Annotated in this window: 51 protein-coding genes, 1 tRNA gene and 1 pseudogene (1 of these 53 only partly in view); 25 read left to right on the top strand and 28 right to left on the bottom strand. The window is 67.7% G+C overall.

The features are described from left to right. Positions 1 to 1,111 carry the 3' portion of a SulP family inorganic anion transporter gene (locus E3O32_RS11650; protein WP_134509677.1) on the top strand. The gene continues 614 nt to the left of window position 1, outside the view, so 1,111 of the gene's 1,725 nt are visible here — the last part of the coding sequence; the start codon falls outside the window, past its left edge; the stop codon is at positions 1,109 to 1,111. Between the two features lie 4 nt (positions 1,112 to 1,115). Here E3O32_RS11650 and E3O32_RS11645 read toward each other — a convergent pair whose 3' ends face one another. The 4 genes from E3O32_RS11645 to E3O32_RS11630 form a co-directional block, all read right to left on the bottom strand. Beyond that, positions 1,116 to 2,294, bottom strand: coding sequence for a globin domain-containing protein (locus E3O32_RS11645; RefSeq protein WP_134509675.1), 1,179 nt, complete (start codon positions 2,292 to 2,294; stop codon positions 1,116 to 1,118). An 85-nt stretch (positions 2,295 to 2,379) separates the two neighbouring features. Further along, positions 2,380 to 2,850 (bottom strand): RrF2 family transcriptional regulator, encoded by a 471-nt coding sequence (locus E3O32_RS11640; protein ID WP_134509673.1) that lies wholly within the window; start codon positions 2,848 to 2,850, stop codon positions 2,380 to 2,382. Between the two features lie 37 nt (positions 2,851 to 2,887). After that, complete coding sequence (locus tag E3O32_RS11635; protein ID WP_134509671.1) at positions 2,888 to 3,385, bottom strand: septum formation family protein; 498 nt, start codon at positions 3,383 to 3,385, stop codon at positions 2,888 to 2,890. Further along, complete coding sequence (locus E3O32_RS11630; RefSeq protein WP_134509669.1) at positions 3,385 to 4,215, bottom strand: inositol monophosphatase family protein; 831 nt, start codon at positions 4,213 to 4,215, stop codon at positions 3,385 to 3,387. The genes E3O32_RS11635 and E3O32_RS11630 overlap by 1 nt, the downstream gene beginning before the upstream one ends. A gap of 116 nt (positions 4,216 to 4,331) precedes the next feature. On the opposite strand from E3O32_RS11630, the gene E3O32_RS11625 reads away from it, so the two are divergent. Both E3O32_RS11625 and E3O32_RS11620 read left to right on the top strand, forming a co-directional pair. Continuing rightward, positions 4,332 to 4,407 (top strand) — tRNA-Lys (locus E3O32_RS11625). A 272-nt stretch (positions 4,408 to 4,679) separates the two neighbouring features. Next, positions 4,680 to 5,072: pseudogene (locus tag E3O32_RS11620) on the top strand (recombinase family protein); the annotation flags it as partial. A 173-nt stretch (positions 5,073 to 5,245) separates the two neighbouring features. Here E3O32_RS11620 and E3O32_RS11615 read toward each other — a convergent pair. The 9 genes from E3O32_RS11615 to E3O32_RS11575 all read right to left on the bottom strand — a co-directional run bounded on the left by E3O32_RS11615 (position 5,246) and on the right by E3O32_RS11575 (position 12,498). Beyond that, on the bottom strand, positions 5,246 to 5,671 hold the full coding sequence (locus E3O32_RS11615; RefSeq protein WP_134509665.1) for a hypothetical protein: 426 nt from the start codon (positions 5,669 to 5,671) through the stop codon (positions 5,246 to 5,248). Positions 5,672 to 6,450: 779 nt separating this feature from the next. Continuing rightward, positions 6,451 to 6,729, bottom strand: coding sequence for an HPr family phosphocarrier protein (locus E3O32_RS11610; protein WP_134509663.1), 279 nt, complete (start codon positions 6,727 to 6,729; stop codon positions 6,451 to 6,453). Between the two features lie 94 nt (positions 6,730 to 6,823). Next, entirely contained in the window at positions 6,824 to 7,087 is a 264-nt protein-coding gene (locus E3O32_RS11605) for an HPr family phosphocarrier protein (protein WP_134509661.1), read from the bottom strand. After that, complete coding sequence (locus tag E3O32_RS11600; protein WP_134509659.1) at positions 7,084 to 7,449, bottom strand: PTS glucitol/sorbitol transporter subunit IIA; 366 nt, start codon at positions 7,447 to 7,449, stop codon at positions 7,084 to 7,086. The genes E3O32_RS11605 and E3O32_RS11600 overlap by 4 nt, the downstream gene beginning before the upstream one ends. An 83-nt stretch (positions 7,450 to 7,532) precedes the next feature. Next, the gene (gene srlE / locus E3O32_RS11595) at positions 7,533 to 8,576 is read right to left on the bottom strand and encodes a PTS glucitol/sorbitol transporter subunit IIB (RefSeq protein ID WP_134509657.1); all 1,044 of its coding nucleotides are present in this window, start codon (positions 8,574 to 8,576) and stop codon (positions 7,533 to 7,535) included. 11 nt (positions 8,577 to 8,587) lie between these two features. After that, positions 8,588 to 9,169: a PTS glucitol/sorbitol transporter subunit IIC gene (gene srlA / locus E3O32_RS11590; protein WP_134509655.1), complete on the bottom strand. Its 582-nt coding sequence runs from the start codon at positions 9,167 to 9,169 to the stop codon at positions 8,588 to 8,590. A gap of 3 nt (positions 9,170 to 9,172) precedes the next feature. Further along, positions 9,173 to 9,625: a transcriptional regulator GutM gene (locus E3O32_RS11585; protein WP_134509653.1), complete on the bottom strand. Its 453-nt coding sequence runs from the start codon at positions 9,623 to 9,625 to the stop codon at positions 9,173 to 9,175. Next, positions 9,622 to 11,559: a BglG family transcription antiterminator gene (locus E3O32_RS11580; protein WP_134509651.1), complete on the bottom strand. Its 1,938-nt coding sequence runs from the start codon at positions 11,557 to 11,559 to the stop codon at positions 9,622 to 9,624. Before E3O32_RS11580 ends, E3O32_RS11585 begins: the two co-directional genes overlap by 4 nt. A gap of 21 nt (positions 11,560 to 11,580) precedes the next feature. Then, entirely contained in the window at positions 11,581 to 12,498 is a 918-nt protein-coding gene (locus tag E3O32_RS11575; protein WP_198417561.1) for a sorbitol-6-phosphate dehydrogenase subunit, read from the bottom strand. 151 nt (positions 12,499 to 12,649) lie between these two features. On the opposite strand from E3O32_RS11575, the gene pgi reads away from it, so the two are divergent. Continuing rightward, positions 12,650 to 14,359 (top strand): glucose-6-phosphate isomerase, encoded by a 1,710-nt coding sequence (gene pgi, locus E3O32_RS11570; protein WP_134509649.1) that lies wholly within the window; start codon positions 12,650 to 12,652, stop codon positions 14,357 to 14,359. A 216-nt stretch (positions 14,360 to 14,575) separates the two neighbouring features. On the opposite strand, the gene E3O32_RS11565 is transcribed toward pgi, so the two are convergent. Together E3O32_RS11565 and E3O32_RS11560 are read right to left on the bottom strand one after the other, a co-directional pair. Further along, positions 14,576 to 15,385 (bottom strand): hypothetical protein, encoded by an 810-nt coding sequence (locus E3O32_RS11565; RefSeq protein ID WP_134509647.1) that lies wholly within the window; start codon positions 15,383 to 15,385, stop codon positions 14,576 to 14,578. Continuing rightward, on the bottom strand, positions 15,385 to 15,726 hold the full coding sequence (locus tag E3O32_RS11560; protein ID WP_134509645.1) for an S-adenosylmethionine decarboxylase: 342 nt from the start codon (positions 15,724 to 15,726) through the stop codon (positions 15,385 to 15,387). The genes E3O32_RS11565 and E3O32_RS11560 overlap by 1 nt, the downstream gene beginning before the upstream one ends. Before the next feature lie 152 nt (positions 15,727 to 15,878). Between E3O32_RS11560 and E3O32_RS11555 the strand changes: the two genes are divergently transcribed. After that, positions 15,879 to 16,391: a mycothiol transferase gene (locus tag E3O32_RS11555; RefSeq protein ID WP_134509643.1), complete on the top strand. Its 513-nt coding sequence runs from the start codon at positions 15,879 to 15,881 to the stop codon at positions 16,389 to 16,391. Positions 16,392 to 16,432: 41 nt separating this feature from the next. Here E3O32_RS11555 and E3O32_RS11550 read toward each other — a convergent pair whose 3' ends face one another. Next, a complete protein-coding gene (locus E3O32_RS11550) occupies positions 16,433 to 17,134 on the bottom strand; it encodes a response regulator (RefSeq protein ID WP_134509641.1) in 702 nt (233 codons plus the stop codon). Then, positions 17,127 to 18,800 (bottom strand): sensor histidine kinase, encoded by a 1,674-nt coding sequence (locus E3O32_RS11545; protein ID WP_134509639.1) that lies wholly within the window; start codon positions 18,798 to 18,800, stop codon positions 17,127 to 17,129. The genes E3O32_RS11550 and E3O32_RS11545 overlap by 8 nt, the downstream gene beginning before the upstream one ends. 148 nt (positions 18,801 to 18,948) lie before the next feature. Here E3O32_RS11545 and E3O32_RS11540 point away from each other — a divergent pair, with 148 nt between their 5' ends. The 5 genes from E3O32_RS11540 to mgtA all read left to right on the top strand — a co-directional run bounded on the left by E3O32_RS11540 (position 18,949) and on the right by mgtA (position 26,661). Then, a complete protein-coding gene (locus E3O32_RS11540) occupies positions 18,949 to 20,340 on the top strand; it encodes a cation:dicarboxylate symporter family transporter (RefSeq protein WP_134509637.1) in 1,392 nt (463 codons plus the stop codon). A gap of 279 nt (positions 20,341 to 20,619) precedes the next feature. Further along, complete coding sequence (locus tag E3O32_RS11535) at positions 20,620 to 21,906, top strand: quaternary amine ABC transporter ATP-binding protein (RefSeq protein WP_241974845.1); 1,287 nt, start codon at positions 20,620 to 20,622, stop codon at positions 21,904 to 21,906. Next, entirely contained in the window at positions 21,903 to 22,832 is a 930-nt protein-coding gene (locus E3O32_RS11530) for an ABC transporter permease (RefSeq protein WP_134509635.1), read from the top strand. Before E3O32_RS11535 ends, E3O32_RS11530 begins: the two co-directional genes overlap by 4 nt. A 103-nt stretch (positions 22,833 to 22,935) precedes the next feature. Then, positions 22,936 to 23,829 (top strand): glycine betaine ABC transporter substrate-binding protein, encoded by an 894-nt coding sequence (locus tag E3O32_RS11525; RefSeq protein WP_134509633.1) that lies wholly within the window; start codon positions 22,936 to 22,938, stop codon positions 23,827 to 23,829. 183 nt (positions 23,830 to 24,012) lie between these two features. Beyond that, entirely contained in the window at positions 24,013 to 26,661 is a 2,649-nt protein-coding gene (mgtA, locus tag E3O32_RS11520) for a magnesium-translocating P-type ATPase (protein ID WP_241974844.1), read from the top strand. Between the two features lie 42 nt (positions 26,662 to 26,703). Here the strand turns inward: mgtA and E3O32_RS11515 are convergent, their stop codons facing one another. After that, positions 26,704 to 27,147 carry a flavodoxin family protein gene (locus tag E3O32_RS11515; protein WP_134509629.1) on the bottom strand — a complete coding sequence of 148 codons (444 nt, stop codon included), beginning with the start codon at positions 27,145 to 27,147 and terminating at the stop codon, positions 26,704 to 26,706. 204 nt (positions 27,148 to 27,351) lie between these two features. On the opposite strand from E3O32_RS11515, the gene E3O32_RS11510 reads away from it, so the two are divergent. Further along, complete coding sequence (locus tag E3O32_RS11510; RefSeq protein ID WP_134509627.1) at positions 27,352 to 28,659, top strand: HNH endonuclease signature motif containing protein; 1,308 nt, start codon at positions 27,352 to 27,354, stop codon at positions 28,657 to 28,659. A gap of 50 nt (positions 28,660 to 28,709) precedes the next feature. Here the strand turns inward: E3O32_RS11510 and E3O32_RS11505 are convergent, their stop codons facing one another. From E3O32_RS11505 to E3O32_RS11480, 6 genes are read right to left on the bottom strand one after another with little or no spacing between them, the layout of a single operon-like run. Next, a complete protein-coding gene (locus E3O32_RS11505; protein WP_134509625.1) occupies positions 28,710 to 29,066 on the bottom strand; it encodes a DUF1801 domain-containing protein in 357 nt (118 codons plus the stop codon). 20 nt (positions 29,067 to 29,086) lie between these two features. Next, positions 29,087 to 29,866 carry an alpha/beta hydrolase gene (locus tag E3O32_RS11500; protein ID WP_134509623.1) on the bottom strand — a complete coding sequence of 260 codons (780 nt, stop codon included), beginning with the start codon at positions 29,864 to 29,866 and terminating at the stop codon, positions 29,087 to 29,089. Positions 29,867 to 29,924: 58 nt separating this feature from the next. Continuing rightward, positions 29,925 to 30,533 carry an energy-coupling factor transporter transmembrane component T family protein gene (locus tag E3O32_RS11495; RefSeq protein ID WP_206750996.1) on the bottom strand — a complete coding sequence of 203 codons (609 nt, stop codon included), beginning with the start codon at positions 30,531 to 30,533 and terminating at the stop codon, positions 29,925 to 29,927. A 13-nt stretch (positions 30,534 to 30,546) separates the two neighbouring features. Further along, positions 30,547 to 31,227 carry an energy-coupling factor ABC transporter ATP-binding protein gene (locus E3O32_RS11490; protein ID WP_134509619.1) on the bottom strand — a complete coding sequence of 227 codons (681 nt, stop codon included), beginning with the start codon at positions 31,225 to 31,227 and terminating at the stop codon, positions 30,547 to 30,549. Continuing rightward, positions 31,224 to 31,832 carry a biotin transporter BioY gene (locus tag E3O32_RS11485; RefSeq protein ID WP_134509617.1) on the bottom strand — a complete coding sequence of 203 codons (609 nt, stop codon included), beginning with the start codon at positions 31,830 to 31,832 and terminating at the stop codon, positions 31,224 to 31,226. The genes E3O32_RS11490 and E3O32_RS11485 overlap by 4 nt, the downstream gene beginning before the upstream one ends. Positions 31,833 to 31,877: 45 nt before the next feature. Then, positions 31,878 to 33,686 carry a glycoside hydrolase family 15 protein gene (locus E3O32_RS11480; RefSeq protein WP_134509615.1) on the bottom strand — a complete coding sequence of 603 codons (1,809 nt, stop codon included), beginning with the start codon at positions 33,684 to 33,686 and terminating at the stop codon, positions 31,878 to 31,880. A 29-nt stretch (positions 33,687 to 33,715) separates the two neighbouring features. Here E3O32_RS11480 and E3O32_RS11475 point away from each other — a divergent pair, with 29 nt between their 5' ends. After that, positions 33,716 to 35,092: a glucose-6-phosphate dehydrogenase gene (locus E3O32_RS11475; protein WP_134509614.1), complete on the top strand. Its 1,377-nt coding sequence runs from the start codon at positions 33,716 to 33,718 to the stop codon at positions 35,090 to 35,092. A gap of 21 nt (positions 35,093 to 35,113) precedes the next feature. Here the strand turns inward: E3O32_RS11475 and E3O32_RS11470 are convergent, their stop codons facing one another. Together E3O32_RS11470 and E3O32_RS11465 are read right to left on the bottom strand one after the other, a co-directional pair. Beyond that, entirely contained in the window at positions 35,114 to 35,545 is a 432-nt protein-coding gene (locus E3O32_RS11470; RefSeq protein ID WP_134509612.1) for a hypothetical protein, read from the bottom strand. Between the two features lie 93 nt (positions 35,546 to 35,638). Next, positions 35,639 to 35,827 (bottom strand): hypothetical protein, encoded by a 189-nt coding sequence (locus E3O32_RS11465; protein ID WP_134509611.1) that lies wholly within the window; start codon positions 35,825 to 35,827, stop codon positions 35,639 to 35,641. Between the two features lie 128 nt (positions 35,828 to 35,955). Here E3O32_RS11465 and E3O32_RS11460 point away from each other — a divergent pair, with 128 nt between their 5' ends. Genes E3O32_RS11460 through E3O32_RS11450 form a run of 3 tightly spaced genes read left to right on the top strand, consistent with a single transcriptional unit; the run spans position 35,956 to position 41,436 of the window. Beyond that, a complete protein-coding gene (locus E3O32_RS11460) occupies positions 35,956 to 36,573 on the top strand; it encodes a TetR/AcrR family transcriptional regulator (protein ID WP_134509610.1) in 618 nt (205 codons plus the stop codon). Positions 36,574 to 36,577: 4 nt separating this feature from the next. After that, positions 36,578 to 39,520: an MMPL family transporter gene (locus E3O32_RS11455; protein ID WP_134509609.1), complete on the top strand. Its 2,943-nt coding sequence runs from the start codon at positions 36,578 to 36,580 to the stop codon at positions 39,518 to 39,520. After that, entirely contained in the window at positions 39,517 to 41,436 is a 1,920-nt protein-coding gene (locus E3O32_RS11450) for a YhgE/Pip family protein (protein ID WP_134509608.1), read from the top strand. The genes E3O32_RS11455 and E3O32_RS11450 overlap by 4 nt, the downstream gene beginning before the upstream one ends. Positions 41,437 to 41,478: 42 nt before the next feature. Here E3O32_RS11450 and E3O32_RS11445 read toward each other — a convergent pair whose 3' ends face one another. Further along, on the bottom strand, positions 41,479 to 42,336 hold the full coding sequence (locus E3O32_RS11445; protein ID WP_134509787.1) for a sugar phosphate isomerase/epimerase family protein: 858 nt from the start codon (positions 42,334 to 42,336) through the stop codon (positions 41,479 to 41,481). 197 nt (positions 42,337 to 42,533) lie between these two features. Here E3O32_RS11445 and E3O32_RS11440 point away from each other — a divergent pair, with 197 nt between their 5' ends. The 7 genes from E3O32_RS11440 to E3O32_RS11410 all read left to right on the top strand — a co-directional run bounded on the left by E3O32_RS11440 (position 42,534) and on the right by E3O32_RS11410 (position 53,146). Further along, entirely contained in the window at positions 42,534 to 44,723 is a 2,190-nt protein-coding gene (locus tag E3O32_RS11440; protein WP_420898110.1) for a bifunctional alpha,alpha-trehalose-phosphate synthase (UDP-forming)/trehalose-phosphatase, read from the top strand. A 45-nt stretch (positions 44,724 to 44,768) separates the two neighbouring features. Then, positions 44,769 to 46,463, top strand: a complete 1,695-nt coding sequence (gene ilvD, locus E3O32_RS11435; RefSeq protein WP_134509605.1) for a dihydroxy-acid dehydratase — start codon at positions 44,769 to 44,771, stop codon at positions 46,461 to 46,463. A 37-nt stretch (positions 46,464 to 46,500) separates the two neighbouring features. Beyond that, positions 46,501 to 48,321, top strand: a complete 1,821-nt coding sequence (locus tag E3O32_RS11430; RefSeq protein ID WP_134509604.1) for an acetolactate synthase large subunit — start codon at positions 46,501 to 46,503, stop codon at positions 48,319 to 48,321. 2 nt (positions 48,322 to 48,323) lie between these two features. Beyond that, positions 48,324 to 48,833 carry an acetolactate synthase small subunit gene (gene ilvN, locus E3O32_RS11425; RefSeq protein WP_174774800.1) on the top strand — a complete coding sequence of 170 codons (510 nt, stop codon included), beginning with the start codon at positions 48,324 to 48,326 and terminating at the stop codon, positions 48,831 to 48,833. Positions 48,834 to 48,900: 67 nt separating this feature from the next. Further along, positions 48,901 to 49,929, top strand: coding sequence for a ketol-acid reductoisomerase (gene ilvC / locus E3O32_RS11420; protein WP_134509603.1), 1,029 nt, complete (start codon positions 48,901 to 48,903; stop codon positions 49,927 to 49,929). Positions 49,930 to 50,195: 266 nt separating this feature from the next. Next, a complete protein-coding gene (locus E3O32_RS11415) occupies positions 50,196 to 51,836 on the top strand; it encodes an alkaline phosphatase D family protein (RefSeq protein WP_134509602.1) in 1,641 nt (546 codons plus the stop codon). Next, on the top strand, positions 51,833 to 53,146 hold the full coding sequence (locus E3O32_RS11410) for an alkaline phosphatase family protein (protein ID WP_134509601.1): 1,314 nt from the start codon (positions 51,833 to 51,835) through the stop codon (positions 53,144 to 53,146). The genes E3O32_RS11415 and E3O32_RS11410 overlap by 4 nt, the downstream gene beginning before the upstream one ends. Positions 53,147 to 53,285: 139 nt before the next feature. Here E3O32_RS11410 and E3O32_RS11405 read toward each other — a convergent pair whose 3' ends face one another. Further along, on the bottom strand, positions 53,286 to 54,215 hold the full coding sequence (locus E3O32_RS11405; RefSeq protein WP_134509599.1) for an alpha/beta fold hydrolase: 930 nt from the start codon (positions 54,213 to 54,215) through the stop codon (positions 53,286 to 53,288). Between the two features lie 102 nt (positions 54,216 to 54,317). Between E3O32_RS11405 and E3O32_RS11400 the strand changes: the two genes are divergently transcribed. The 3 genes from E3O32_RS11400 (at position 54,318) to E3O32_RS11390 (ending at position 56,405) form a co-directional block, all read left to right on the top strand. Continuing rightward, on the top strand, positions 54,318 to 55,385 hold the full coding sequence (locus E3O32_RS11400) for a zinc-dependent alcohol dehydrogenase family protein (protein WP_134509598.1): 1,068 nt from the start codon (positions 54,318 to 54,320) through the stop codon (positions 55,383 to 55,385). A 106-nt stretch (positions 55,386 to 55,491) separates the two neighbouring features. Then, positions 55,492 to 56,025, top strand: a complete 534-nt coding sequence (locus tag E3O32_RS11395) for a DNA polymerase III subunit gamma/tau (RefSeq protein ID WP_134509597.1) — start codon at positions 55,492 to 55,494, stop codon at positions 56,023 to 56,025. Continuing rightward, positions 56,022 to 56,405 (top strand): bacitracin resistance protein, encoded by a 384-nt coding sequence (locus E3O32_RS11390; protein ID WP_134509596.1) that lies wholly within the window; start codon positions 56,022 to 56,024, stop codon positions 56,403 to 56,405. Before E3O32_RS11395 ends, E3O32_RS11390 begins: the two co-directional genes overlap by 4 nt. Positions 56,406 to 57,231: the final 826 nt, after the last annotated feature.

Raw genomic sequence — 57,231 nt, 5'->3', positions numbered from 1 at the left:
GACCCGCATCCCCGGGGTGCTGGTCGCTGTGGTGCTCGCCACGGTCCTCACCGTTCTCTTCAGGTTCCAGGATGTCGTGCGCGTGGTCGGGGCGCTGCCGAAGGGACTCCCGGCGCCTGCGCTCGGCGGACTGGACTGGGCGGATGTCGCCGCGTTGATCGCCCCGGCCCTGGGGATCGCGCTCATCGCCTTCGCCGACACCGCTGTGCTGTCGCGCACGTTCGCGGCCCGCCGGGGGGAGAACGTCGACGGCAGTCAGGAGATGGCGGCGATCGGGGCGTCGAACATCGCCGCGGGGCTGCTCGGCGGCTTCCCCATTTCGGCGTCGTCGTCGCGCACGCCCGTGGCGGAGAAGGCAGGGTCACGCACCCAGTTGACCGGTGTGGTCGGGGCCGTGCTCATCCTGGCGTTCATGCTGCTCGCGCCCGGCCTGACCGGGTACCTCCCGGCGGCGACCATCGCCGCCGTGGTCATGGTCGCTGCAGCGGGGCTGATCGATGTCAGGGGTCTGGTCGCGCTCGTCCGGATGAACAAGGTCGATGCGGCGCTTTCGCTCGCCGCGTTCCTGGGCGTTCTGGTGGTCGGGGTGATCGAGGGCATCGCCGTGGCGATCGTGCTGTCGCTGGGCGCCTTCGTCAGCCATGCCTGGCGGCCATACCGGGCCGAACTCGGCCGCATCCGCGGTCTTCGCGGCTACCACGACCTGTCCAGGCACCCCGACGGTGAGCGGCTGCCCGGCATCGTGATCGTGCGCTTCGACGCGCCCCTCTTCTTCGCCAATGGAGGGATCTTCGACGACTACGTGCGGGCGACGGTGACCGCGGCCGGCAGCGGGGTGCGCACTGTCATCCTCGCGGCCGAGCCGATCACCGACATCGACACAACCGCCGTCGACGAGTTGCTCGAACTCGACGACTTCCTCGCCTCCCGCGGGATCACCCTCATCTTCGCCGAGATGAAGGGGCCGGTGAAGGACCACCTGCGCGACTACGGGCTGAACGGGAGGTTCCCGCCTGAGCGGTTCGCCGACACTGTCGGTGCGGCCGTCGACGAGGCCACCGGCACCCTGCGCGGCGACCTCGACGGCACTCAGTGGGAGGGCAAGGCCTGACGGGTCAGACGCTCGCGAGCCAGAGGTCGGGGCCGAAGATCTCGTAGTGGATGCGTTCGGCCGGAACGCCGGACTCCAGCGCCTGGGCCCGGAGACTGCGCATGAACGGCAGCGGGCCGCACAAGTAGACCGACGCGTTCTCGGGGATCGCCACATTCCTCAGGGACATGAAGCCGTCGTGGGTGCCGTCGTTCGGGGTGTCGAGGCTCGGGGTTTCCAGCCACAGTTCCAGCTCGGCCGTCTCGAGAAGGGCGACGTCCTCACGCATCTGGTCGCGCAGCGCCCAGCTCTCCAGGGAGCTCTCCGCGTGCAGGACCAGCACCTCGCGCTTGGATGCGCTGTCCACGAGCGACCGCAGAATGGAGGCGCTCGGGGTGCAGCCGATGCCGGCCGAGGCCAGGACGAGCGGGGTGTCGCCGTCGGCCAAAGTGATGTCGCCGCACGGGTTGGAGAGGATCAGGGTGTCGCCGACCTGCACGTCGCGGTGCAGCGCGGGGGAGACCTCGCCGTCGGCGTCCAGCTTGGTCGTGAAGACCCGAGTCGTCGCTGTCCCCGCGGAGAGGGAATACTGGCGCACCTGGCGGATGCCGTCGGGCATCCGCACGGTGACGCTGACGTACTGCCCGGGCAGGCTCGGCGTGACCGGGGTGTCGTCGGCGGGCTCGAGGGTGAACGTGATCGCATCGGTGCCGGCCGCCACCTTCCCGGTCACGACCCAGGGGGCGAGCGGCTTGTCGCTGGCCGCGCCGGCATAGAGCCCCTTCTCGAGTTTGATCAGGGCGTGCGCCATCAGCCAGTAGACCTCGGTCCAGGCAGCGGCGATCTCGGCGGTGATCACGTCGCTGAGCTCCTCGGCGATGGCCTCGAAGAGGTACCGGTAGACGAGGTCGTACTGCTCGGGGCGGATGTCGAGGGAGACGTGCTTGTGGGCGATCCGGGAGAGCATCGCCTCCGGGGTGGTGTCCGGGTTCGTGACCAGGTAGGTGGCGAAGACGGCGATGCTGCCCGCCAGGGCCTGCTGCTGGGTTCCGCTCTTCTGGTTGGAGCGGCTGAAGAGGCCGTCGAAGAGTTCGGGGTGGGCGGTGAGCATGCGGCCATAGAAGTTCTCGGCGATACCGGGCATGCGTTCACCGACGATCGGCAGCGTCGCGGTGATCAGGGGAAGGGACTGGGGTGACAGCATGCCGGCTCCTTGAGAGGGGTGAGGGGATGCCTCTCAAACTAGCATCTGAAATGCCAATTTGCGGCTTTCGGGTTCAAACGGATGCTCAACCCGCCCGGTCCTCCGGCGCGTTGCCGATCATTGTGCTCAAGGTCAGGGCGACGGGTCCTGACCCTCGACGAGGGACGAGGCTGGAGATCGTCGTGTCGTCCAGTTCGGAGTAGAAGGCCTCCCGCGCCCGCCGCAGGGCTGCGCGGAGGCCGCAGCCGCCGCTGAGCGGGCAGTCCCCGTGAGGGGTCTCGCAGTCTGCCACGTCGGCACGGGTGTCCAGTCGGCGCATGAGAGTGCCGACCGTGGTCTCTCGGCCCGTTGGGCTGATGCGCACCCCGCCGAACCGGCCCCGAACCACGTCGACGACCTGCAGCTCCCGCAGCCGGATGATCGCCTTGCTGACATGGTTGTACGGGGTATCGACGCCGTCGGCGATGACGCGTGAGGTGAGCAGCACGCCGTCCGGCGCTGCGGCCAGGAGCATGGCCACCCGCAGGCACACGTCAGTGAAGGCATTGATCCTCATGTTCCCAGAGTACGGTCCCCTCGGGAGTCCCGGTCACTCAGCGGGCGGCATCCGTCAGAGTGCCGGCCACCGCGCCGGCCGGGTCGTAGATCACGCAGGTCACGACGCGGTCGTCGGCCCAGGTCGCATCCGTCGGCGTGAGGTAAGCGAAGTCGAGAGTCGAACCGCGGTAGGCGATTCCCGCGAAGGCATCGAACCGAGTGGCGCAGCCCGACTCCGCCGCGGCCGTGACCGCGTCGTCACCGGGGTAGTCGTCACCCGGGACGGGAATGATCGCGTAGACCTCGTAGCCGTGCGGGGCGCCGCACGGGACGATCGGAAATCCGGCGGGGGAGGCGGCGTCGAGGTCGTCCAGGCAATCGGCGACCGCCAGGCGCGGTGCGATGCGCGTGACGGCCCGCTGGGTGGTGGTTGTCGCACTCGGGGGCGCCGCCGGCAACAGGTCCGCGACCGCGCTGCAGCCGGTGAGGGTGAGGGCGGCGCCGATCAGCGCTCCGATCCGGGCCGCCGCCGGGCGATGCCTGCCGGCCGGCACTATGGGATGAGGGTAGCGGGTTCGGCGAGACCGAGGGTGCTCAGCGTCGCTTCGTGCAGCAGACCGTTCGTGGCCAGGGCGCTGCCGTGCCAGGGGCCGTCCCTGCCGTCGACGGAGGTGAATCGGCCGCCGGCCTCCTGCACGATGGGGACGAGGGCCGCCATGTCGTACGGTTTGAGATCGAATTCGCCCGCGATGTCGAGGAGTCCCTCGGCCAGCAGCATGTAGGACCACATGTCGCCGTAGGCGCGCGTTCGCCAGACCTGCCGGGAGAGGCGGACGAGGGCGTCAAGCTGCCCGGCCTGGTCCCACTGCTGGATGCTGTTGTAGCTCAGCGAGGCGTGGTCCAGGGTCGTCACGCCGGAGACGTGCAGCCTGGTGGGGGCCGCGCCGGGCGTGCGTTCGTCGGTCATCCAGGCCCCGCCGCCCGTGCGCGCCCACCACCGCTTGCCGAGCGCCGGCGCGCTGACCATTCCGACGACGGGAACCCCGTCCACGGCCAGGGAAATGAGGGTGCCCCAGATCGGGATTCCGCGGAGGAAACCGGCGGTGCCGTCGATGGGGTCGATGATCCATTGCCGTTCGGTTGTGCCTTCGGCGCCGTATTCCTCGCCGAGAATACCGTCGGTCGGTCGGTGCTCGGCCAGTGCGGCACGGATGGCGCGTTCCACGGCCTGGTCGGCATCCGTCACGGGAGTGCGGTCCGGCTTCTCGGTGACGACCAGATCCAGGGCGGTGAACCGCTCCCGGGAGATGGCGTCGGCCACGTCGGCGAGGTGGGTCGCGAGGGCAAGGTCGTCGTCCAGGGAAGGCGTTCGGGGCTCGGTCACACGTCCAAGAATAGTAATTGCGGGAGCGGCTCGCGGGTTTGCGTCTCGATTCGCATCGGAGCCGTCCGGGATGTTAGTCTCTAGAGTCGGTTCGGGTCAGCCCGGGTCGGAAATACGCACCTCTAGCTCAATTGGCAGAGCAACTGACTCTTAATCAGTGGGTTCCCGGTTCAAGTCCGGGGGGGTGCACCAGTCACAGGGCCTGAGCCCCGTAGTTACCTGACAACTACGAGGCCCAGTGTTTCCCCTCATACTCACGGCGACACTCAAGTCGTCACAAACTCGTCATAAACCCCCGCAGGTTTGCCTTCGGCGCGGCTCGGTATCCGCTTGTCGTTGGTTCGATTCCAACCGGGGCACCACGAACGTGGTTTGATCAGGGTTTCTTGTCCTCACCGAATGGACAAGACTTGATGCACTAAACGTTCATTCAACGCATATTCCACGGTGCCCGCCCGTCGCGCGTGGTGGCCAAACTCGATCGTCTGGCCAGGTCGCTGCGGGATGCGAAAGACATCGTCGATGAGCTAACCACCAAGGGCGTGAAGCTCAGCATCGGCGGCTCCGTGCACGACCCGAATGACCCAGTCGGCCGGCTCCTCTTCAACGTCCTCGCCATGGTCGCGGAATTCGAGTCAGATCTCATCCGCGCTCGAACGAAAGAGGGCATGCAGGTGGCGAAAGCAAAGGGCCGATTGCGCGGCAAACCACCGAAGCTCTCCCCGGCGCAACAGAAGCATCTGATGGAGGTCTACAACGCTGGTACTCACACAACGGCCGAGCTTGCTGAGCTGTTCAATGTCGCCCGCTCCACTATCTATCGAACCATCCAGCGCCAACACCGAGGCAATGGCTAGCAGCCGAGATCGCGTTGCAGGACTGGCCGTCCTGCAACGCGAACGGTGTGCGGGCGGCTCTTGTCTTAGCGTTTCCTGCTTCGGTCCCGTGTGAAGTGGTAAAGACCGTGGTCTCGCCGAAAGCGGTGAACAGAAAAGCCTCATCGTGGAGGAACTGCCAGTCGTCGGCGCCGCTACGGTGTCCAGAAATTTTCCTTTGGCGGGTGCTCGATTGCCCAGAGAAGCAACAACGCCCCGTAGAACAGTTCCCAGATACCGACAGTCAGGACAAGTGCGCCCGGCCAGATCGATGGCTCGAGCACCATCGCAGCAACGGCCCAGCCGATGAGAAGGGGCGCGACGCAAAACCGGAGCACGGCCGATCGTCGCATTATCCGGCGTGCCTTCGCAGGATCCATCGGCCGGCTCGGGGGCCATGTCTTATCCGCCCAGGATTTCCTCAACATCCACGTGGCACCGATCGCGAAGAGGATCGAGGCGCCGACGATGAGGATAGCGCCTAGGATTCCTGCCCATCCGTACTGAAACAGAGTGCCGCCGAGGATCGCTATGGCGATACCGGCGACCATCGCGAGGATGCCTGTGACGCGGGGGCTCATGAGCTGGGGCCCACGACATTACAGAGGGGGCGCACCGCGGTGCCTCTCCATGAACCCGAAGATCACCTGCGTCACCCCGGCGAGCCCGAGGACGATAGCTGCCCCCATGGAGATCGGCGTACCTCGAAAGTGAGGACGACTGCGGCCGCGCTATGCATGCCGATTTTCTCCCTTCTAATCGGGACTTCCGTTGCATCAGACGAGCGTGTGCCCTGCCGTCATTCAACCTTCCATTTGGCATCGCTGTCAATGGAAGAGCGGGAGGATGATCTCCCGGCATCGTCGCGCGGGACTTGAACGCAATTGCTTGGTCTATGGCAGATGCGCAAATCGCGAAGCGTCCGTTAGCCGGACGTCAAACGCGACAGATCCGCGGTCACTTCGCCGGATGGCACCGAGTATTGATGCTGTGTCAAAAAGGAACCCTAGAGCCAAAGTTTGATTGGCTTCCATCGCGGTGCCTCGACAGGGTCAGGTACCGTTTTCGGCGGGAATCTTCCCAGTCGGATCGACGGCAGAAGAAACATGAACGCCGACGAACCATCGATTACTGCGCCCAGGGCGTAGCTAAACGTGAAGTTGCCAGACCCAGACACCGCGAAGAAGACATCGTTGACAAAACTGAGGACGAGTAGCGATCCGACGACGAAGCCGGCTCGCGGCCGAGATGTCATCCTCCACCAAGCACGCGGCGGCTTGACAGGTTCGCCGGGACCGCTGAAGGATCGCACACCGCCCAAGTAGAGCATCAGTTCGGCGAGCAACTTGAACAAAGGCTCCTAAACGGCGTCGAGGTCAGTTTCGAGGATTTTGGCGAGGGCCTCGAGGGCTTCGTCGGCGCCATCACCTTCAGCGCGGAGCACGACGGCGTCGCCGTTGGCGGCGCCGAGACTCATCAGGCCCAGGATGCTTGAGGCATCCATCGCGTCCTCGGCCGATTCGTTAGCGCGGCCGATCGTGACCTCCATCGGTAGCGCGCTGACGGCCGCGGCGAAAATCGAGGCGGGGCGGGCGTGCAGGCCAACGCTGCTCGCAATGGTGGCGGTGCGTTCGGACATGATTTCTCCTGATGAATGATCGACGAGGAAAGGCTCGGCGGGGTGACTATGGATGGGTCGAGGTTGCTGGCTGAAAACGGGTGCCCTCAGACGATCATGCGTGTGCCGTTTGTTCAAGGATCGCGACAGCTGCGGCCAGCGCGGCGGCCTCGTCCGTGCCGTCGGCGAGCACGTCGATCTCTGTCCCGTCCTCGACTCCGAGGGAGAGGACCGCGACGATGCTGCGCAGGCTCGCGGTTTCTTCGCCGTGCTGGATGAACACGCTGCTGCTGAAGCGGCCCGCTTCCTGATGCAGAAGATGGGCGATTTCGGCGTGGATGCCCTGCTTGATCCGCACGGTCACCCGTTCGGTGATCACGGGGTCTGAATCGTGATGACGCTGCCGACGCGCAGTTTCGGTGGGGTGCCGGCTTCGACGTAGACAGACCCGTGCATGTGCGCCTCAGTGGCCCCGTTGAAGACGACGGTGATGTGACCGAGGCCGTCAAGATTCTTTCGGGCGACGTCACCGACCGCCGTGATCGTGAACAGCTGCTCGTCGAGGTTCAGCTGCTGGCCCGGCTCGATCGCCGCCGTCGAGGCGTTGATGTCGACGATGTAGCAGTAGTCCTTGAGTGTGTCGGGGGCGCCTTGTCCGAAAAGGATGAACATGCCCTCATCGAGGAACGAATCGACCTGGTCGCCGATGTCGCCGACTTCAGTGCGGTAAATGACGGGCATGAGGTGCTTCTTTCAGTTGAGCGGGACGTGCCGAGGATGAGTGGTGAGGCCCGCGCATCCGATCGGGCCTCACCGGGGTGTTTCTAGACGTAGAGACCGATGCTCGCCAACCAGGCCAGCGCGACGCGCGGGGCACCGGTGATGAACCGGGAGTAGAGAACCGACGGAACGCCGACTTCCACCGTTTCGGGCTCGGCCTCGGCAAGGCCGAGGCCAACGGGGATGAAGTCGCAGGCGTTCTGAGTGTTGATGGCGAACAGTGCTGGCAAGGCGAGGCTCGGGGAGATGTTGCCCTTGCCGATCTCGACGCCGATGAGCGTGCCGATGACCTGTCCGATGACTCCACCCGGCCCGAGAAGGGGCGAGAGGAACGGGAGCGAGCAGATGAAGCCGAGGAGGATCAACCCGAGACCAGACCCTGCCAGTGGGGCGAGGAATCCGGAGAACCAGTTGCCGAATCCGGACCCCTGAATGATCCCAATCAGCATCGCGACGAACGCCATGAACGGAATGATCGTGTTGATCATCGTCTGCACGGCATCGCGGGCGGCCTGATAGAAGGTGTTGACGACCTTGCCGGCACCCAGCCCGATCTTCTGGACGAACGATTGGTTCGGCCGCTGCGCGAGCGTCTCGGAGATCTTCTTATCGGTCGAGTAGGTGAAACTGCGTTCCGAGGGTCCGTCGCTCGCCCCTGCCTCATCTGAACCGGATCCACCCGAACCGGATCCACCGGCACCGACGGTAACCGCGCTGAGGCTCGCCACCTGGGCGACGCCCACCGCGGAGACGTAGATGTCTTCCTTGATGTACTGCATGAGCGGTCCGGATCGGCCAGTGGGCATGATGTTGATCGTCGGGATGCGCTTCTTCGGGTAGATCCCGCAGCGCAGGGTTCCTCCGCAATCGATGATGACGGCGAAGGTCTCCTCGTCGGGCACAGAGGTCTTGAAGCCGTTGACCGCTTCGGCTCCGGTGAGCTCGACGATCTTGTCCACGATGTCGGGCTTGGCGCCGCCACCGGTAATGTAAACGAGTTTGTTCTTGACTGCTGTCGGGGTGAGCGTGAGAGGGCCGCCGAAACCGCCGCTTCCCTTGTTGATCACCACTGCGTGATATTCGACCATGATCATTTTCCTTAGGCCCGAGCCATTGCGGCATCTTCTTGCATGCGGACGGTCTTGCTCAGGACAACGCCCTGCTGCTTCGACACGATCTTCGTCGTGAGGTCGGTCACCCAACCGCTGAGGAAGTTGAGGACGAGACCGACCAGGAGATAACGAATGGCGAGTGGGCCGGCATCCAGGCCGAGTTTCTGCACGCCGGCGGCGACACCCAGCCAGATGAACAGTTCACCGGGATTGATGTGCGGGAAGATGCCGTTGCTGGTGTGGCAGAAGAACGCCGCACTGGCGAAATAGCTGGGCTTGTAACGCTCGGGCATGAACCGCCCGAGTGAGTGCACCATGGGGTTCGCCAGCAGGAACGACCCGACGAACGGGAGCACCATGTAGCGCATGAGGGGATTTCCGCCGGCCTTGCTGGCGAACCTGTTGATGCGCTCTTCTCCGACAAGTCGGATAAGCGAGTTCATTGCGATGAGCAACAACAGGACCACCGGAACGATGGTTTGCATCCAGCCGATGAAGGTGGCCGCGCCGGTTTGGAACAGGCCGATGAAAAGCTGTGCGCCTTGCACGAGAATGCCAAGAATATCCACAGCTCACTCCTTTCTTTTCGTGAAGAGGGACTTGAGCCTCGTGGTCAGTGTGCCCAGTGGGCTTTCCGGCTCCGCGACCGTCCCTCCTGCCATGATCGTGATGTAGTTCTCACGTGCGTTGTCGGTCGCCTTGCGGACGCTCTTCGGCAGTCGCCGACAGTCATCCGCAGAAATGGACCGAATGTTCTTGCCCACGAAGCCGGGAAGAACCCGGAACTTCGAGAAGACGGTGACGCCGGAGATCTTCCGGCTGTCGAGTATGTCGCCGACATCGTCGACGCAGTGCATGACGATGGCCCCGGAGGAGAAGGCGCCCTTCTTAATTCCAATGGCGACCTTGCCCTTCCGGCGGAGATCGCCGTAGGCGGCGGTGAAGCTCTTCATCTGCAGCACCGCGAAACCCATCTGCATGACGTAGGCGACGCCGAGGGCCACCAGGATCGGCCAGAAGTTCATCTCAGTTCCTCAGGGTTGTGGATCAGGTTCGGCGTTTTCGCCATGTGGAAGAAGAATTGCTCGTAGCTGGTGAGCCGGGAGATCTGTTCGAGCTCCGCCCGGTTGCCGGCGAGCCGAATGATTTCGTCGTAGATCTTGACCAGCATCGTGTCGTCGTAGTCCGTCTTGTCGGGCAGCCCCATCAGGAAGATGACCCGGACACCCTGCTCGTCTGCGGCGCGGGGGATGACCCCCATCGCGAAGACCACCTGGCTGCCCAGGGCATTCGCGAGGTGCGGGAAGGCGACGAACTCGTCGAGCAGCATCGTCGACTGAGCCTCCCTGGCAAGCAGGCGTTCCTGGAAGCCGCGGTCAACGGCGCCCTGGGAGAGGAGTCGGTCTACCATCACGGTGGTGTTCTCGAGGTAGGACTTTTCCGGCGAGAGGCAGAAGAAGCGGGTGCGGTCGAGGATCGAGACGAGGAGACTGTTGGCGCCGCCGATGATCCGGATGTCGACCTGTTTGTCGTAGCGGAGCTGGTTGAGCTGGCGCAGGATTTCGCGGTTGTCGAAGAACTCGCTCAGTTCGATGATGCTGGTTGAGGTCACAAGCTCCGACCAGGCAGTCGTGACGACGAGATCGAAGCGGTCGAGAGTGGCCGTGTCAGCCTCGTCGAGGGCCAGGATCCGGTACTCGGTCTTGTCCGACATCACCTTCTGCAGCTGGGTCTGGATCAGCCGGGCCGACACGAGGCCGGAGGTGCTGACGATCGCCACCCGGTAGCGCGGTTCACTCTGGGCGTGCTGGTCCTCGAGGTAGACCTGGAAATAGGAGGCGATGAAGCCGAGTTCGTCTTCGATGACGGTGAGCCGGGTTTCCTGTTCGATGACCCGTTTGGCAACCTTTGCCATGCGAAAAGCCACCGGGTATTCGATTTCGATGTCGCGCAGTGACAGGTCCTTGAGGTGAATGTTGTACCTCATCCGGTTCTGCATGAAAGCGAGGTGGAAGACGAATTCCTTGAGGAGAGCATCCGCGGGAATGTGCATATCCATCTCCGCATTGATCTGATCGAGGATCTTCTGCACGAGGTCGCCGTTTTCTGCCCCGGACGGGAAGTGGGCGCGGCCGCGCTCGTCGGAGGGGGTGCGCATGCCGGCGATCGGCAGGGCGAGGAAGACCGACTCCTCCGACGGGATGGCGATTTGGATGCGGCGCCCGATCGCGTTCACGACCTGATCGGCCAGTCGGAAGGCGGTGGTGGTTTTGATGCTTGAGTACTTGCCCGGCATGCCGGTGAGGGCGTGTTCGGTCAGAACGCGATCGATCATGACGGTGAACCAGCGCTTGAGAGATTCCGTCGTAGCGGTGTCGAGGTGGTACTCGGCGGCGGCGTCTTCGATGGTGTCGATGAAGTCGTCATCGAGCGGATAGTCGGAGTAGACGGCGTCGAACATGTTCTCGAGCACGAAGAGCCGACGTTGCAACTCGTCGCCGGTGAGTTCGATGCCGACGTTCGGGATGCCCGTGATGCGCAGCCCGTACTGCGACAGGTTCTCCTTGAGCTTGGCCAGGTCGGCGACGACCGTGCTCCGGCCGATGTTCATTTCTTCGACCAGATCGTCGATCAGGATCGGGCCGGTCTGGCCGAGCAGCCGTCGAAAGAGGTAGCCGTAGCGATTGGCTGGGAGGTTGAACGAATCAATCTGTTCGCAGATCGTCTCGCGCACCGTCTCAAAGGCGTCCTGCTCAACGATGAACATCCGGTAGCGGCCGTTGTCCGATTCGATGGTCGCCGTTCCGGCGAGGAGTCGGTTGAGGTCCCGCACCTCGTTCATGATGGTCTTCGGCCCGACGCCGAAGTGCTGCGCGAGGGCATCATTCGACGCCGAGAGGCGGGTTTCCAAATAGCGGATGATTTGGGCTGGTCTGCTGAGCTTGCGGCGGTTGTCCACGTTGACTCTCCGTCCAGAGGGTTAGCCTCTGGACTTTCCTCCGCTGATATTCACGGTCGTACCGGTGATGTAAGAGGCTCGGTCCGAGACCAGATAGACGACGAGATTGGCGATGTCGCTCAGTTTTCCCGGGCGGCCGAGCGGGATGACCTTGGAGTAGTCGGTCGACAGCTGCTCCGGCTTGATTCCGCGCGTATAGGCGAGGGCATCGTTGTAGAGCGGAGAGGTGAGTCCGGTTGGTTCGTTGATTCCGGGGGCAACGCCCACGACTCTGATGTTTTGCGCGCCGAGCTCCTTCGCCCACGACCTGGTGAATCCGTTCAGGGCGCTTTTGGTGGCCGAATAGCAGCTCTGACCGGTTGACCCCTCCATGCCTGCTTCGGAGGTGATGTTTACGATCGTACCGCCGCCGTTCTTCAGCAGCGCTTTGGTGGCCGCCTGGGCGGAGAGGAAAGCCCCCTTCACGTTCACACCGAACATCAGGTCGAAATCGTGTTCGCTCAACTCGTAATCCGGACGTTCCTGCTTGGCGTCGACGAGCATCCGCGGCAGGTTGATGCCGGCGTTGTTCACGAGCGCGTCGAGGTGACCGAATTCGCTGACAACCGCGTCGACCATTCCGCTGACGCTGGCGGCGCTGGTGATGTCGCACTTCACGTTGAAGATGCCGGTCTCCGGGTCGATCCCGGTTTCGACGCTGACGTCGCCGACCGCGACCTTCGCCCCGACCCGGGCGAGTTCGCGGCTGATGTTCCGGCCGATTCCGGATGCGCCACCGGTGACGATGACGACTTTTCCTTCGAGGCCGAGCCATGTATTCGGCATTGCATCTCCCAAGTGTTTTCTGTTCTTACGTGCTGTGGGAGTCACACTATGGTTTTGCCCGGCAAGAATTAATACAACCATTTTCCAGACGACGGAAACCCGGCCCGGGCTCACTCGACACACTCGTCACCGATCGATTGCCCCGCCCGCGGGGCCTTACGGGCGGCGCGGGTGCAGCCAGCACAGCAATAGTCTTGAACTGGTCCGCCTCGCTGCGCTGCGGGAGACGCGGGCAATCCGTAGTTCCGGTGTCCAGGAGAAACTCATGACCGAATCCGCCCCCGTCGACCCCACGTCCACCGACGCTTGGAGCCAGCTCGCCGACATCGCCCACGGCTTTTCTCCTGATCTTCGCGGTTGGTTCGACACCGACGCCGGACGAGCAGATCGATTCACCTTTGAAGCAGCCGACCTCACCGTCGACCTGTCGAAAAATCTCCTGACCGACGAGATCCTGACCAACCTCGTGCAGCTCGCGAAGAAGATCGGCGTTGCTGGCCGATTCCAGGCCATGATCGCCGGCGAACACATCAACGTGACTGAAGATCGTGCGGTTCTCCACACTGCGCTGCGCCGGCCGAGGGACGGCGCCGCCCTCGTGCCGCCGGCGGGCTTCATGGTCGACGGTCAGGACGTTGACGCGGACGTTCACGCCACACTCGACAAGGTCTACGCTTTCGCCGAACAGGTAAGGTCCGGTACCTGGACGGGCATCACTGGCAAGCGAATCACGACGGTTGTCAACATCGGGATTGGCGGTTCCGACCTCGGACCCGTGATGGTCTACGAAGCGCTGAAACCGTATGTGCAAGCAGGACTCGAGTGCCGTTTCGTCTCGAACATCGACCCAGTCGACATCTACGAAAAGACGGCTGACCTGGACCCCGAGACCACCCTCTTCATCGTTGCGTCCAAGACGTTCGGTACCCTCGAGACACTCACGAACGCCCGATTGGCAAGAGAATGGCTGTGGAACAGGCTCCTCAACTCAAGCGCAATCCACGATACCGACGTCGCCCGTGCTGCGGCCGTCGCTAAGCACTTCGTCGCCGTTTCGACCGCTCTGGACAAGGTCGCGGCATTCGGCATCGATCCCGAAAACGCCTTCGGATTCTGGGACTGGGTCGGCGGTCGGTTCTCGATCTGCTCCGCCATTGGCACGTCCGTGGTCATCGCCATAGGGCCCGACAACTGGCGCAAATTTCTTTCCGGATTCCACGCCATCGACGAGCATATGCGGACCGCACCCATCGAGCAGAACGTGCCCGTGCTAATGGCACTCCTTAACGTCTGGTACTCCAACTTCCTCAAGGCCCAAAGCCATGCTGTGCTCCCATATGCCCAATATCTCCACCGATTCCCGGCCTACCTGCAACAGCTCACGATGGAGTCCAACGGGAAAGGCGTCCGTTGGGATGGGTCTCCAGTCACCACCGACACCGGCGAGATCTTCTGGGGCGAACCCGGCACGAATGGGCAACACGCTTTCTACCAGCTCCTCCACCAGGGAACGCGCCTGGTCCCAGCGGATTTCATCGCGGTAGCGAATCCCGCCCATGCGCTCAAGGACGAGACCGGGGACGGTGGCACCGTTGAGCCAGGCCAAGACGTCCACGCGCTGTTCATGGCGAATTTCTTCGCCCAGACAAAGGCCCTGGCCTTCGGAAAAACGGCCGCCGAGGTCCGCTCCGAAGGCACCAAAGAGTCCGTCGTCCCGGCCCGGGAGTTCAGCGGAAACCGGCCCACCACGTCCATCCTCGCGCCAGCGCTCACCCCGAGCGTCGTCGGCCAGCTCATCGCCCTGTACGAGCACATTGTGTTCACCGAAGGCATCATCTGGGGCATCGACTCGTTCGACCAGTGGGGTGTCGAACTGGGCAAGCAGCTCGCGCTTCAGATCGCACCTGCAGTTGACGGCCATGCGGACGCTCTCGAATCTCAGGACTCGTCGACGAAGGCCCTCATCCGGAAATAACTCGAGCTGCGAGGCTGACTCCCGGAAAGCATCCACACCGCCTTGCCAACCCGGCGCCAGCCCACCCAGACCGAATCTATTCAGGGCGGGATCCCATCGGCTGCCGGTGAGTGTGCGCAGGCTCTCGCCCCACTGCCGGCGCTGTCCGTCGATGCTGGATTCCTATGCGGCGGCGCGCGGTCGCACCTGCTGCGGAAGCGGATGAACCGGGATTGGTCAGGAAATCAGGCTGAGCGCGTCGTCGTCGCTGCCCCTGGCCAGGCGGGAGAGGGCCTTCCGAGCGAGGAATCCCCGCACCGTCCACCGATGACGTCGCGTCCGGGGCTGGAAGTCGGGTACATGACAGTACACGGCCTGGCTCATCGGAGACCCCAGATATGGTCCGGGCGCCGAGCCTGCGAGGGGAACGAACGGGATGCCCAGATAGTCGACCAGTTTCCGCAACGGCACTGCGTCGATGATCGACACGAGATGGTCGATGCCGTGCTGCAGCGCGGAGAGGTACATCGCGCGATAAAGCTGCACGCTGACGGCGCCCGCGCCGCTGCGGTGCCCCGGCAGGACGGCGACCGTCCCGACGTCCCAGAGGGTACCCCGGTCGACGATGGCGTGTTGCTCCGCCACATCCTCCGGCAGGATGTGAAACGGCGCGGATCGGGCGTCGTTGAGGGTCTTGAAGCCCCGCGGGGAATCGCCGATGATCCGGAGCGCGCCGCTCGGCATCCCGGTGGAGCGGTCGATCGAGACGAAGAAGACGCTGCCTGCCTCGTACGGGCCGTATTCGGCCGTCATCTGGGCGGCATCATTGCCGAAGGATGCCTCGAACACGACTCGTTCGATATGGCGGGCGATGTTGGAGAACAAGCTCTCACCGGCAATTTCGATTCCGACATAGCGGTATTTCTCCGGCCAGGCCCCCGCGAGGGAGGCCAGGAGCTCCCCTGTGAGCGCCCCGACGTCGTCCGGGGACAGGTCGTAGCTGGCAGTGAACTCGGCGGTCTCCGCAACGACGCGCCGATCGGCCATCAAAACTCCTTGTAGACGGCGTCGTCGCTGCCGAAGAAGTCCTTCGTGTATTCGACCGCGGTGAGCGGGTCGAAGGCCTTGCAGGTGTAGATGTCCACGCTGTAGAAGAGAACGGGCTGCTCCCAGGCGTAGAAGTGCGCCCCCGAGGTTTCCCAGTGCGTCCAGCCGGCCCAGCCGAACGCGTCGCTGCGGTGCGTCACCGGTTCGATCAGGGCGGTCATGTCCAGGACGGGAGCGAGTCCGGCAAGATACCGGGTGATCTGTTCGGCGCTGATCGCTTCCGGCGGGTACGCCTCGATCACCAGTCGTTGACGGTAGATCGACGGTGCGAGATCAATCATTCAGACAGCCCCCAAGAACCTGTTCCGGCAGCGAGACACTGGGTCTTCAAACGCCGCACAAGCAGAGAATATCATTTGAAATACCCTATTTTTTCCGAGTGCGCGCGGGAGCGGCGGGACTAGCCTGTGCCCTACGAGTCGAAGGAGCGCGGATGCTGTCGATCGAGCTGGTGACGGACGCCTTCGGGCGGGTGAACGCTGCCGTGCATTCGGTGCTGCGCGATGCCGGCAGCGAGTTCCTCACCTTCCGGCCCGACCCGGAGGCGAACACGGTCGCGTGGCTGATCTGGCACCTCACCCGGGTGCAGGACGACCACCTCGCCGAGCTGAGGGGCGGCGAGCAGGTGTGGACCGGCGAGGGTTGGGCGGAACGATTCGCCCTGCCCTTCGACCCGGCGGCCACGGGGTACGGCCAGAGCCCCGACGAGGTGGCCGCCGTTCGCCCGGGCTCCGCACTCCTGGCCGGCTACCACGACGCCGTGCACGCCCGGACGCTCGCCTATCTCGGCACGCTGGCCGAGGCCGACTTCGCCCGGATCGTGGACACCCGGTGGACCCCGCCGGTCACCCTGGGCGTGCGGCTGGTGAGCGTGATCGCCGACGATCTGCAGCACGTCGGCCAGGCCGCCTATGTGCGAGGCATGGCGGAGCGCGCGGGACGCTGAGCAGTCCCGGCCGAACGCCATGCGCCAGATCACGGGCCAGGCTACCGCCGCCAGGAGTACTCGTTCTCGGGCCGACCGGGAGTGCCGTACCGCGGGCTGCGCAACACAGAACCAGACTCGGCCAGGTACTCGAGGTAGCGTCTGGCCGTCACCCGGGACATCCCGAGTTCGTCCATGACCTCGCTGGACGAGATCGGCCGACTGCGCGTCTTCACGAAGTCGACCACGGCGGCCAGGGTGCCCTCGGCCAATCCCTTGGGCCGGGGCAATTCGCTGGGCGTGCGGAGGCTCGCGAAGGCCTGGTCGACGTCGGTCTGCGAGGTGAGCGCGGACGGGGTGCCGAGCTGGAGCCGGAAATCGCGGTACTGCGCCAGCTTCTGCGCGAAGGTGGCATAGGTGAACGGCTTGATCAGGTACTGCACGATGCCCGCGGCGACGGCGCCGCGCACGACCTGCAGGTCGCGCACGGCCGTGATCGCGATGATGTCGGTCACCAGCCCGGCCGAACGCATCCGCCGGCTCACGTCCAGGCCATGCAGGTCGGGCAGGGTCATATCCATCAGGACAAGGTCGATCGGCTGGCCGAGGGAGGCCGCGGCCGACAGGAGGCGCAGGGCGGTGTGGCCGTCGGTGGCGGTCCCGGCGTGCACGAACCCGATCAGCCGGCCCAGGTAGGCGGTGTGAGCCTCGGCGGCGATGGCCTCGTCCTCGACCACGAGCACCCGGATGTCGGTGTCAGGCACGAGAGGTCGCCTGCGTCGCGAGGGTGGCCGGCCGGTCGGCCGGGGTTGCCGCACCGGGGAGTGTGACGGTGAACACCGCGCCGCCGCGCCGTTCGATGGTGAGGGTTCCGCCGAGGCGATTGACGGCCTGGCGCACCAGGGCCAGGCCCAGGCCGCGCCCGTGCAGGCCCGGTTCCTTCGTGCTGTAGCCGTGGCGGAGGATATCCGCGACGGCATCGGGATCCACTCCCGGTCCGCTGTCCGATACCTCGATGACGACGTCGCCGCCGGCGCTGCCGGCGCTGCTGACCGCCAGGTGGACCTCGCGCGGCGATTCGCCCCCCGCCGCGGCGTCGAGGGCGTTGTCGATCAGGTTGCCGACGACCGTCACCAGGTCCTGGGCGGAGAGGCCGGAGTCGGCGAGGGTGCCCGAGGCGTCCACGGTGAGCCTGACGCCCAGCTCGGCCGCCTGGGCGAACTTCCCCATCAGCAGTGCGCTGAGCACGGGTTCGTCAACAGAGTCGATCATCTCGTCGGTGAGCCGCTGGCTCACCTCGAGGTCCTTCGTGGCGAAGTCGAGCGCTTCCGGCACGCGGCCCAGTTCCATCAGGGACACGATGGTGTGCAGCCGGTTGGCGTGCTCGTGGGTCTGCGCGCGGAGGGCGTCCGACAGGGTGCGCATCGAGGCCAGTTCGGTGCCCAGCGACTGCAGTTCGGTGTGGTCGCGGATCGTCGCGACCCACCCCATTGGAGTGGAGCGATGGCGGATGCCCGCCGAGGGTGACAGCGCCGGCTGCTGGCTGACCACGAGCACTCGGGTGTCGGTCAGGTGGATCTCGTCGACGGCGCTCCGGCCGCTCCCGAGGAGTTCGCCGAGGCCGGCCGGAAGCTCGAGCTGGGCGAGGGTCGGGCTGCCGGGGGAGATCGCCTGCCCCGGCGGCCGGGCCGGGATGCCGAGCAACCGGGCGGCCTGGTCGTTGTAGAGCACGAGCTCGCCGGTGAGGTCGACCAGGACCAGGCCTTCGCGCACGGAATGCAGCACCGAGTCGTAGTACACGAAGAGCTGCGCGAGCTGCTCGGGACCCCAGCCCAGGGTGACCCGGCGCAGGTAGCGCCCGAGCAGCCAGGTGGCCACCGACCCGGCCGACAGCAGGGCCAGGGCCAGGCCGAGCACGGCCGGAAGCCTGGCGCTGAGGGCGATCGACAGGTTGCTCGTCTTGACGCCGGCTGCCACCAGGGCCCGCACGACGCCCTGGTCGTCGACGACCGGCACGACCGCGCGAACCGACGGCCCGAGCGTGCCGGTCGTCACCTCGGTGAATGCGGTGCCGGCCAGCGCTGTGCCGATCGTGCCGATGTAGGGCCGGCCGATCTCGGATGCCGTGGGGTGCGTCCACCTGGTGCGGTCCGGCGCCATGATGGTGATGAAGTCGAGGCCGCCGTCGCGGGTGACCCGAAGGGCGTACGGCTGCAGGAGGCCGCTGGGGTCGGCGGAACGGCTGGCCTCGAGCACGAGCGGGTTCTCGGCGATGGCGGTGGCGACGGACAACATCCGCTGCTCAGTCTCCGCATAGCCGCGGTCTCGGGCGTCGACGAACGACCAGGCCCCGACGAACAAGGCCGCCACCACGATGAACAGGGCGTGCGCCACGAACAGGCGCCGGGCGATGCTCCAGCCGGGACCCATCGCATCCGCCTCCCGGCTCTCGCATCGTGAACAGTATGACCGCAACGGTGACGGACGCCGCCTCGTCGACCAGTCTGAAACGCACCACGGATTGTCGTCGGCGCCACGCGTCCACCTCAAGCCTAGACACTAGACAAAGGAGTCTTTCATGGCATCACCGCGAGTAACTCGCGCCGGCAAGCCGGCGAAACGGATCGACAAGTCCCACTACCTCTACCTGGCGGTCATCATCGCCGTCGTCCTCGGCGTCATCGTCGGGCTGGTCTTCGGCGGCCCGGACGGCTTCGCCGTGTCCCTCAAGCCGCTCGGCGATGTCTTCATCGCCCTGATCAAGATGATGATCTCGCCGATCATCTTCTGCACGATCATCCTCGGCATCGGGTCGATCGCCAAGGCCGCCACGGTCGGCAAGATCGGCGGGCTGGCGCTCGGCTACTTCCTCGTCATGTCCACCTTCGCCCTGGCCATCGGCCTGGTGGTCGGCAACCTGATCCAGCCCGGCGCCGGCCTCAACCTCAAACCGGCCGACTATGTCGCGCCGGTGGCCGCCGACTCGCAGGGCTTCCTGCTCGGGATCATCCCGACGACGCTGTTCTCCGCGCTCACCGCCGGCAACATCCTGCAGACCCTCCTCGTGGCCCTGATCGCCGGTTTCGCTCTGCAGAAGATGGGCAAGGCCGGCAAGCCGATCCTCGAGGGCATCGCCCACGTGCAGGCGCTCGTCTTCCGCATCCTGATCATGGTGATGTGGCTCGCGCCGATCGGCGCCTTCGGCGCGATCGCGGCGGTCGTGGGCTCCACCGGCATCCAGGCCGTGATCAGCCTCTTCACCCTGATGGGCGCGTTCTACCTGACCTGCGCCCTGTTCATCGTGGTCATCCTCGGTGGGCTGCTCAAGATCGTCACGGGCGTCAACATCTTCAAGCTGATGCGCTACCTCGGCCGGGAGTACCTGCTCATCTTCTCAACCTCCTCCTCCGAGGCAGCCCTGCCCCGACTGATCGCCAAGATGGAGCACCTGGGGGTGTCCAAGCCCGTCGTCGGCGTCACCGTCCCCACCGGCTACTCCTTCAACCTCGACGGCACGGCCATCTACCTGACCATGGCGTCGCTGTTCATCGCCACCGCGATGGACCAGCCGCTGCAATTGGGGGAGCAGATCGGGCTGCTCGTCTTCATGATCATCGCGTCCAAGGGGGCGGCCGGCGTCTCCGGCGCGGGTCTGGCCACCCTCGCCGCGGGACTGCAGGCCCACGCCCCGCAGTTGCTCGACGGGGTCGGCTTCATCGTGGGCATCGACCGGTTCATGTCCGAGGCCCGCGCGCTGACCAACTTCACCGGAAACGCGGTGGCCACCGTGCTGATCGGATCGTGGACCAGGGAGATCGACCGCGCCCAGGTCGACCGGGTGCTCGACCGCCAGGACCCGTTCGACGAGACGACCATGATCGCGCACCACGGTGCCCCGGTCTCCCCGGTCGAACGCCCCGACGAGGCAGAAACGCCGGAGCTCGTCGGAGCCTCGACCGCGGCCCGCTGACCGGGAGCAGGGCGTCCGCGAAAAGGGGCCGACCACCCCCGAAAAGGGGGATTGTGTTAGAGTGATCCTTGGTCTAACGACCCTTCACCAGAACGCGAACACGAAGCCGCCAGCCTTGTCGGCCGTGGGCGTACGGTGAGGCTCTGATGGAGTCGGCCCCATGGTCGCCCCAGCCCCCGCCGGAATGGTGCCGGGCCGGTCACGGCCCACCCGTTCGACAAAGCGTGCACCCGATCGTCGACCGTGAGAACGGCCACGCCGTCGTGCATCGGAGAATCCGTGACCGAAACCATTGCCGTCAAGGCCGATCGACTGTACAAAGCGTTCGGGCGCCGCCCGCACGAAATGGTCAAGAAACTGACCGGCGGGGCCACCCGCGACGAGGTGGCCTCCCTGGGCACCGCCGCCGTCATCGACGCCTCCTTCGAGGTGCGACGCGGAGAGATCTTCGTCGTGATGGGACTGTCCGGTTCGGGCAAATCCACCCTCATCCGCATGCTCAACGGGCTGCTCGACGCGACCTCCGGCACCGTGACGGTCGCCGGGCAGTCCATCACCGGGATCCCGGCCAAGCAGCTGCGTGATGTGCGCCGCAACAACGTCTCCATGGTGTTCCAGCACTTCGCGCTGCTGCCGCACCGCACCGTGATCGACAACGTCGCCTACGGCCTCGAGGTGCAGGGCGTCGCCCGGGCCGAGCGCCTGGAGCGCGCGAGCACCATCATCCGTCTGGTCGGCCTCGACGGCTGGGCCGACAGCCTGCCCTCCGAACTCTCCGGTGGCATGCAGCAGCGCGTCGGCCTCGGCCGTGCGCTCGCCGCCGACACCGACGTGCTCCTGATGGACGAGGCGTTCTCCGCACTCGACCCGCTGATCCGCCGCGAAATGCAGGAACAGCTGATCGAACTGCAGGCCGAGCTCGGCAAGACCATCATCTTCATCACCCACGACCTCAATGAGGCGATGTTCCTCGGCGACCGGATCGCGGTGATGCGCGACGGGCGCATCGTACAGATCGGCACACCCGAGGAAATCCTGACCGACCCCGCAAACGACTACGTCGCCCAGTTCGTGCAGGACGTCGACCGCGCCCGGGTGCTCACCGCGGCGAGTGTCATGGAGCCGGTCCGCAGCGTCGTGACGATCACGGCCGGCCCCCGCGCAGCTCTCCGCACCATGCGGGACCTGCAGACCTCCGCGACGTTCGTGCTCAACCGGGACCGCAGCTTCGCCGGGGTCGTTCGCGACCGCGATGTTCTGCGCCAGGTCAAGGCCGGCGAGACCGACCTGCGCTCCATCATCCGCGGCGACGCCACCTCGGTCACCCCGGACACCCCCCTGGTCGACCTCGTCGAACCGTCGGTCGGCAGCGACCTGGCGATCGCCGTGGTCGATCCGAAGAACCGGCTCCTCGGCGTGATCCCCCGGGTGACCCTGCTGGCCGCCCTCGGCAACGTCAGCACCACCACGGGTGAGCTGCCCGTGATCGAGCCTGCGGCCACCATCTCCACCAAGGTGATCACCGAAACGCTGCGCGAAACCGCTCTGGAAGGAGCCGAACTGTGAACGACTTCCGACTTCCCCTGGGCACCATCGTCGAGGGTTTCATCGACTACATCACCGAAACGTTCGGGTTCCTCTTCGACTTCATCCGTGCCGTGTTCAAGGGTGCGTTCGAACTTGTCGACGTGCTCCTCGTCTCCCCGCCGTTCTGGGTGATCATCGTGGTCGCCGCGGCGCTGGCCTACTTCACCAGAGGCTGGAAGTTCACCCTCGGCACGGTGGCCGGCCTGCTCGTCATCCTCGGCGTCGACCAGTGGGAGAACGCCATGGACACCCTGGCGCTGGTGCTCGTTGCGAGCATCCTTGCCATCGTCTTCAGCGTGCCGCTGGGAATCCTGGCGGCGAAGTCGAAGGTCGCCTCGCGCATCATCAAGCCGATCCTCGACTTCATGCAGACCATGCCGGCCTTCGTCTATCTGATTCCCGCGCTCATCCTGTTCCGGGTCGGCGTCGTCCCCGGCATCGTCGCGACCATCATCTTCGCGATGGCACCCGGAGTGCGGCTCACCGAGCTCGGCATCCGCGGCGTCGACCACGAGGTCGTCGAGGCCGGCCAGGCCTTCGGCGCATCGCCGTGGCGCATCCTGCGGCAGATCCAGCTTCCCCTGGCCATGCCGACGATCATGGCCGGCATCAACCAGGTCATCATGCTGTCCCTGTCGATGGTCGTCATCTCCGGAATGGTCGGTGCCGGCGGTCTCGGCGCCGAGGTCGTCGCCAGCCTGAACCGGATCGACGTCGCACTCGGCTTCGAAGCGGGCCTGGCCGTGGTGATCCTCGCGATCTACCTCGACCGGTTGACGGCCGCGCTCGGCACGGGCGGCACGCCGCTCGGCCGGTTCTTCGGCTCCCTCCGGCGTCGCCCTCGGGCGGTCGTCGCCGCCGCCGACGATGTACCTGCCCGCACACACGAGCCGGTCGCGGTCTGACCCAGCTTTTCCCGGATGCTGTCGCATCCGTTCAGCGCGGCCATGCCGTGCACGTCCAGCGTGAACTCGGTCGCCCCAAGCGGCGACAAGGTAAGGAAACCACATGAAGAACCGTTCGAAAACCATGATCGCCATCGGCGCCGTCGGGCTCCTCGCCCTCACCGGGTGCACGGCCGCGGACTCGAGTGTCGGCCACGGCAACAAGGACAAGAAGGACATGACCATCGCCGTGTTCAACGGCTGGGATGAGGGCGTCGCCGCCTCCGAACTGTGGAAGGCGATCCTCGACGAGAAGGGTTACAACGTCAAGCTCGAGGAAGCGGATGTGGCTCCCGTGTTCTCCGGCCTCTCCACCGGCGACTACGACGCCACCCTCGACGTCTGGCTGCCCGACACCCACGCCTCCTACCTCAAGGAGTACGGCGACGACATCGTCGACCTCGGCGCATGGAACGACAAGGCGAAGCTCACCATCGCGGTGAATGCCGACGCCCCGATCGACTCCCTCGCCGACCTGGCCGCGAACGCCGACAAGTTCGACAACCGGATCGTGGGCATCGAGCCGGGCGCCGGACTGACCGCGGCGACGACCGAGAAGGTCATCCCCGCCTACGACCTGAAGAAGATGGACTTCGTCACCTCGTCGACGGCTGCCATGCTCACCGAGCTGACCGCGGCCACCAAGGCCGGCGAGAACATCGTCGTCACCCTGTGGCAGCCGCACTGGGCCTACAGCGCCCTGCCGATCAAGACGCTCGAAGACCCTGAGGGTGCCCTGGCGGCAACCGAGAGCCTGCACACCTACGCCAGGTCCGACTTCAAGAAGGACTTCCCGAAGGCCGCCGGCTGGCTCGCGGGCTACAAGATGGACCTCGACCAGCTGCAGTCGCTCGAGGACGCCATGTTCGTCAAGTACGACGGCAGCGACTACGGCCCCGTGGTCGCGAAGTGGATTTCCGAGCACCAGGACTACGTCGACTCGCTGACCAGCAAGTAGCGTCGGCCCGTCCCACCCGAAGACCCCCGTCGAGATCGACGGGGGTCTTCCTCGTGCCCGCTGTCGACTCGGTTGCGGCCGCACCCGGTGTATCCCGGGCGGGTCCGGGTTCGGTTAGTCTCTGCAGTAGCGCCATCGAGGGCGCCCTACCGGCGGAGGCCGTTGCCAATGCCGGACCCGGTCGTGACGCAATCCCTGGCCGGTGCGGCCAACCGCCGGGCCGAGGACGTGCTGCATGACCTGGGGTCGTCGTCCGCGGGGCTGACCGTGGCGGATGCGGCCGGCCGGCTGATCGCGAACGGGCCCAACGCGGTGCGCACCCACAAGGCGGGCGTCTGGTCCGTGTTGTGGCGGCAGCTGCGCAGCCCCATCCTGATCCTGCTCATCATCACCGCCGGTCTCTCCCTGTTCCTCGGCGACGTCACCAATTCCATTGTGATCGGGGTCATCCTCCTGGCCAGTGTCGGGTTGGGCTTCAGCAACGAGTACCGGGCGGAGCTTGCGGCCGAGGCGCTGCACAGCCGCGTCACGCACCGGGCCGTCGTTCTTCGTGGCGGCGCCCCGGCCCAGATCGACGTCGTGGAGATCGTCCCCGGTGACGTGGTGCACCTCGGGCTCGGGGCCATCGTCCCCGCCGACATCCGGTTGCTCACCTGCGAGGATCTGCTCTGCGACGAGAGCATCCTCACCGGCGAGTCGCTCCCGGTGTCGAAAGACCCGGCGCCGGTCGCGGCGGGCGGAGCGCTGGCAGACCTCACCTCCTGCATCCTGATGGGCACGGTGATCCAGTCCGGCAGCTGCACCGGGGTCGTCGTCGCCACCGGGGGACGAGCCGAATTCGGCCGGATCGCCCTCGGCCTGGGCGAACGCCAGCCGCAGACCGAGTTCCAGGTCGGGCTCAGAAGATTCTCGGTGCTGTTGCTGCAGGTGGCACTGGCGCTGACCTCACTGATCCTCATCGCCAACCTGCTGCTGCAGCGCCCGCTGCTGGAATCCCTGCTCTTCTCCCTCGCGATCGCCGTCGGGATCACGCCGCAGTTGCTCCCGGCCGTGGTGAGCACCGGCCTCGCGACCGGCACCAGGCAGTTGGCGCGACGCAAGGTGCTGGTCAAACGGCTGGTCTCGATCGAGGACCTCGGCGACATGGACGTCCTCGTGACCGACAAGACCGGAACGCTGACTGAGGGCCGGATCGCGTTCACGGCGGCGCTGCCGGCCCGGTCCGGTGACCCGGCCGACGACCTGCTCCGGCTCGGGCTGCTGGCCACCGAGGTGGACTTCTCGGCCGGGCCGATCTCGACGCTCGGGCAGAATCCGCTGGACGCGGCGCTCTGGGAGTCGCCGCGCGCCACCGCGATCGAACTCACCGGGCACCGCCGGCTCGACGTCATCCCCTTCGATCACGAACGGCGGATGACCAGCGCACTGGTGACCGGGCCGGACGGGCGGGCGTTCCTGGTGACCAAGGGATCCCCGGAGGATGTGCTGCGCGCCTGCACAGGCATCCGCCCGGAGGCGCAGGCGCTGCTTGACGAACAGTACGATGCCGGCGCCCGGGTCGTCGCCGTCGCCACGCGGGAGGCCGTCGGCCGGACCGGCATCTCCCCGGCTGACGAGCGGGATCTCGTCCTCCAGGGCTTCCTGGTGTTCCTGGACCGGCCGAAGGAGAACGCGCGTGAATCCCTGGAGCGCTTGGACAGGCTGGGGATCACGGTGAAGATCGCAACCGGTGACAACGCCCGGGTCGCCGAGAAGGTGTGCGCCGACCTGGGACTTGTCTCAGGCGGCACCCTCACCGGCCCGGATATCGACCGGCTGTCCGACTCCGAACTCGGCAGAGCGGCCGCGGAGGCGAGCATTTTCGCCCGGGTGTCTCCCGAGCAGAAGGCCCGGGTGATCAGGCTGCTCCGGGAGAACGGGCGCGCCGTGGGCTTCCTCGGGGACGGGGTGAACGATGCGCTGGCCCTCCACGACGCCGACATCGGGATCTCCGTGGACAGCGCCACGGATGTCGCCAAGGACGCCGCAGACGTGGTGCTTCTGGACAAAGACCTCGGGGTGCTCGCCGACGGGGTCATGGAGGGTCGGCGGATCTTCGCCAACACCATCAAGTACGTGCTGATGGGCACGTCCAGCAATTTCGGCAATATGTTCAGTGCCGCGGCAGCGTCCGTGGCGCTCAGCTTCCTGCCCATGCTGCCCGGCCAGATTCTGCTGAACAACCTGCTGTACGACGCGGGTCAGCTGGCCATTCCCGGCGACCACGTCGACAAGGAACAGCTGCTCGCACCGGCCCACTGGAACATCGCGTTCATCCGCCGGTTCATGTTGTTGTTCGGTCCGATCAGTTCCCTGTTCGATTTCGCGACGTTCGCACTCATGCTGGGGGTTTTCCAGGCGGCGCCAGGGGAATTTCGGGCGGGATGGTTCATCGAGTCCCTGGCCACCCAGACGCTGATCATCTTCGCGATCAGGACCCGGCGGGTCCCGTTCCTGCGCAGCAGACCGTCACTCGGACTGACGGCGGCGGCCATCACTGTGGTGGCGGTCGGAGTGTTCCTTCCGTTCTCGCCGCTCGCGGGCCTGCTCGGGTTCGAGCCGCTGCCGGCGCCGTTCTTCCTGGCACTGGCCGGGATGACGGTGCTCTACCTCGTGCTGGTGGAGGTCGCCAAGTCCTGGTTCTTCTCTCGGGCGGCCCAGCGGCCGGCCGGCGTGCGCCAGCGGCCGGCCAGTCACCAGATCGGCCGGCGGGCGGCGCGGTTCAGCATCACGGCACCGGTTGCGGTCGTCGGAGCCGTTGGGCCTCGTCGGTCCCGGCGCCACCGCCTATAGCGACCGAAGGTCTGAGCGTGAACGCGGTGGTCGGGCCGTGGCTCAGCGCCGCAGGGTGGGCATGATCGCGCCGGCCCATTCGGCGGCCTTGTCGAGCTCGCCCGTGGCCATGGGGCCTTCGCGCCCCTCCACGATGAAGCCGTGAGGTTTGGCCACGATGTGGGCGCCGGCATGCTCCAGGGCGTGGGAGATCTTTCCGGCGGCGTCGCCGTGGATGAACAGGCGCAGTCGGGTGTCGAATGCCGCAGCCCTCACGCCGTGCAACATGCCGACGCCGAGTTGGGCGAGGAAGGCCTGCATCCGCGGTGACGGCCGCCAGCCGATGATGGGGCAGCCGACGACGAGGAGTTCAACGCCGGTGAGGCGCTCGGGGGTGAGGCCGGAAACGGAGACGACAGCGGTGCCCTCGCCGAGTTCCGCGGCGATCTTCTCGGCCACGATTCGCGTGGTGCCGTAGTTGGAGTCGTAAACGACGAGTGTGCTCATGGTGGTACCTCCAGCGATCGGGTTCGGGTTGGTGCTGGTGTGACCAGTGTGGCCCCGCGGGATGGGTGCGGCAAGGGGGTCCGTGGCTGTCGAGATCACCGCCGGCCGGTCCTCCACAAAGCGTGTTTGATCAGGTTATCCACACCCTGGTGTGGGGTCGGTTGGGGGCCGGGGAATGTCGGTGGCTGGTCGTAGTGTGCGGGTATGGTCACCCTGGTGAGCACCACCCAGCAGCAGCTCGGACTGCTCTTTGACGCGGTCGCGGTCGCGGACCGGGTGATCGCACAGTGTTTCGCGTTCCGGGCGGAGTTGATCGATCAGACCCGCCGGTTCAGCGAGGCGCACGCGGGGGAGATCCCGCGGGGACCGCAAGCGTTGTGGAGCCGGGAGGAGATCGCGAAGCGGGAGCTCTCCAGCGAGCTGGCCGTGACGCTGCGGATCCCGGAGCGCAGCGCGGAGACCCTGCTCGCGGAGAGTAGGGCCCTGGTCCAGGACCTCCCCGCAACCCGGGCGGCGTTGCATGACGGGGTGATCAGTTACCGGCATGCGCAGGCGATAGTCCAGCAGTCCTGGTCGATCCCGGTCCAGGGTTTGGCCGCGTTCGAACAGGCCCTGTTGCCCTCGGCGGAGCATTTGACGGTGGCCAAGCTCAAGCACAAGGCCCGGCTGCTGCGGGAACGGTTGCATCCGGAGACGATCACGGCGCGGCATGCCGAGTCGATCGCGAAGCGCACCTCGTCCGTGGAGGCCGGGGCCTACGGGATGGCGACGTTGTTCCTGACGACGGGGGCGGAGCTGGTGCAGGCGATCTTCACCCGCGCCACCGACCTCGCCGCCAGTCTGCAAAGCCCCGACGAGACGCGCACGCTCACCCAGGTGCGCACCGATGTGCTCAGTGACCTGTTGATCCACGGGGTCACCCCGACCGGTGTCGGCACCGGGGTCAAAGCCACCGTGCAGGTCACCGTGCCGGTGCTGACGCTCCTCGGCCACAGTGAGGAACCCGGCTATTTGGAAGGGTATGGGCCGATCGACCCCGCGACGGCGCGGGATCTGGCGTCGCGGGCGCCGAGCTTCACCCGGTTGCTCACCCACCCCGAGACCGGGGTGATCCTCTCCGTCGGGAGGGACCGGTACAAACCGCCCAAGGCGATGCGCCGGTTCCTCCGCCTCCGCGATGAGACCTGCCGTTTTCCAGGCTGCAACCGGCCAGCAAGGGGTGCCGAACTTGATCACTCGCATGACTGGGGGCTGCTCGGCGAGACCGCGCACGACAACCTCGCCCACCTCTGCAGACCCAACCATGCGCTGAAAACTCAGACCCGGTGGAGCGTCGCCCAGCAACCGGGCGGCATCCTGACCTGGACGTCACCGACCGGGCGGGAGTTCATCACCGAACCCGCCACGATACTGCCGACCGTCCTCCCCACCGGGCCACCGAAAGCGGGCCCGCCACCAGTCGGACCACCGACAGCCGCAGCGTCGGACCTCCCCGACGACCCGCCGTTCTGACCAGGCCTTGCCGGGTGGCCTGCTGAAAAAGGAGGGCATTCCCGCCCTGGTTACCTGGTGCCGAGCTCGCGCACCTGGCGGAGCCACTCGGCCTGGAGGGGGAGATCGAGATCGGCGCTGCTGCGGAGTTTCACCGAACTCATCCGGCCGGAACCGGCGGCCTCCAGTCGGCCTGAGGTGTCCGTGATGTCCTGGCCTCGCCACAGCAACAGGGTGACGTAGGCCGGATACGCCTTGAAGCCGGCGACCGGGGTCTTCGCGGCGAGCCAGACCGGGTGGCCGTGCCACATCTGCCCGTCCGCCCGCGGCAGCGCCTCGTCGAACTGCGCCCGCAGGGTCCTGCCGATGGCGGCGAGGTTCTCCGGGAGGGATTCCAGATACTCGTCGACTGTTGCGGGGGAAGGCATGGTGGGGCTCCTGTCTGCTGCTAGCGGGAGGTCGAATCGGCCAGGAACGCGGTGAGGTTCCGGGTGATCGCGGCGGCCACGGCATCCGTCGACGCGGTCGCGATGCCGTCCCCGACCTCCACTCCGTAGTCGCCGAACCGGGCGTGATTGGCCCCCGGGATCTCCACGAATCTGGCGGTCGCCGGGAGCAGCCCGGCGGTGTCGGCGATCTTCGCCGGGGTGCTCAGGGCGTCCGCGCTGCCCGTGAGGCTCAGTACCGGCAGGTCGTCCCTGGCCAGTGGGGCCGCGCAATAGCTTCCGAAGAGCACCAGCCCGGCGACCTGGGGTTGGTCGGCGTACAGGCACGCCCGCACTCCGCCGAGGGAGTGTCCGCCCACCAGCCAGGTCGTGACGCCGGGGGCGACCGTGGTGAACGTGTCGAGCGGCCGAAGGTCGAGGATGGCGAGGTTCAGCACCGGTTTGGTGATGACCACTGTCAGCCCGGTCTCTTCCACCGTTCCCGCGAGTTTGTAGAGATAGGCATACGGGTCCACCCGGGCACCCGGGACGAAGACGAGACCGACACCGGATGCGCCCGTTTTCGGGGCGATCACGACCGCGTTCGCGGTATCGGTCACCGAGACGGCAGGATTGCCGAACACCCTGTCGGCGGCACCCCGGTCGACGGTGCGCACCGTGTTGGCCCAGACCAGGAAGACGACGATCGCGAGCACGAACGAGGCGAGGGCCGCCCAGCCGATCAGGCGCACCCGGCGCAGGATCCGGCCCGGCCGGGAGTCGGCGGTCGCAGTCTGGGACATCGTTCCTCTTCTGTCGGGCGCGCGGTCGGCGCGGGCTCCCAATCTAGAGCGGATACGCTCAGTCGTCGAGTCCGCGCGCCACCAGAGCCTCACCGATCGCGTCCGCCGCGTACAGCGACCGCACGACCACCGGCACCGCCAGGGCGAGCAGGGAACCCTGCGTGCCTCTGGCCCGCCGCGCTTCGAGAACCTCTGCGACGATCTCGGCGACGAGCGGGATGCAGCGCAGGGTGAGCGCGACGAGCAGCCCGACACGGTCCGCATCGATCCAGCGGCGGAACGGGTGCAGCAGCGCCTGGAACCCTACGAGAACCGCCGTGACGGTCGTCGTGAGTGTGAACAGGGCCGCCAGGGCGACCGCGACCACCAGGCGACCGGCCATCATGCCCGCCGTCGTCCAACCGGCGAACAACGCCTGGAGCGGCACGGCGATGATGAGGATCCAGAGGATCGGGCCGATCTGCTGCCAGGCCGGCCGAGGGGGGATGTCGGCCACGACGTAGAGGACGAAGACGGCGCCGAGGGCGACGAGCAGCTGCCAGGGCTGCCCGAGCAGTCCGACGACGGTCACGCCGACGGACAGGAGCAGCAGCTTGAGCAGGGTCGGCGTGCGGTGGATGATCGAGGATCCCGGGTGGTAGAGGCCGATCACGACGGCCGGCTCCACTTGTCCGGCGCCCTCACGCGAGCAGCTCCCGGTAGGAATCGAGGGTGGCATCCGGACTGCCGTCGAAGGCAACTTCCCCCTCGTCGATCACCACGACACGGTCGAACCCGGCCAGAAGCTCGAGCTGGTGCGTCACGACGATGACCTGCTGGCTCATCTCCTGGAGGAGCTCGGTGATCCGCCGGGCGTTCCGGGCGTCGAGAAGCGTCGTCGGCTCGTCCGCCACGACGATTTTCGGCTCGGCCACGAGCACGGCGGCCAGGGCCAGAAGTTGCTTCTGCCCGCCGGAGAGTCGGTGGGCGGGGTGGTCGGCGTGGGCGGTGAGTCCGAACCGGTCGAGGGCTGCCGCCGTGCGTTCGGCCACCTGCTCGCGGGTGAGTCCCCGCCGGCGCAGGGTGAAGGCCACGTCCTCCTGCACGGTCGGCATCACGATCTGGTTGTCGGGGTTGGTGAAGATGAATCCGACCTGTCGGCGCACCTCCCGGGCGTTCCGGGCCACATTGAGGCCGTCGACGCTCACGGTTCCGCTGGTGGGGGTGATCAGCCCGTTGATCATCCGCACCAGGGTGGACTTGCCGGAGCCGTTCGCCCCGACGACCCCGATCCGGTGCTCGGTGAGGTCGAGCCGGATGTCCCGCAGAACGCTGCGCTCCCCATAGGAATGGGACACCCCGTCGAACGTGATCCGGGTCATCGACCCGCGTGCCCCGCCGTCATTGACGGCTTGCGGCGGAGGGCTCCCGGGATCAGGCCGGGGTAGGCCTTGTGCACCTGGCGGGCGACCAGCACGGTGACGACGGCCTTGGCCACGTCGCCGGGCAGGAACTTGACGCTGTCGACGAGCGCCGCCCAGAGCGGCAGGCCCAGGTTGACTGCGGTGACCGGCACGCCGAACAGGTAGACCACGACGATGCCGCCGAGGACGGTAGCCGCCAGGGCCGGCCAGAACGGGTACCGGGGGAGCAGCACCGCGGTGAGGTAGCCGATGACGGCCACCCCGGCGAGCCAGCCGTAGAGGTAGCCGGTCGACGGCGAGGTGGTGAACCAAACGAGCCCGCCGCGCCCGCCGGAGAGCAGCGGAAGACCGGCCGCCGTGAGAATGAGGAAGAGGAGCACGGCGAAGAAGCCCTTGCGCGCACCGAGGATCGCCCCGGCGAGCATCACGCCCAGGGTCTGGAAGGTGATCGGCACCGCGACGGCGCCGATCGTCAGGGCGCCGGGGAGCCCGAGGGCGGCGATGAGGGCGGCAAAGATGGCGATCTGGGCGAGATCGCGCACGGTGAGGGTTCGGGCAGTCATGTTCTTCAATCTAGAATTCGGGGCCACCCCTCCGCTGGGGAAGACCTACAAAGAATCGGCCGGATCTCTGGTCGAGGCCTCTGAAACGCAGCCGGCGATCGCGTCGGCCGCCCGCACGAGGGCCAGGTGACTGAGCGCCTGCGGGGTGTTTCCGGCCTGCAGGCCGGCGTCGATGTCGTATTCCTCCGACAGGAGCCCGACGTCGTTGGCGAAGCCGACGAGGCGATCCATCAGTGCCACCGCGTCCGCCTCACGGCCGGAGTCCGCGTACTGTTCGACCAGCCAGAATGAGCAGGCCAGGAACGGATGCTCGCCCGCGGCCAGGCCGTCCACGCCGGCGTCCGTCCGGTAGCGGAGCACAAGGCCCTGGTGCAGCAGGTCGGCTTCGATCGCGGCGACCGTGCCGAGCATTCGCGGGTCCGACGCGTCGCAGAAGCCGACCTGCGGGAGCACCAGGAGCGAGGCATCGACCTCGTCTCCACCGAAGTACTGGGTGTAGCTGTTCCGGGCGCTGTTGAAGCCGCGCTGCTCGATCTCGCCGCGCACCTCGTCGCGGAGCCGCGTCCAGCGTTCCACCGGCCCGGGCAGCCCGAACTCGGTCGCGCCGCGCACCAGCCGGTCGAACGCGGCCCAGACCATGACCCGGGAGTGGGTGAACTCCCGGGCCGGCCCGCGCACCTCCCAGATGCCCTGGTCGGGCCGTGACCAGTTCTGTTCGAGGAAACCGGCGAGCGCTCGCTGTAGCGGCCAGGAGAACTCGGTCTCGGCGACGCCGGCCTCCCGGGCGGCGTGCAGGGCCACCATCACCTCGCCGATCACGTCGGACTGGAACTGGTCGACGGCGCCGTTGCCCACCCGCACCGGTCCGGAGCCGCGGTACCCAGGCAGGCTGGACAGCTCGCGCTCGGGGAGGTACCGCTCCCCGGCCAGCCCGTACATGATCTGCACGTCGTTCGGGTCGCCGGCCACGGCCCGCAGCAGCCAGGCCCGCCAGCCCTGGGCCTCCACTTCGTAGCCGTGGGAGAGCAGCACGGTCAGGGTCAGCGCCGCGTCCCGAAGCCAGACGTAGCGGTAGTCCCAGTTGCGGCTGCCGCCGCGCAACTCGGGCAGGGAGGTGGTCGCCGCGGCGACGATGCCCCCGGTCGTCTCGTGGGTCAGCGCCCGCAGCACGAGCATCGAACGCACGACCTCGTCCCGGTATGGCCCCTCGTGCGTGCAGGTCCCGGCCCAGCCCCGCCACCACTCGGCCGTCGTCGCGTACGCCGCCGAGACGTCCAGAGCGGGCGGGGGCTCCCGGTGCGAGGGATACCAGGAGAGCTGCAGGTCGACATCCTCGCCGGCGTGGACGCGGAAACGGGCCGCGTGCCGATGGTCGGCGGCGTGCAGCGCCGGACCGCGCACGATGATCGCGTCCGGGCCGGCCACCGCGACCAGGCCGTGGTCGCCGCCGGTCGTCACCTGGCGCACCCACGGCATGGTCGTCGCATAACCGAAACGGATGCGCAGGTCCTCGGTCATCTCCACGGTCCCCGATACTCCGCGCACCCGGCGCAGCACATCGGCGCGATGGTCGCCGTGCGGCATGAAATCGGTCACCTCGACCGAACCGCCGGGCGTCGTCCACAGCGTGGTGAGGATGAAGGTGCCCTCGTCATAGGAGCGGGTGCAGGTCGACGCCGGGTCGGCCGGGGCGAGCAGCCAGCGCCCATGGTCCTCGTCGCCCAGCAACGCGCCGAACATCGACGCCGAGTCGTACCGGGGGAGGCAGAGCCAGTCGATGCTTCCATCCCTGCCGACCAGCGCGGCCGAGTGGCAATCGCTGATCAGCGCGTAATCCTCGATATTGAGTGCCATGCAGTCATCCTGCCAGCTACGTTGGGCTGATGACCAAGCCAATCTCGACGCTCCTGATCCTCGGCGCCGGCGGGGACCTTGCCGCCCGGCTGCTTCTTCCCGCCCTCGGCCAGCTGCTCACCGCGCACCCCGACCGGCGTGTTCAACTGATCGGGGCAGGTCGAGAGGAATTCAGCCCCGCCGAGTGGCTGGCGAGGCTGACCACGTCGTTCGCGCTGGGTGAGGGGGCCGGCGCCGCAGTGGAGAACGTCCTCGAGACAACGGAATACCACACGAGCGACCTGGCCGATCCAGCCGAGCTGGAGCGCCTGATCGCGCTGTGCTCCGGTGTGCCCGCGATCTACTTCGCCCTGCCGCCGGCCATCGCGGCCGGGGTCTGTGACGCCCTCGCCGATGTCGCCCTGCCCGACGGCACCCAACTCGCCCTGGAGAAGCCGTTCGGCGTCGACGAGCAGGGTGCCATCGCCTTGAACGCGCGGTTGGCCAGGCTCGTTCCGGAGGACCAGATCCACCGGGTCGACCACTTCCTCGGGCGCTCCACCGTGCTCAACCTCGTGGGACTGCGGTTCGCCAACCGGATCTTCGAACCACTCTGGAGCAACATCCACATCGAACGCGTCGACGTCGTCTACGACGAACAGCTCGGTCTCGAGGGCCGCGCGGGCTACTACGACCGGGCCGGCGCCATGGTCGACATGATCCAGAGCCACCTCCTGCAGGTTCTGGCGGTGCTCGCCATGGAACCGCCATCGTCGCTGGATGCCGCCGACCTCCGAGACGCCAAGGGCATCGTGCTGCGTGCCACCCGGCTCCGCGGCGGCAGCCCCACCCGCTCCAGCAGGCGCGGACGCTACACCGCGGGAACGGTCGACGGGAAGAGCGTCCCGGCCTACCTCGACGAGAAGGGGGTTCTGGCGGCCAACGACACCGAGACCCTGGCCGAGGTGACGTTCGAAATCGACAACTGGCGGTGGGCGGGAGTGCCGTTCACCCTCCGCTCCGGCAAGGCGCTGGCCGAACGCCGCCGGGAGATCGCCATCACGTTCAAGCCCGTGCCCCACCTGCCGGTCGGGCTCAGCGGGCTGCCGGGCCCGACCGTGCTGCGCATCTTCCTCGGGCCGGACGAGATGGCCATCGACCTCAACCTGAACGGGCCGGGAGACCCGCACACCCTCGACCGGGTGCGCCTCGCGGCATCCTTCGGTCCGGGCCAGCTGCTGGCCTACGGTGAGGTGCTCGAGGGGGTGCTCGACGGTGATCCAGCCCTGTCGGTGCGGGCGGACACCGCGGTGCAGTGCTGGCGAATCGTGGCGCCCATATTGGCGGCCTGGCGCGCCGGGAAGGTGCCGCTGGAGGACTACCCGGCAGGCACTGACGGCCCGGCGGAGTGGAAGAAGCTCGGCTGAATGGAGGCCGGTCGAGGAGAGCTAGGCGACGAGGCGAGCGCGCTCTTCCGACTGCTGGGCCGACGGGGTCACGGGCTGGGCGGCGGAGAAAATCGGAAGGTGCACGGGAACCTTCGACGATGCGCGCTCGGGTTCCGCGCGCTCGGGTTCGGCCCACACTGAGATCGGCGCGGGGGTCCACGGCAGCGCGGTGGGCTCGGCGACGACCTCGCCGCGCAGGAGGGCAGTCTCGGTGCGCAGCACGGCGGCGAGCGAGGCGGCGATCTGGTGGGCCTTGAGGCCGTGGAAGATCACGTCGGTGTCGCTCTCGCTGCGGGGGACGAGGGTCCACTTGCCCTGGGCGCCCACCAGCTGTGAGAGCTGATCGTGCAGGAGGGTGAAAACCTGTTCGTCACTGAGCTCGGGAACGGGTGCGGCAATGACCGGTGCGACGCGACGTCGGCGACCAAACATCGGTGGCCCCTTTCAATTGGCATGCTCGTGTTCCTATCAGTCTGCCGCCCGGAAGGGGGCTTGACCGGATGACACGCCGCAGGAAACCGCAAGTCAGCTGTCGATTTGCCGTTCGTCCGCGTCCTTCATGACCGTGCCGATTGCGACCGCGGCGCTGAGCGCCCAGCCCAGCCACATCAGCACGAGGCGCCAGTCGCGAGGCCCGCTCCTGGTGGCCTGAAAGATGTTCCACCCGCCGGCGATGACGCCGATCATGGCGCTACTGAAGATGAACTTTCGCATGTGAGGGCCTCCTGCCTTCTACGCTACTGGGCCGGGCCGGCTCGCGCTCCCTCCGGGTTACCCGCGTGTTGCCTCGATCGCTGACCGATCGTGCAGAACCTGACCGATCGGTCAAGTAATGTGAACGGGTGCCTCCAGAACCTTCCCCGACTCATCCCGCGCTCACCCGACCGAGCACCGGCGACGAGCTGCGGGCCACCGCGCTCGCCCAGTTCGCGTCGATCGGCTTCGCCGGCACGTCGCTGCAGCAGATCGCCGACGCCGCCGGCTATTCGAAATCGAGCGTGCTGTACCACTTCGCCTCGAAGGAGGCGTTGCTGGGGGAGGTCCTCACTCCCGCGATCGACCGGCTCGAGGTCATCCTCAACCGGTACGTCGGTGCCCCCGACGGCACGGCGTCGCGGCGGCGGTTCGTCGACGATTTCATCGACTTCCTGCTCGAGTTCCGGCTCGAGCTGCACACCTTCATCAACCAGGCCCAGTCCCTTCGCGGCATCCCCGTCATCGACCGGGCGGGCGCGCTGATCGTTCGCCTCTCCGACACCCTCTGCCACGACGGTGCCAGCACGGAAGACCGCATCCGTTTCGGTATCGCCCTCGGCGGCGCCGCGTACACCCTGGTCGCGGGGATGACCTTCCTCGACAAGGACATCGCCCCGGCGGACGAGATCCGCCAGGCGCTCTCCGTCGTGATCACCGAGCTCCTCGCCCCCGTCGCCGTCCACACGTCCCAGTCCCGGAAGTAGCACCATGGCCACCCTGCTCTACCGCATCGGACATTTCGCCTATCGCCGCGCCTGGCTCGTGCTCGGCATCTGGGTTCTCCTCCTGGCCGGGATCCTCGGCGGCGGCTTCGCCCTCGGCGGCCACAGCCAGGAGTCCTACGCGATCCCCGGCACTGAATCGCAGGACACCATCGACAAGCTCGCGGAGGTGTTCCCGGCCGCTGCGGGCGCCCAGGTTCAGGTCGTCTACCGGGCGCCGGACGGGGCATCCGTCACCGCTCCCGCTTACCGGGCCGCCATCGAGGAGATGGCCACCGCTCTCGGTGATGTGCCCGGCGTCGACGCAGTGATCACCCCGTTCTCCGAGTACGCCTCCGGCGCGATCTCGAAGGATGAATCGACCGCGTTCAGCCAGGCGCAGCTCAGCGGGCCGTCGACCACGGTCACCCAGGCCACTCTCGACGGGCTGACCGCGACCGCGTCCATCGGCCGGGACGCGGGCCTCCGGGTGGCGTTCGGCGGCCAGGTGTTCCAGGACAACACGTTCGGCATCACCATCACCGAGGTCTTCGGCCTGCTCTTCGCCGGGGTCGTGCTGCTCGTCACCTTCGGCTCGCTCATCTCCGCCGGGATGCCGCTGCTGATGGCCCTGATCGGTGTCGGGGTGGCAATCGGCGGCATCACCGCGATCTCCGCATTCGTGCCTGTCTCCAGCACCGCCCCCATGCTGGCCCTCATGCTCGGCCTCGCCGTCGGCATCGACTACTCCCTGTTCATCCTGTCCAGGCATCGCACCCAACTGGCGCGTGGCACCGACCCGCACGAGTCCGCCGCGACGGCCGTGGCCACGGCGGGCAGTGCCGTCGTGTTCGCCGGGCTGACCGTCATCATCGCCCTGCTCGGGCTGCTCGTCGTCGGGATCCCGTTCCTGAGCGTGATGGGGGTGGCCGCGGCATTCGCTGTCCTCGTGTCGATCGGGGTCGCGATCACCCTCCTGCCGGCGATCCTCGGCCTGTCCGGGGCGAGGCTCGCCCCGAAACCCGGCGGCCGGGCGCACCGCCGGGCGATGATGCCCGACACCGGCCGGCCCACCCTCGGCCGGCTCTGGGTCGGCGTCGTGCTCAAAGCGCCCGCGCTCGTGGTGCTCGTCGTCGTCGGGATCCTCGGCACCCTGGCCATTCCGGCCCTCAGCCTCGACCTCAACCTGCCCGACGGCGCCTCCGAACCGGCCGCGTCCACCCAAAACAAGGCCTACACCCTGATCGCCGACGGCTTCGGGCCCGGCTACAACGGCCCGCTGATCGTGGTCGTCGACATCACCCAGACGACGAATATCTTCGCCGACCTCGACACCATCGGAGCGCGCCTGCGCGCCCTGCCCGACGTCGCCTTCGTCAGTAAGGGAACGCCGAACCCGACGGTCGACACCGCCATCATCCAGGTCATGCCCGGCAGCGCCCCGAACGCCCCGGAAACGAAGGACCTCGTTCAGTCCATTCGTGCCCTCGCACCCGAGATCGACGCGTCCCTGGGCACCCCCATCGCGGTGACCGGCGCGACGGCCGTCTCGATCGATATCTCCAACCGGCTCGGCAACGCGTTGATCCCGTTCGCGTTGATCGTCGTCGGGCTGTCGATCCTCCTGCTCACCATGGTCTTCCGTTCGATCTTCGTGCCGGTCAAGGCCGCCCTCGGCTTCCTGCTCTCCGTGTTCGCGTCGATCGGCGCCACCGTCGCGATCTTCCAGTGGGGTTGGTTCGCCGACCTGCTCGGCGTCGCCCACCCCGGACCGATCCTGAGCTTCCTGCCGATCCTCCTGATGGCCGTGCTGTTCGGTCTCGCCATGGACTACGAGGTCTTCCTCGTCTCCGGAATGCGCGAGGAATTCGTCGCCAGCGGCCGCCCCCACGACGCCATCGTGCACGGCTTCTCGCACGCCGCCCGGGTCGTCACGGCGGCCGCGCTGATCATGTTCTTCGTCTTCTTCGCCTTCGTGCCGGACGGAACCGGCGCGATCAAGGGCATCGCCTTCGCCCTGGCCATCGGCGTGTTCCTCGACGCCTTCCTCGTGCGGATGACCCTGGTTCCGGCCGCGATGGCGCTCGCCGGCCGCTGGGCGTGGTGGCTGCCGCGCCCCCTCGACCGGCTCCTGCCCGACGTCGACATCGAGGGCGTCGGCCTGCGCCGGCACCTCGACGACAGTGTGTGGGCCCAGGCCCAGGATGCCGCGATCACAGCGGAGGCCGCCGTGCTCGGCGTTCCGGAAAGCCGGCTCGGGCCGCTCGACCTCACGGTGGCCGCGGGCTCCGTGGTGTTCGTCACGGCCGGCGCGACCCGTCGCCGCGTGCTCGCCGCGACCCTCGCAGGGCGCCTCGACCTCGTCTCAGGGCGACTCCAGGTGTGCGGAGCGCCGCTTCCCAGCGAGCGGAGCACGGTCATGCGCACCGTCGCCCTCGCCGAGATAGGCGGCCGGCACGACACCGGGCTCACCGTCGGCGAAGTGCTGGCCGAACGACTCGACCTCGCCCACCCTTGGCACCGAACCGCCAGGCGCCGCGCTGAGCTCACCGTCTGGCTGGGCCGTCTGGAGATCGCCCTCCCGCAACCGTCCGGCAGGCGCCCGATCACGGCGGCCACGCCCATGGCCACCCTGCCGGCCATCGACCGGGCCGTTGTGCTGGTCGCGGCGGCGCTCGCAGAACGCCCCCGCGTCGTCTTCGTCGACCTCGGTGACGGGCTCCCCATCGATCCGGGGGGCCGGGACCTCGTCGTCATCCTGGCGGCACTGGCCCCGGCCGCCACCACGATCATCCTCGGCTCAGGATCGGATTCCGGGTTCGGTTCCGTCGCCTCCCGAGCTCCCGAATACGGTGCGAGAGCCGTGCAGGAGATCACCCTTGACGCCGTGGAAGACGACGCCGCTCTCGACAGAGACTCCGCCCTCGACAGAAAGGCCCTCCAGCGATGAGCACGAGGCTTGATCGACTGTTCAGCCGCACGCCAGGGCAGCGACGGTGGGCCCTCACCGCGCTGCTGGCCGGCCTGATCGTGGTGCCCCTCGCCGTCGCCGGCCTCTTCGCCGGCGCGCTCGCAAGCGCCGACCAGCGGGTCGACACCCTGCCGGCGCTCGTCGTCAACAACGACACGTTCGTCACGACCACCCTGCCCGACGGCTCGCAACAGAAGGTGCTCGCCGGGCGCCAGCTCGTCACCGAACTGACCAGACCGGCGAAGGCCGGCTCGCCGTCCACCGGCTTCGCCTGGGCGATCTCCAACTCGACGGATGCCGCCGCCGCGCTCGCCGCGGGGCAGGCCTACGCCGTGCTCACCATCCCGGCCGACTTCTCCGCCTCGGTCACCTCGCTCGGCGGGAAGGCTCCCACCCGGGCCGACCTCGGCATCCGTACCGACGATGCCCACTCCTACCTGGCCGGTTCGGTCGCGCAGTCGGTGGGCACCGCGATGACGGGGGTGTTCGGCCGCGAGATCACGGCGCAGTACCTCAGTGCCCTCTACTCGAACCTGTCCGGGTTGGGCGAATCCCTCACCCAGGCGTCCGACGGCGCCGCCCAGGTTTCCTCCGGGGTGATCGGCGTCGCCACCGGCCTCGACAGCCTGGCCTCCGGGGCGGCCTCCGCGGCATCCGGGGCGGCCTCCGCGGCATCGGGCGCCGCCGCTCTTTCCTCCGGTGTCGCGGGATACACGGGCGGGGTCGACGCCTTGAGCTCCGGCCTGGCCGGCCTCGGCTCCGGCGCGGCCGGGCTCAGCCGGCTCAGCGACGGCTGGGCGCAGTACACCGGGGGAGTCGGCAGCGCCGCGGCCGGCTTCGGCTCGCTGACCGCAGCCCTGCTCGCCAACCCCACGAATGCGCCCTACGCCCAGTCCCTGGCCGGCTACCAGGACGTTCTGGACACCCTGGCCGGGCAGGGGAACGCGCTCAGCGGCCAGACCACGACCGCGCTCAGCGGGGTGCAGGACGGCATCACCCAGAGCGCCGCGGGCGCATCCCGCCTTGCCGCCGGATCGGCACCGCTGCGCACGGGGGCGAGCGACCTCGCCACCGGGATCTCGGGGCTCTCCGATGGTGTCGCGGGGCTCTCCGGGGGAACCGCGGCCGCGGCATCCGGCGCCCACCAGCTCGAATCCGGAGCCGGCGAACTCGCGGCAGGACTCAAGGACGGCGCGGCCAGTGCCTCCAGGCTGAGCGAGACCGACCCTCAGCAGACCGCCGCCGTCGTGTCCGAACCGGTCGCCATCGTCAGCACCCGTGACAACCCGGTGGATTCGATCGGGCCGATCATAGGCATGGTCTTCGTGCCGGTCGGCCTGTGGATCGGTGCGCTGGCGATCTTCCTGGTGCTGAGGCCGCTCTCCGCGACGGCCCTGGCCTCCACCGCCGGGACCGGCCGCCTGGTCGGGCGCACCCTCGGCCGGGCCTTCCTGGTCGCGGCGGCGCAGGCCGTCGTGGTCGTGGCCCTGTTGCACAATGCGCTCGGGGTGTCCTGGCTGTTGCTGCCGTCGACCCTGGCCTTCGCGGTCTTCCTCGCGTTCGTCTTCGTCGCCGTGCACCACTTCCTCGTCACCGCCTTCGGCCGCGTCGGGATAGTGGCTTCCCTGGTCCTGCTCGCGCTGCAGATCACCGCGGTCGGCGGCCTCTACCCGATCGAACTGGTGGCGAAACCGTTCCAGCTGGTGAGCCCGTTCCTGCCGTTGACCTGGGCGGTCAAGGGGATGCAGGCCATCACCGCGGGCGACGGCGCGAATGCGACGGCCCCCGCTGCCTTCCTGGCCCTGTTCGCGCTGTCCGCTGTGCTTTTCTCGCTCTGGACCGTCGCCCGGCGGCGCGGGGCGCGCTCGTTCGGAGTGTCCCTGGCCCGCGGGTAAGGCTGTTGGCCGGTACGACCTGGCCGGTCCGACCTGGCCGGTCTAGTGGTGGCGGCCCGGCAGCAGCGCCTCGAGGGCGCGACGGGACCGCGGAAAGCGCCGGGGGCGGGCCTGCAGCGTGTGCAGCCGGGCGAAGGCGAGGGTCTCCACGAGCAGGGCCAGCCGCTCCTCCTCGGTCTTGCACTTGCGGGTGTTCACCTCGGCGACGACCTGGCCGTCCCAGCGCGCCTTCGCGAGCATGCCGAGGACCTCGGCGACGGGTTCGCTGCCCCGGCCGGGCAGCAGGTGCTCGTCGAAGACCTTGCCTTCGTCCAGAGAGCCTGAGCCGTCGCAGAGGTGAACATGCCGGAGCCGGTCGCCGAGCGAGGTGGCCATGGCCAGGCTGTCGTGCCCGCTCAGCGCGCAATGCGAGAAGTCCAGGGTGGCCGCATCGCAGTCCATCACGGTCGGGTCCCAGCCGGGGGAGTACGCCTTCACGCTGCGGCCGCCGAACTTCCAGGGGAACATGTTCTCGACCGCGATCTCGATCCCGGTCTGGGCGCTGATCTCACGCACGATCGCGAGGAAGTCCACCGCGTATTCGGCCTGCCAGCGGAACGGCGGGTGCACCACGACGGTGGATGCTCCCACAGCCCTGGCCAGCTCGGCCGAACGCTCGAGCTTCACCCGAGGGTCACGGCCCCAGACGAAGTGCGTCAGCAACAGGACGGGCGCGTGGATCGACAGGATCGGCAGGTGGTACTTCTCGGACAGCGCGCGCAGCGCCGCGGCGTCCTGGGTGACCTCGTCACGGGTCACCATGATCTCGATCCCGTCGTAGCCGGCCAGCTTGGCGAGCCGGAACGACTGCTCGGTGGGGAGAGGATAGGCGCACGTCGTGCTCATGCCGATGCGGATCATTGGCGTCAGCATAGTCATCGTTCCTTAACCGTTGGGGGTGCGACGCCCATTGTTCCGGCCGGGCTTGTGGACCGGCTGATAGCCTTGCAGAACCAGCAAGGTGATCGCGCGAGGCGCTCGCCGGAACGGAAGAGACCATCTCGCCAGCAGCCGAGTCCCCCCAGTCCGCCGGTTCGGCACAGACCTACTCGCTCGTGGTGGTGTCGAACCGCTTGCCGGTCGATTTCGAGGTTGCCGACGACGGGACGGAAAGCTGGCGCACTTCGCCCGGCGGTCTGGTCACCGCGCTCGAGCCGCTGATGCGTTCCTCGGACGGGGTCTGGGTGGGCTGGCCGGGAGTCGCCGACCGCACCTTCGGCCCCTTCGTCAACGACGGAATCTCCATCGCTCCGGTGCGGCTGAGCGCGGCGGACCTGGAGGACTACTACGAGGGTTTCTCCAACGACACGATCTGGCCGCTCTATCACGACGTGATCGCCCCGCCGAGCTTCCACCGCGAATGGTGGGAGGCCTACGTGCGGGTCAACCGGCGTTTCGCCGAGGAGGCCGCGGCCGCGGCGTCGCCCGGCGCGACCGTCTGGGTGCACGACTACCAGCTTCAGCTTGTGCCGCGGATGCTGCGCGAGGCCCGCCCCGACCTCGTGATCGGTTTCTTCAACCACATCCCGTTCCCGCCGGACGGAATCTACGCCCAGCTGCCCTGGCGCAAGCAGATCCTCGACGGCCTCCTCGGCGCCGACCTGATCGGCTTCCAGCGGGCGGCCGACGCCGGCAACTTCTCCCGGGCGGTCCGCCGCCTCTACGGCTACCCGACCCGCGGGGTCGCCATCGACGTGCCCGGCCACAACGGGGTGCATCGCCGCGTCATCGCCAAGCACTTCCCCATCTCGATCGACGCCCGGTCGTACGAGGAACTGGCCAGGCGGCCCGAGGTGCAGGAGCGGGCCCGGCAGATCCGGGAGGACCTCGGCAATCCGAAGACGATCCTGCTCGGCGTCGACCGGCTCGACTACACCAAGGGCATCCTGCACCGGATCAAGGCGTTCGGCGAACTCCTCGAGGACGGCAGCGTGAGCGTGGAGGACGTCACCCTGGTGCAGGTCGCGAGCCCGTCCCGGGAGCGCGTCGGACCGTACATCGCCCTCAGGGACGAGATCGAACTCGCGGTCGGCCGCCTCAACGGCGACTATTCGACGATCAGCCACACCGCGATCAGCTACCACCACCACGGCTACCCGCGCGAGGAGATGGTAGCCCTCTATCTGGCCGCCGACGTGATGCTCGTGACCGCCCTCCGCGACGGGATGAACCTCGTCGCCAAGGAATACGTCGCCGTGCGGTTCGACCGCGACGGCGTCCTGGTGCTCAGCGAGTTCGCCGGCGCGGCGGACGAGCTCAAGCAGGCCGTGCTGATCAACCCGCACGACATCGACGGGCTGAAGGCGGCAATCCTCCGAGCCATCGCCATGCCGCGGCAGGAACGCCTGCGACGGATGCGCGCCCTGCGCCGCAAGGTCTTCGACAACGACGTGGCCGCCTGGTCCGCCTCTTTCCTCCGCACCCTCACCGAAGGAGCAGCTGTGCGCCCCGGCATCCCCGATCCCCTCGCCGCCGCCCTCCGGGACGTCACCAGCACCGGGACCCTGCTCGTCGCCCTGGACTTCGACGGGACCCTGGCCCCGCACGTGGACAACCCGGAGGACGCCAGAGCCGTCGACGGCACCCGCGACGCCGTGCAGCGCCTGCTCGACCAGGACGGCGTGCGCGTCGCCTTCGTGTCCGGCCGGGCACTGGTCAGCCTCCAGCACGTGTCGCAGCCGCAGAGCGACGTGCTGCTGACCGGCTCGCACGGCATCGAGGTGCAGCTGGACACCCCGGAGATCGAGCTGGACCTCGTCTCCGCCGAACTCGAGCAGCTGGACACCCTGGCCCAGGTGCTCGAGCGCATCTCCGGCGGTGTCGCCGGAACCTGGATCGAACGGAAACCCGCCGGCCTCGCCCTGCACACCCGGCTCGCCACCCCGCAGGCCGCCCAGTCGGCGCAGAAGCAGGCCCGCGAGCAGCTCAGCGTGCTTCTGCCGGGCCTGACCGTGCGCGAAGGCAAGAACGTGCTCGAATTCGCCGTTCGTGCCAGCACCAAGGGCGACGCCCTCGAGCGCCTCCGCCGGCACACCGGCGCCGACCACGTCTTCTACGCCGGGGACGACCTGACCGACGAGGACGCCTTCGCGGTGCTGGGGGAGGGTGACCTCGGCCTGAAGATCGGCGCGGGCGCATCCCTCGCCGGCTACCGGGTTCACGGCCCGGAGGAGGTGCCCCTCGTGCTGGGAATGATCGCCGATTTCCGGGACGCGGCCGCGGAGACTCCGCCCCAGCCGGGAGCCTGAGGGCCGGCCGACGTTCGGGGCCCGGCGACGTTCTAGACTCAGTGCATGCCTGAGTATGATCTGAAACCGCGCAGCCGCGACGTCACCGACGGAATCGAAGCCACCACCTCGCGGGGCATGCTTCGCGCCGTCGGAATGGGAGATGCCGACTGGGAGAAACCCCAGATCGGGATCGCCAGTTCCTGGAACGAGATCACCCCCTGCAACCTGTCCCTTGACCGCCTCGCCCAGGCCGCCAAGGAAGGCGTGCACTCCGGAGGCGGCTACCCGCTGCAGTTCGGCACCATCTCCGTCTCCGACGGCATCTCGATGGGCCATGAGGGCATGCACTTCTCCCTCGTCTCCCGCGAGGTCATCGCCGACTCCGTCGAGGTCGTCATGCAGGCTGAGCGACTCGACGGTTCCGTCCTCCTCGCCGGCTGCGACAAGTCCCTGCCCGGGATGCTGATGGCCGCCGCCCGCCTCGACCTCGCCAGCGTGTTCCTCTATGCCGGTTCGATCGCACCGGGCTGGGTCAAGCTCTCGGACGGCACCGAGAAGGACATCACCATCATCGACTCGTTCGAGGCCGTCGGCGCGGTGAAGGCCGGCCGGATGACCGAGGCCGACGCCAAGCGGATCGAGTGCGCGTTCGCCCCCGGCGAGGGTGCCTGCGGCGGCATGTACACCGCCAACACCATGGCCAGCGTCGCGGAGGCCCTCGGCATGAGCCTGCCCGGCTCGGCCTCGCCGGCCTCGGCCGACCGCCGCCGCGACTACTACGCGCACCGCTCCGGAGAGGCCGTGGTCAACCTGCTGCGCCTGGGCATCACGGCCAGGGACATCCTCACCCGCAAGGCGTTCGAGAACGCGATCGCCGTGGCGATGGCCTTCGGCGGGTCGACCAACGTCGTGCTGCACCTGCTCGCCATCGCGAACGAGGCCGAGGTCGAGCTCAGCCTGGACGACTTCAACCGGATCGGCGACACCGTGCCGCACATCGGCGACCTCAAGCCGTTCGGCAAATACGTCATGAACGACGTCGACCGTCAGGGCGGCGTGCCCGTGGTGATGCGGGCGCTCCTCGAAGCCGGCCTGATCCACGGCGACGCGCTCACCGTGACCGGCAAGACGGTCGCCGAGAACCTCGCCGAGATTGACCCGCCCGACCTCGACGGCGAGGTGCTCCGCACGCTCGACAACCCGATCCACGCCAGCGGCGGCATCACCATCCTCAAGGGCTCGATGGCGCCGGAGGGGGCCGTCGTGAAGACCGCCGGCTTCGACAGTGACGTCTTCGTCGGCCCGGCCCGCGTGTTCGAACGGGAACGGGCCGCAATGGACGCGCTCACCGTCGGCGGGATCGCGAAGGGCGACGTCGTCATCATCCGTTACGAGGGTCCGAAGGGCGGCCCCGGCATGCGTGAGATGCTCTCGATCACCGCGGCCATCAAGGGCGCAGGGCTCGGCGCCGATGTACTACTGTTAACGGACGGCAGATTCTCAGGCGGCACAACCGGACTGTGTATCGGCCACATAGCACCCGAAGCGGTGGACGCAGGTCCCATCGCCTTCGTGCGCGATGGTGATCTCATACGGGTCGATATCGCAGCTCGCACGCTCGACCTACTGGTCGACCCTGAAGAGCTGGCTGCACGGCGCATCGGCTGGGCTCCACTCCCACCGCGCTATACCCGGGGAGTACTCGCGAAGTACTCGAAGCTCGTCCAGTCAGCGGCCGTCGGCGCCGTGACCGGCTAGCGCTCACCATTCGTCAACGAACTAGGGACTTGATCTCATGACCGCGGATTCACCCGTGCCATCGCCATCACCCTCGCCCGCCGCGCCCGGCCTGTCCGGCGCCGGCGTCGAGCCGGAGATCCTCACCGGCTCAGGGGCCATCATCCGCAGCCTCGAGCTGCTCGGCGTCACCGACGTCTTCGGCCTCCCGGGCGGCGCCGTCATCCCGCTCTACGACGAGCTGATGACCCAGGACGCCATCCGGCACATCCTGGTGCGCCACGAGCAGGGAGCCGGCCACGCCGCCGAGGGCTACGCCTCGGCGAGCAACCGCGTCGGCGTCGCCATCGCCACCAGCGGCCCCGGCGCCACCAACCTCGTCACTGCGATCGCGGACGCCTACATGGACTCGGTGCCGATCGTCTGCATCACCGGCCAGGTCTTCTCCACCCTGATGGGCACGGATGCCTTCCAGGAGGCCGACATCGTCGGCATCACCATGCCGATCACCAAGCATTCCTTCCTCGTCAAGCGGCCGGAGGACATCCCCGCCGCCATCGCCTCCGCGCACCTGATCGCGTCGACCGGCCGGCCCGGCCCGGTGCTCGTGGACATCACGAAGGACGCCCAGCAGAACAAGGCCCCGTTCATCTGGCCGCCCAAGCTGGACCTGCCCGGCTACCGGCCGATCACCAAGGCCCACGGCAAGCAGGTGCAGGCGGCCGCCCAGCTGCTCGCCGAATCCCGCAAGCCGGTGCTCTACGTCGGCGGCGGCGTCATCCGCGCCCGCGCGTCCGAGGAACTCCTCGCCTTCGCCGAGCTCACCGGCACGCCCGTCGTCACCACGCTGATGGCCCGCGGCGCCTTCCCCGACTCGCACGAGCAGCACCTGGGCATGCCGGGGATGCACGGCACGGTCTCCGCGGTGCTCGCCCTGCAGGAGGCCGACCTGATCATCGCCCTCGGCGCCCGCTTCGACGACCGGGTGACCGGCAAGGTGTCCGAGTTCGCGCCGCACGCCACCATCGTGCACGTCGACGTCGACCCGGCCGAGATCTCCAAGATCCGCACCGCTGACGTGCCGATCGTCGGCGACGCCAAGGACGTGATCGCCGACCTCACCGTCGCCTACGCGACCTCCGTCAAGACGACGACCCCCGACATCAGCGTCTGGTGGACCTACCTCAACGGCCTGCGCGAGGAGTTCCCGCTCGGCTACTCCGAGCCGACCGACGGCCTGCTCGCCCCGCAGTACGTGATCAAGCGGATCGGCGAGCTCACCGGCCCCGAGGGCGTCTACGCCGCCGGCGTCGGCCAGCACCAGATGTGGGCGGCCCAGTACATCAAGTACGAACGGCCCAACTCCTGGCTCAACTCGGGCGGCGCGGGAACCATGGGGTACTCCGTGCCCGCCGCGATGGGCGCCAAGGTCGCCGAACCCGACCGGGTCGTCTGGTCGATCGACGGCGACGGATGCTTCCAGATGACCAACCAGGAACTGGCCACCTGCACGATCAACAACATCCCGATCAAGGTGGCGATCATCAACAACTCGTCGCTCGGCATGGTGCGCCAGTGGCAGACCCTGTTCTACGACGGACGCCACTCCTTCACCGACCTGAACACGGGCCACGGCTCGGCGATGGTGCCCGACTTCGTGAAGCTGGCCGAGGCGTACGGTGCCCTGGGCATCCGCGTCACCAGCGCCGACCAGGTCGACGACGCGATCAAGCTCGCCCTCGCGACGAACGACCGGCCGGTCGTGATCGACTTCATCGTCAGCCGCGACGCGATGGTCTGGCCGATGGTGCCGCAGGGCGTCAGCAACAGTTACGTGCAATACGCCAAAGACCATGCACCGACCTGGGGAGAGGAATAACCATGAGCTCCCACGTTCTCAGCCTCCTCGTCGAGGACAAGCCGGGCCTGCTGACGCGCGTCGCCGGCCTCTTCGCCCGCCGCGGATTCAACATCGAGAGCCTCGCCGTCGGTCGTACCGAGATCGAAGGCCTCTCCCGGATCACGATCCTCGTCGACGTCGAAGACCTCCCGCTCGAGCAGGTCACGAAGCAGCTGAACAAGCTGATCAACGTGATCAAGATCGTCGAACTCGACCCGTCGCAGTCCGTGCAGCGCGAACACCTGCTGGTCAAGGTGCGCGCCGACAACACGACCAGGTCCCAGGTGCTCGAGGCGGTCACCCTGTTCCGGGCCCGTGTCGTCGACGTCGGAATCGATGCGGTGGTGATCGAGGTCACCGGCGACTCCGGGAAGACCCAGGCGCTGCTGCGGGTGCTCGAACCCTACGGGATCAAGGAGATCGCGCAATCGGGTCTGGTCGCCATCGGCCGCGGGTCGAAATCGATCACCGAGCGCGTCTACAAAAACTAACCACACCGGAGATCCTGGGGATCTCGGCAAGCTCGACCACCGACAACAACAAGGAGAACATTTACTCGTGTCTGAGATTTACTACGACAAAGACGCTGACCTCTCGATCATCCAGGGCAAGAAGGTGGCTGTCATCGGCTACGGCTCCCAGGGTCACGCCCACGCCCAGAACCTCCGCGACTCGGGTGTCAAGGTCGTCATCGGCCTCAAGGAAGGCTCGAAGTCGAAGGCCAAGGCCGAAGAGGCCGGCTTCACGGTGCTCAGTGCCGCGGAGGCCTCCCAGTGGGCCGACGTGATCGTCGTCCTCGCCCCCGACCAGGTGCAGCGCCACCTGTTCACCGACGACATCGAACCCAACCTCGCCGAGGGCAAGGCCCTCGTCTTCGGTCACGGCTTCAACATCCGCTTCGGTTACATCACGCCCCCGGCGGGCGTCGACGTCGTCATGGTCGCCCCCAAGGGACCGGGCCACACCGTGCGCCGCGAGTACGAGGCCGGCCGTGGCGTTCCCGTCATCGTCGCCGTCGAGAAGGATGCCTCGGGTGCGGCCTGGCCGCTCACCCTCAGCTACGCGAAGGCGATCGGCGGGCTCCGCGCCGCCGGCATCAAGACCACCTTCACCGAAGAGACCGAAACCGACCTGTTCGGCGAGCAGGCCGTGCTCTGCGGCGGCGCGTCGCAGCTGATCCAGTACGGCTTCGAGGTTCTCACCGAGGCCGGCTACCAGCCGCAGGTCGCCTACTTCGAGGTGCTGCACGAGCTCAAGCTCATCGTCGACCTGATGTGGGAGGGCGGCATCGCCAAGCAGCGCTGGAGCGTCTCCGACACCGCCGAGTACGGCGACTACGTCTCCGGCCCGCGCGTGATCGACCCGCACGTCAAGGAGAACATGAAGGCCGTTCTCGCCGACATCCAGAGCGGCGCGTTCGCCGACCGGTTCATCAAGGACCAGGACGCCGGCGCACCCGAGTTCCTCGCGCTGCGCAAGAAGGGCGAAGAGCACCCGATCGAGGCCACCGGCCGTGAACTGCGCAAGCTGTTCGCGTGGAACGCCTCGTCCGACGACGACTACGTCGACGGCGAAGCCGCGCGCTAAGCGACCCGCGCGGTAACCACAGGGTACTTCTCGGCGACAGGGTCGGCCTTCAAGGCCGTCCGTGTCGCCGTCCGCGTTCGCCCTCGTGGCCGTCGCCGCTGCCGGCCTGCTCCGCGTCGGTCCGGCCGACCACTTCTCGCCGCGACGCAGGGTGCATCCGAGGAATCCCGGCGGGGCGTGGACGACGGACGAACCTTGGGGGAACAGCGGGTGAACGGGCCGCGAAAGCCCGGAGGGCGGCCATGAGGCACCCCCAGACTGGGGGTATGAGCCCTTTCAATCGACGTGACCTGCTGCGATCCGCCGGCGTCATCGCATTTGCCGGTGCCGCCGCGACGACGGCGGGCACGCTGCCAGCCCACGCCGCCGCTGCCACCACAACGGCCGGATTCCGGCACGGTGTTGCGTCGGGTGACCCGTTGCCGAGCAGCGTGCTGCTCTGGACGCGCATCACCCCGACGCCGGATGCGGCGCCGGGCTCGGGCCTTGGCCCCGACGTCACCGTGAGCTGGGAGGTGGCCGAGGACTCCGGCTTCCTGCGGATGGCGGCCCGCGGGTCCGTCCGGACCGGACCCGCTCGCGACCACACGGTCAAGGTGATTCCAGGGGGGCTGAAGCCCGGCACCGCGTACTGGTACCGGTTCTCGGCATCCGGGGTGACGTCGGCGACGGGTCGGACACGCACGGCACCCGCTGCCGGGGCCGCGGTGGACCGGCTGCGCATGGGTGTGGTCTCCTGCGCCAACTGGCAGGCCGGGTACTTCTCGGCCTATCGTTACCTCGCGGATCGCGGCGACCTGGATGTGGTCCTGCACCTCGGCGACTACCTGTACGAGTATGCCCCCGGCGAGTACCAGGCGCGGGACGTCGTCGTGCGGCCGCATGATCCGGCGGTCGAGATGACCACACTGTCGCACTACCGCCGCCGCCACGCGCAGTACAAAACCGACCTCGACCTGCAAGCCCTGCACGCGGCGGTTCCGTTCGTGGTCACCTGGGACGACCACGAATTCGCCAACGACGCCTGGTCGGGCGGGGCGGAGAACCACACGGAAGGTGCGGAAGGCGCCTGGGCGACCCGGCGCGACGCATCCAAGCAGGCGTACGCCGAGTGGATGCCGGTGCGCTTCGAGCCTGGCGGGCACATCTACCGGCGTTTCGAGTTCGGCACCCTGGCCAGCATCTCCATGCTGGACCTGCGCACGTACCGAAGCCGGCAGGCGTCCAGCGTCGTCGACCCCGCGATCGGCAGCCCGGACCGGACCCTCACCGGTGACGCGCAGATGGACTGGCTGCTCGGCGGCTTCTCCTCGCCGGCCACCCAGTGGAAGCTCATCGGCAATCCCGTCATGATCTCCCCGGTGCGCTTCCCCTCCACGCTCAGCGGGCAGGAAGTCGGCGCGGTCGAACAGCTCCTGGGCACCACCACGATCGACGGCGTCCCCTACAACGTGGACCAGTGGGACGGGTACACGGCTGACCGCAGCCGGGTGATCAGCCACCTCCGCGATAACGCCATCACGGACGCGGTCTTCCTCACCGGGGACATCCACTCCGGCTGGGCCTGCGATGTGCCGGCGGATCCGCTGACCTACCCGTCGAACGGCGCGTCCGTGGCCGCCGAACTGGTCTGCACGTCGGTGACCAGCGACAATCTGGACGACATCCTGGGGACGCCGCCACGGACGTCATCCGTCGCCGTCGAGGAGGCCTTCAAGGGCGCGAATCCGCACGTGAAGTACCTGGACTTCGACTCGCACGGGTTCTCCGTGCTCGAGGTCACGCCGGGCGCCCTGCGGATGGACTGGTACGTGCTCTCCGAGCGCACCAACCGCGCGGCGACCAGTACTTTGTCCACCTCGTGGCAGGTCGCCGCGGGCACCCAGGCCGTCAGCCGCGTCCTGTGAACGCCGCCCAGCCCCCTTCGCCCGCGGGCTTCCCGGCTGCCGACCGCCGCCAGTTCCTCAGACTGGCCGCGGCCGGTGGCGCCTCCGTCCTACTGTCCGTCGCGGCGGGGACCGCGCTCCCCGCCCCCGCGCGCGCGGCCGCTGCGACGGCGCCGGGTCCACGCACCCGCGTCTATGTGCTGGTCGTCGACGGCTGCAGGCCGGATGAGATCACGTCGGCACTGACCCCGCGCCTGGCGGCTCTCCGCGGCGCCGGGACCAACTTCCCCGCTGCCCGCTCCCTGCCGGTCATGGAGACCATCCCGAACCACGTGATGATGATGACCGGCGTTCGCCCGGACCGATCCGGGGTGCCGGCCAACTCGGTCTACGACCGCGCCGAGGCCGTCGTGCGCGACCTGGACCGGCCGACCGACCTGCGATTCCCGACCCTGCTGGACAGGCTCAGGGATGAGGGCTTCTCGACAGGCTCCGTCCTCAGCAAGCGCTATCTCTTCGGCATCTTCGGCGAGCGCGCCACCTACCGCTGGGAGCCGTCCCCGCTCCTCCCGGTGACCGGCCACGCGCCGGACAAGTTCACGATGGATGCGCTGATCGCCATGGTCGACGGCGTCGATCCGGACTTCGTGTTCACGAACCTCGGCGACGTTGACCGCGTCGGGCACTCGGACGTCTCCGGCACAACCCTGCAGGCGGCCCGGACCGCCGCCCTGGCCGACACCGACAACCAGGTCGGCCGATTCGTGGACCACCTCGTCGCGGCGGGCACCTGGCAGAGCAGCGTGCTGATCGTGCTCGCCGACCATTCGATGGACTGGTCCATCCCATCGAACGTCATTTCCGTCGATCAGATCCTCTCCGGCCGTGCGGACCTGCGCGAGCAGATCGCCATCGCCCAGAACGGCGGGGCCGACCTGCTCTCCTGGACGGGGCCACTCCGCGCTCGGGATGCCGGCCTGGCCGATGTGCGCGGCCTCGTCGCCGCGCACCCCGGGGTCCTGTCCGTTTCTGACCCTGGCGACCTGCGACTGGGTCCGGAGGCGGGGGACCTGGTCGCGTTCTGTCGGGCCGGCTGGCGGTTCTCCGATCCCTACATCGCGTCGAATCCGATCCCGGGCAACCACGGGCATCCGGCCACCGAACCGATTCCCTTCTTCGTGGCCGGCGGGAGTCCGAGAGTCTCCACCGGGGTGTCCTCCCAGCCCGCCCGCACGATCGATGTGGCGCCAACGGTGGGGGCGCTGTTCGGGCTGGCCGCACCCGCGGGCGGCTACGACGGGACGGCGCGGGCCGACGCCTTCACGGTCTGAGCCTTTCCCCATCCGCTTCCACGAGTGTCGTGCAACTGTCTCCTATTCGGACAAAAGTGGCCGGCACGCGGGCAACAGTTGTCTGAATGGGTAACGGTTGCGTTCGAATTCGGGCGGGCCGACCCGCAGGAGCCTGGCCTTACCCCGGCTGGTCCTGGGGAGAAGCGCGCCAGGCGCAGCGGTCCCGGATGTATGCGGCGACCGGCTCCGGCGCGAAGTAGACCATGTGGCCCACGCCGTCGAGCAGGTCGGGCCGTTCGGGATCGGTCGAGCCTGGCCGTCTGCGGATCCGGGCCAGCTCCGAGGCGATGCCCCGGAACACGGGATGAGACCTGTCGCCGCAGGCGAAGCGGATGTCGGCGCCCGAGCCGGCGAGGGCGGCCGGGTCGACGGTCTCGGCGGTCAGCGGAAGATCGCCCCGGATGAAGTTCTCGGCCAGGGCCGCGCCTCGCGCCGCGTACCACTCGAGTCCTTCCGGGGCATCGAGCAGCCCCGATGTGTCCGGCGCCTGCTCGTCTCCGGACCGGGCCACCTGGACGGCCTGGGACAGCGCGGCCATGGCGCCGGCAAAATCGCCGGGATGCGCGGCGAGGTGTCGGTCGACGTTCGCCCCTGCCCTGGCAGCGAGGGCTTGTCCGGACTCCGAATGCTGGAAGTAGCCCGGCTCGAACACGAGCACCCGACGCACGAGATCGGCGTGTCGGAGGGCCAGCTGCAGCGCCACGATTCCTCCGGCGCTCGCGCCGAAGACATGGGCGCCGCCCAGCCCGAGACTTCGGATCAACTCGGCGGCATCGTCGGCATGTTGCGCTCCGCCGCAGGGCCAGCCGTCGCTGCTGCTGCGCAGGGTGCCGCGCAAATCGTAGGTGACGACGGTGAATCCGCTCAGCCGTTCGGCGATTGGCGCGAACATCTCCGCGTCATCGCTGCAGGCACCGATGATGAGGATCGCCGGACCGGTGCCGCGCACCTCCGCGTACAGCCGGCATCCGTTGATGTCGTACCGTCCGGCGCGTGGTTTCTCGGCCCCGGGCAGGGCGAAGGGATTTCGGGACTCGGGATCCGTCATGGATGGATCGTATCCCCGCCCGGCGCCGGGTCCGGGAGTACGTTAAGCAGCGTTCGGGCGGATGCCCGGAACGACGTCAGTATCGAGAATCGGGGAGTCACCGTGAAGGCACTGGTTTATGGCGGTCCGGGCAAGAAGACCTGGCAGGACGTTCCGGATCCGGAGATCGTGCATGCCACCGACGCCATCGTGCGAGTTGAAACGACGACAATCTGCGGCACGGACCTGCACATTCTGAAGGGCGACGTGCCGGCAGTGCAGGTCGGCCGGATCCTCGGCCATGAAGGCGTCGGCACGATTACGGCCGTGGGCTCCGCGGTGAGCAGCCTCGCGGTCGGCGACCGGGTCATCATCTCCTGCATCAAGTCGTGCGGGCACTGTGCCAACTGCAAGCTCGGGCTCTACTCGCACTGCCTCGGCGACGAAGGACAGTCCGGCATCGGCTGGGTGTTCGGCCACCTGATCGACGGCACCCAGGCTGAGTTCGTGCGCGTGCCGTACGCGGAGAACTCCCTCCACCGGATCCCTCCGGGCGTCAGCGACGAGGAGGCCGTCATGCTCTCGGACATCCTGCCGACGGGCTTCGAGATCGGGGTGCAGTACGGCCGGGTCAAGCCGGGCGATGTGGTGGCCGTGATCGGCGCCGGGCCGGTCGGCCTCGCCGCCATCGCCACGGCCGGGCTCTGCGGCGCCGGAACGATCATCGCCATCGACACCGACGAGAACCGGCTCGAGCAGGCACGCCTGTTCGGGGCGACGGATGCCGTCGTCTCCGGCAGCCACGACTGGAAGCAGCAGGTGCTGGCGTTGACCGACGGCGCGGGCGTTGACGTCGCCATCGAGGCGGTCGGCATCCCGGAGACGTTCACGATGGCGGTCGACGTCGTGCGCCCCGGCGGCAACGTCGCCAACGTGGGCGTGCACGGCAAGCCCGTCGAACTGCACCTGGAGGACCTGTGGATCCAGAACATCAACATCAGTATGGGTCTGGTCAACACCAACAGCACCCCCATGCTGCTGAAACTGGTCGCCCGGGGCAAGATCCCCGCCGGGGCGCTGACCACCCACCGGTTCGGGTTCGACCAAGTCCTCGAGGCGTACGACACGTTCTCCCGCGCGGCGGAAACCAAGGCGCTGAAAGTCGTGATCAGCCGGAGCCGGATGGCGTAACCGTTCCCCGGTCGGACGAATGTTGCCGGCGTACCGGCGACATTCGTCCGCGTCGGTAACAGTTGCGCAGTCGGGGATAAACTCGGCGGATCGGTACGCTGGAGAAATGACTTCTGGAAACTCCGGCGACGACAACCGGGACGACGCCTTGGGCTGGGCCGGCGACGACGACCCGACCCTGCAGACGGGCACCGGAACGGCCCCCGGGGACACCGGCGGGGACGGCGCAGGGAACGGGCCAGACGTACCGCCCGTGGCCCCGCCGCCCGAGGGCTGGACCGTCACCGGGCCGGCATCCGCCGTCGAGGCGCAGGAAGCCGCCGAAGCGGCCGCTGCGGCCGCCGCGCCGGCCAGTTCCTTCGCCCTGATCGCCCTCGGCGTGTTCGGCGGGGTCTACCTGCTCTACACGATCGGCTGGTTCATCGGCATCTCCCGGATCGACAATCCGCTGTCGGACGCCGTCGGGCAGTTCATGTTCTCGCTCGGACTCTATCTCGCCGTCGCAGCGCCCGCGGTCTGGTTCGGCGCGACGTTCTGGCTGACCCGCACCAGGCCTCGGGCCAGGCTCGGTCTGCTGCTGCTGGGCGTCGTCCTGCTCGCGCCGCTGCCGTTCATCATCAACGCCGGGGGAATCTCATGAGCGCGACCGACGCAACTCCGGGTGCCGGCAAGGTCGTCGCCACACCACGCGGCACGCCGGGCGGCACCCCGCGCTGGCTCTTCCTCACCATCGCCATCGTCTTCGGGCTGTTCTACGCCTACGACGCGTGGGAGGGTGTCGGCAACCTGGTCGGACTCAACCTCGCAGCCCAGAGCCTCGACACCACCCTGAGCGGATTCGGCTGGGGGCTCCTGATCGCCGGCGTGCTGCTGCCCGTCGCGGTCTTCGCGCTCGCGATCCGGTTCGGCCGCGCCCGCTCGGCCGGCGTCCAGGCGCTCCTGCTGCTCGTGGGCCTGTGCCTGGTCGCCGCGCTCTCCGCGGACATCTTCATGTTCGGCCTCGGCAGCCTCATCGTCTGACCTGCCGGGGGGACTTCGCGCGCCCGGCGCGAGCTTCCGTTCGCGCGCCCGAGTCCCGGCGCGGCGGCCCCCATGCCGTCGCGGCGCATGTTGGGGAAGCGGGCGCGCGTTCCTGAGCCTGTTGATTATTGGAGGCTGGCGATCCGAGGCCAGCGCTCAGTCCCATGTCGGATGTCGATGGGCTGGTGTCGGCGCGGGCGATCGGGCGCTGTGATGGCCGGTTGGTCGTTCGGATGGCCGGTTCTCGCGGTGGTTCCGGGCCCCGGCTGGGCCGGTCTAGGTGATGGTGGGTGCCGCGGTGAGCCCGGCGGTGAAGAGTTTCATGAGGTTGGTGGTCAGGGCTGCGAAGTGGAGTTCGGCGTTGGCTGCTTGCTGTCCGCGGCACGCGAATTGGCGAAGCCCGCGACGGTCTTTGAGGAACGCATTCNCGGGCTCCGCGAGCTTGTTGATCATGGTTTCCGCTGAGCGGGAGATGGCCTCGCCCGTCCGGCCGACGATCGAGCCGACCCAGACGCCGTCTTTCATCGTGCCGCGTCCGGGAGCGAGCAACCGGTCGTAGCCGTCCGCCTCGACGTTCTCGTTGGAGAGGTAGCCGTTATCGGCCACGACGACACCGACCGAGAGATCGGTGCGGGGTGTTTCGGCCTGGCAGCGTTCCAGATTGGCTTTGACGTGGTCCATCATGGGGATGAGTTGGCCCTGATCGTTTGGGTCCGTGACTGCTTCAACGGCGATGATGAGTTGGTCATCCGCGGTGGCTACCTGCCCGTTATAGGCCTGAACGAAGCCGTTTCGGGTATGCATCAGGCGGGAGTCGGGGTCCGTG

Source organism: Cryobacterium mannosilyticum, from assembly GCF_004402705.1.
Taxonomy (GTDB): Bacteria; Actinomycetota; Actinomycetes; order Actinomycetales; family Microbacteriaceae; genus Cryobacterium; species Cryobacterium mannosilyticum.
The sequence above is the reverse complement of the archived record's forward strand: the minus strand, read 5'-3'. Positions and strand labels throughout refer to the sequence as shown.

Bases quoted from the DNA above. Each gene is read 5' to 3' on its own strand.
- ilvD (WP_134509605.1), top strand. From the start codon at position 44,769: ATGCCTGAGTATGATCTGAAACCGCGCAGCCGCGACGTCACCGACGGA.
- E3O32_RS11600 (WP_134509659.1), bottom strand. From the start codon at position 7,449: ATGCCCGTCATTTACCGCACTGAAGTCGGCGACATCGGCGACCAGGTC.
- E3O32_RS11515 (WP_134509629.1), bottom strand. From the start codon at position 27,147: ATGAGCACACTCGTCGTTTACGACTCCAACTACGGCACCACGCGAATC.
- ilvN (WP_174774800.1), top strand. From the start codon at position 48,324: ATGAGCTCCCACGTTCTCAGCCTCCTCGTCGAGGACAAGCCGGGCCTG.
- E3O32_RS11395 (WP_134509597.1), top strand. From the start codon at position 55,492: ATGACTTCTGGAAACTCCGGCGACGACAACCGGGACGACGCCTTGGGC.
- E3O32_RS11405 (WP_134509599.1), bottom strand. From the start codon at position 54,215: ATGACGGATCCCGAGTCCCGAAATCCCTTCGCCCTGCCCGGGGCCGAG.
- E3O32_RS11430 (WP_134509604.1), top strand. From the start codon at position 46,501: ATGACCGCGGATTCACCCGTGCCATCGCCATCACCCTCGCCCGCCGCG.
- E3O32_RS11475 (WP_134509614.1), top strand. From the start codon at position 33,716: ATGACCAAGCCAATCTCGACGCTCCTGATCCTCGGCGCCGGCGGGGAC.
- E3O32_RS11560 (WP_134509645.1), bottom strand. From the start codon at position 15,726: ATGATTGATCTCGCACCGTCGATCTACCGTCAACGACTGGTGATCGAG.
- E3O32_RS11525 (WP_134509633.1), top strand. From the start codon at position 22,936: ATGAAGAACCGTTCGAAAACCATGATCGCCATCGGCGCCGTCGGGCTC.
- E3O32_RS11455 (WP_134509609.1), top strand. From the start codon at position 36,578: ATGGCCACCCTGCTCTACCGCATCGGACATTTCGCCTATCGCCGCGCC.
- E3O32_RS11445 (WP_134509787.1), bottom strand. From the start codon at position 42,336: ATGATCCGCATCGGCATGAGCACGACGTGCGCCTATCCTCTCCCCACC.
- E3O32_RS11510 (WP_134509627.1), top strand. From the start codon at position 27,352: ATGGTCACCCTGGTGAGCACCACCCAGCAGCAGCTCGGACTGCTCTTT.
- E3O32_RS11500 (WP_134509623.1), bottom strand. From the start codon at position 29,866: ATGTCCCAGACTGCGACCGCCGACTCCCGGCCGGGCCGGATCCTGCGC.
- E3O32_RS11645 (WP_134509675.1), bottom strand. From the start codon at position 2,294: ATGCTGTCACCCCAGTCCCTTCCCCTGATCACCGCGACGCTGCCGATC.
- srlE (WP_134509657.1), bottom strand. From the start codon at position 8,576: ATGGTCGAATATCACGCAGTGGTGATCAACAAGGGAAGCGGCGGTTTC.
- E3O32_RS11565 (WP_134509647.1), bottom strand. From the start codon at position 15,385: ATGGCCGATCGGCGCGTCGTTGCGGAGACCGCCGAGTTCACTGCCAGC.
- E3O32_RS11585 (WP_134509653.1), bottom strand. From the start codon at position 9,625: ATGAACTTCTGGCCGATCCTGGTGGCCCTCGGCGTCGCCTACGTCATG.
- E3O32_RS11490 (WP_134509619.1), bottom strand. From the start codon at position 31,227: ATGACCCGGATCACGTTCGACGGGGTGTCCCATTCCTATGGGGAGCGC.
- E3O32_RS11610 (WP_134509663.1), bottom strand. From the start codon at position 6,729: ATGTCCGAACGCACCGCCACCATTGCGAGCAGCGTTGGCCTGCACGCC.
- E3O32_RS11615 (WP_134509665.1), bottom strand. From the start codon at position 5,671: ATGAGCCCCCGCGTCACAGGCATCCTCGCGATGGTCGCCGGTATCGCC.
- E3O32_RS11505 (WP_134509625.1), bottom strand. From the start codon at position 29,066: ATGCCTTCCCCCGCAACAGTCGACGAGTATCTGGAATCCCTCCCGGAG.
- E3O32_RS11540 (WP_134509637.1), top strand. From the start codon at position 18,949: ATGGCATCACCGCGAGTAACTCGCGCCGGCAAGCCGGCGAAACGGATC.
- E3O32_RS11415 (WP_134509602.1), top strand. From the start codon at position 50,196: ATGAGCCCTTTCAATCGACGTGACCTGCTGCGATCCGCCGGCGTCATC.
- E3O32_RS11640 (WP_134509673.1), bottom strand. From the start codon at position 2,850: ATGAGGATCAATGCCTTCACTGACGTGTGCCTGCGGGTGGCCATGCTC.
- E3O32_RS11485 (WP_134509617.1), bottom strand. From the start codon at position 31,832: ATGACTGCCCGAACCCTCACCGTGCGCGATCTCGCCCAGATCGCCATC.
- E3O32_RS11545 (WP_134509639.1), bottom strand. From the start codon at position 18,800: ATGGGTCCCGGCTGGAGCATCGCCCGGCGCCTGTTCGTGGCGCACGCC.
- E3O32_RS11465 (WP_134509611.1), bottom strand. From the start codon at position 35,827: ATGCGAAAGTTCATCTTCAGTAGCGCCATGATCGGCGTCATCGCCGGC.
- E3O32_RS11470 (WP_134509612.1), bottom strand. From the start codon at position 35,545: ATGTTTGGTCGCCGACGTCGCGTCGCACCGGTCATTGCCGCACCCGTT.
- E3O32_RS11480 (WP_134509615.1), bottom strand. From the start codon at position 33,686: ATGGCACTCAATATCGAGGATTACGCGCTGATCAGCGATTGCCACTCG.
- E3O32_RS11450 (WP_134509608.1), top strand. From the start codon at position 39,517: ATGAGCACGAGGCTTGATCGACTGTTCAGCCGCACGCCAGGGCAGCGA.
- E3O32_RS11390 (WP_134509596.1), top strand. From the start codon at position 56,022: ATGAGCGCGACCGACGCAACTCCGGGTGCCGGCAAGGTCGTCGCCACA.
- E3O32_RS11555 (WP_134509643.1), top strand. From the start codon at position 15,879: ATGCTGTCGATCGAGCTGGTGACGGACGCCTTCGGGCGGGTGAACGCT.
- pgi (WP_134509649.1), top strand. From the start codon at position 12,650: ATGACCGAATCCGCCCCCGTCGACCCCACGTCCACCGACGCTTGGAGC.